General features: G+C 66.1%; 30 protein-coding genes and 1 pseudogene (1 of these 31 cut by a window edge). 10 read left to right on the top strand and 21 right to left on the bottom strand.

Annotation, left to right across the window (positions count from 1 at the left end; translation table 11 throughout):
- Positions 1 to 197: 197 nt before the first annotated feature.
- Genes folK through folP form a run of 3 tightly spaced genes read right to left on the bottom strand, consistent with a single transcriptional unit; the run spans position 198 to position 1,978 of the window.
- Positions 198 to 746, bottom strand: a complete 549-nt coding sequence (folK, locus tag AWJ14_RS11120; RefSeq protein ID WP_066178523.1) for a 2-amino-4-hydroxy-6-hydroxymethyldihydropteridine diphosphokinase — start codon at positions 744 to 746, stop codon at positions 198 to 200.
- Positions 739 to 1,107: a dihydroneopterin aldolase gene (gene folB, locus AWJ14_RS11115; RefSeq protein WP_066178520.1), complete on the bottom strand. Its 369-nt coding sequence runs from the start codon at positions 1,105 to 1,107 to the stop codon at positions 739 to 741. Before folB ends, folK begins: the two co-directional genes overlap by 8 nt.
- The gene (gene folP / locus AWJ14_RS11110) at positions 1,100 to 1,978 is read right to left on the bottom strand and encodes a dihydropteroate synthase (RefSeq protein WP_066178518.1); all 879 of its coding nucleotides are present in this window, start codon (positions 1,976 to 1,978) and stop codon (positions 1,100 to 1,102) included. The genes folB and folP overlap by 8 nt, the downstream gene beginning before the upstream one ends.
- 206 nt (positions 1,979 to 2,184) lie before the next feature.
- Here folP and AWJ14_RS11105 point away from each other — a divergent pair, with 206 nt between their 5' ends.
- Complete coding sequence (locus AWJ14_RS11105; protein WP_066178515.1) at positions 2,185 to 2,859, top strand: DUF922 domain-containing Zn-dependent protease; 675 nt, start codon at positions 2,185 to 2,187, stop codon at positions 2,857 to 2,859.
- Positions 2,860 to 3,259: 400 nt separating this feature from the next.
- Here the strand turns inward: AWJ14_RS11105 and AWJ14_RS11100 are convergent.
- The 3 genes and pseudogenes from AWJ14_RS11100 to AWJ14_RS11090 all read right to left on the bottom strand — a co-directional run bounded on the left by AWJ14_RS11100 (position 3,260) and on the right by AWJ14_RS11090 (position 5,246).
- Positions 3,260 to 4,285: pseudogene (locus AWJ14_RS11100) on the bottom strand (NAD(P)/FAD-dependent oxidoreductase).
- A 27-nt stretch (positions 4,286 to 4,312) separates the two neighbouring features.
- Complete coding sequence (locus AWJ14_RS11095; RefSeq protein WP_066178512.1) at positions 4,313 to 4,633, bottom strand: 2Fe-2S iron-sulfur cluster-binding protein; 321 nt, start codon at positions 4,631 to 4,633, stop codon at positions 4,313 to 4,315.
- Positions 4,634 to 4,865: 232 nt separating this feature from the next.
- A complete protein-coding gene (locus AWJ14_RS11090) occupies positions 4,866 to 5,246 on the bottom strand; it encodes an Hpt domain-containing protein (protein WP_066178509.1) in 381 nt (126 codons plus the stop codon).
- A 374-nt stretch (positions 5,247 to 5,620) separates the two neighbouring features.
- Here AWJ14_RS11090 and AWJ14_RS11085 point away from each other — a divergent pair, with 374 nt between their 5' ends.
- From AWJ14_RS11085 to AWJ14_RS22555, 3 genes are all read left to right on the top strand, one after another.
- On the top strand, positions 5,621 to 10,744 hold the full coding sequence (locus tag AWJ14_RS11085) for an apolipoprotein A-IV repeat region-like domain-containing protein (RefSeq protein ID WP_066178506.1): 5,124 nt from the start codon (positions 5,621 to 5,623) through the stop codon (positions 10,742 to 10,744).
- A 127-nt stretch (positions 10,745 to 10,871) separates the two neighbouring features.
- Complete coding sequence (locus AWJ14_RS11080) at positions 10,872 to 12,689, top strand: S9 family peptidase (RefSeq protein WP_171904862.1); 1,818 nt, start codon at positions 10,872 to 10,874, stop codon at positions 12,687 to 12,689.
- A 446-nt stretch (positions 12,690 to 13,135) separates the two neighbouring features.
- Positions 13,136 to 13,465, top strand: a complete 330-nt coding sequence (locus AWJ14_RS22555) for a hypothetical protein (RefSeq protein ID WP_066178500.1) — start codon at positions 13,136 to 13,138, stop codon at positions 13,463 to 13,465.
- Between the two features lie 127 nt (positions 13,466 to 13,592).
- On the opposite strand, the gene AWJ14_RS11070 is transcribed toward AWJ14_RS22555, so the two are convergent.
- The 4 genes from AWJ14_RS11070 to AWJ14_RS11055 form a co-directional block, all read right to left on the bottom strand.
- Positions 13,593 to 14,171, bottom strand: coding sequence for an ABC-type transport auxiliary lipoprotein family protein (locus tag AWJ14_RS11070; RefSeq protein WP_425349624.1), 579 nt, complete (start codon positions 14,169 to 14,171; stop codon positions 13,593 to 13,595).
- 98 nt (positions 14,172 to 14,269) lie between these two features.
- The gene (locus AWJ14_RS11065) at positions 14,270 to 15,640 is read right to left on the bottom strand and encodes an MlaD family protein (protein WP_066178493.1); all 1,371 of its coding nucleotides are present in this window, start codon (positions 15,638 to 15,640) and stop codon (positions 14,270 to 14,272) included.
- Positions 15,641 to 16,531 carry an ABC transporter ATP-binding protein gene (locus tag AWJ14_RS11060; RefSeq protein ID WP_083220192.1) on the bottom strand — a complete coding sequence of 297 codons (891 nt, stop codon included), beginning with the start codon at positions 16,529 to 16,531 and terminating at the stop codon, positions 15,641 to 15,643.
- Positions 16,532 to 16,541: 10 nt separating this feature from the next.
- Positions 16,542 to 17,732: an ABC transporter permease gene (locus AWJ14_RS11055; protein ID WP_083220191.1), complete on the bottom strand. Its 1,191-nt coding sequence runs from the start codon at positions 17,730 to 17,732 to the stop codon at positions 16,542 to 16,544.
- Positions 17,733 to 17,829: 97 nt separating this feature from the next.
- On the opposite strand from AWJ14_RS11055, the gene dgcA reads away from it, so the two are divergent.
- The 3 genes from dgcA to AWJ14_RS11040 all read left to right on the top strand — a co-directional run bounded on the left by dgcA (position 17,830) and on the right by AWJ14_RS11040 (position 22,751).
- On the top strand, positions 17,830 to 18,813 hold the full coding sequence (gene dgcA / locus AWJ14_RS11050) for an N-acetyl-D-Glu racemase DgcA (RefSeq protein ID WP_066178490.1): 984 nt from the start codon (positions 17,830 to 17,832) through the stop codon (positions 18,811 to 18,813).
- Between the two features lie 255 nt (positions 18,814 to 19,068).
- A complete protein-coding gene (locus AWJ14_RS11045; protein WP_066178486.1) occupies positions 19,069 to 21,402 on the top strand; it encodes an NADP-dependent malic enzyme in 2,334 nt (777 codons plus the stop codon).
- 173 nt (positions 21,403 to 21,575) lie between these two features.
- Positions 21,576 to 22,751 (top strand): DUF2865 domain-containing protein, encoded by a 1,176-nt coding sequence (locus AWJ14_RS11040; RefSeq protein ID WP_066178483.1) that lies wholly within the window; start codon positions 21,576 to 21,578, stop codon positions 22,749 to 22,751.
- On the opposite strand, the gene AWJ14_RS11035 is transcribed toward AWJ14_RS11040, so the two are convergent.
- Together AWJ14_RS11035 and AWJ14_RS11030 are read right to left on the bottom strand one after the other, a co-directional pair.
- Entirely contained in the window at positions 22,741 to 23,979 is a 1,239-nt protein-coding gene (locus tag AWJ14_RS11035; protein ID WP_066178480.1) for an MFS transporter, read from the bottom strand. The two genes, AWJ14_RS11040 and AWJ14_RS11035, sit on opposite strands and share 11 nt — an antisense overlap.
- 123 nt (positions 23,980 to 24,102) lie before the next feature.
- On the bottom strand, positions 24,103 to 25,785 hold the full coding sequence (locus AWJ14_RS11030) for an NAD+ synthase (protein ID WP_066178477.1): 1,683 nt from the start codon (positions 25,783 to 25,785) through the stop codon (positions 24,103 to 24,105).
- A gap of 233 nt (positions 25,786 to 26,018) precedes the next feature.
- Between AWJ14_RS11030 and AWJ14_RS11025 the strand changes: the two genes are divergently transcribed.
- Positions 26,019 to 27,920 (top strand): LTA synthase family protein, encoded by a 1,902-nt coding sequence (locus tag AWJ14_RS11025; protein ID WP_066178475.1) that lies wholly within the window; start codon positions 26,019 to 26,021, stop codon positions 27,918 to 27,920.
- Between the two features lie 70 nt (positions 27,921 to 27,990).
- Here the strand turns inward: AWJ14_RS11025 and AWJ14_RS11020 are convergent, their stop codons facing one another.
- Positions 27,991 to 28,830, bottom strand: a complete 840-nt coding sequence (locus tag AWJ14_RS11020) for a DODA-type extradiol aromatic ring-opening family dioxygenase (protein ID WP_083220190.1) — start codon at positions 28,828 to 28,830, stop codon at positions 27,991 to 27,993.
- Between the two features lie 415 nt (positions 28,831 to 29,245).
- Here AWJ14_RS11020 and AWJ14_RS11015 point away from each other — a divergent pair, with 415 nt between their 5' ends.
- On the top strand, positions 29,246 to 29,662 hold the full coding sequence (locus AWJ14_RS11015) for a TadE/TadG family type IV pilus assembly protein (RefSeq protein ID WP_066178473.1): 417 nt from the start codon (positions 29,246 to 29,248) through the stop codon (positions 29,660 to 29,662).
- Between the two features lie 16 nt (positions 29,663 to 29,678).
- Positions 29,679 to 31,388: a pilus assembly protein TadG-related protein gene (locus AWJ14_RS11010; protein ID WP_171904861.1), complete on the top strand. Its 1,710-nt coding sequence runs from the start codon at positions 29,679 to 29,681 to the stop codon at positions 31,386 to 31,388.
- 134 nt (positions 31,389 to 31,522) lie between these two features.
- Here the strand turns inward: AWJ14_RS11010 and AWJ14_RS11005 are convergent, their stop codons facing one another.
- The 8 genes from AWJ14_RS11005 to gor all read right to left on the bottom strand — a co-directional run.
- Positions 31,523 to 31,912 carry a GFA family protein gene (locus tag AWJ14_RS11005; protein ID WP_066178677.1) on the bottom strand — a complete coding sequence of 130 codons (390 nt, stop codon included), beginning with the start codon at positions 31,910 to 31,912 and terminating at the stop codon, positions 31,523 to 31,525.
- A 101-nt stretch (positions 31,913 to 32,013) separates the two neighbouring features.
- On the bottom strand, positions 32,014 to 34,149 hold the full coding sequence (locus AWJ14_RS11000; RefSeq protein ID WP_083220187.1) for a caspase family protein: 2,136 nt from the start codon (positions 34,147 to 34,149) through the stop codon (positions 32,014 to 32,016).
- A gap of 126 nt (positions 34,150 to 34,275) precedes the next feature.
- The gene (locus AWJ14_RS10995; RefSeq protein WP_066178675.1) at positions 34,276 to 35,649 is read right to left on the bottom strand and encodes a class II 3-deoxy-7-phosphoheptulonate synthase; all 1,374 of its coding nucleotides are present in this window, start codon (positions 35,647 to 35,649) and stop codon (positions 34,276 to 34,278) included.
- 97 nt (positions 35,650 to 35,746) lie between these two features.
- Positions 35,747 to 36,412 carry a gamma-glutamylcyclotransferase family protein gene (locus tag AWJ14_RS10990; protein ID WP_066178467.1) on the bottom strand — a complete coding sequence of 222 codons (666 nt, stop codon included), beginning with the start codon at positions 36,410 to 36,412 and terminating at the stop codon, positions 35,747 to 35,749.
- Positions 36,413 to 36,839: 427 nt separating this feature from the next.
- The gene (locus tag AWJ14_RS10985) at positions 36,840 to 38,657 is read right to left on the bottom strand and encodes a putative Ig domain-containing protein (protein WP_171904860.1); all 1,818 of its coding nucleotides are present in this window, start codon (positions 38,655 to 38,657) and stop codon (positions 36,840 to 36,842) included.
- A 44-nt stretch (positions 38,658 to 38,701) separates the two neighbouring features.
- Positions 38,702 to 39,862, bottom strand: coding sequence for an Ig domain-containing protein (locus AWJ14_RS22195; protein ID WP_066178463.1), 1,161 nt, complete (start codon positions 39,860 to 39,862; stop codon positions 38,702 to 38,704).
- Between the two features lie 613 nt (positions 39,863 to 40,475).
- Entirely contained in the window at positions 40,476 to 41,330 is an 855-nt protein-coding gene (locus AWJ14_RS10975; RefSeq protein ID WP_066178460.1) for a LysR family transcriptional regulator, read from the bottom strand.
- 365 nt (positions 41,331 to 41,695) lie between these two features.
- Positions 41,696 to 42,541 carry the 3' portion of a glutathione-disulfide reductase gene (gor, locus tag AWJ14_RS10970; RefSeq protein ID WP_066178458.1) on the bottom strand. It continues 543 nt past the right edge of the window, so the window shows 846 of its 1,389 coding nt (coding positions 544-1,389); its start codon lies off the right edge, out of view — the gene reads right to left on this strand; its stop codon occupies positions 41,696 to 41,698.

Below are 42,541 nucleotides of genomic sequence, written 5' to 3'. Positions count from 1 at the left end.
GCCGCCCGCCTGACCGTCCGCTTCTGAGCCGCAGCACAGCGCTCCAGAGCGCACAAGACACGAAACAGCCAAACGCCGCGCTTCCACCGAAGCGCGGCGTTTGGCTGTTCAGGTGAATGGAAATCTCTGGGACCGGCGCGCGAAGACGCGGCCATCCCGTCGCGCGGGCGGCTTTTCCGTTGGGGCGGCAAGCCCGCTCAGTCGTGCGATGGCGCTTCCGGCATGCCCGCTTCCGCCAGCCACCAGTTGCCGTCGGCGCTCAGCGTCTCGATACCGTCCGAATCCACCTCGCTGGCCCAGTCGGCCACGCTTTGCAGGTTGACCACCGCGCGCGGCGCGATATCGGCCAGCGGCACCATCACGAAGGCGCGTTCGGTCATGCGCGGATGCGGTACCGTGAGGTCCGCGTGATCGGACAGGAAATCGCCGTGCAGCAGCACGTCGAGATCGATGGTGCGCGGCCCCCAGCGGTCGGTGCGCACCCGGTCGAGCCTGAGTTCGATGTCGAGACAGACCTTGAGCAATTCATGCGGGTCGAGCCGGGTCTCGATCAGCGCGCAGGCATTGAGGAACCAGTTCTGGTCGGTCTTGCCCCAGGGCGGCGTGCGGTAGAGCCGCGAGACCGTGCGCAGGCGGATGTCGGGATGGGCATCGAGCAGCTCAAGCGCGCGCGCCATGGTGCGGCGCGGATCGCCGATATTGCCGCCGAGCCCGATGGCGGCAATGACGGTTTTCGCCTCAGGCACGGTGTTCGACCGTCACTTCGACATGGTCGAGCACGCCCGGCACCGGCGCGCTCGGCTTGCGCACGGTGATGCGCGCCACGCGGATCTGCGGAAATTCCGCGGTCAGCGCCTTGGCCACATCGAGCGCCAGCGCCTCGATCAGGTAGCGGCGCTTGCCGGTGATGATCCGCTCGATCACCTGGAAGGCGACGCCGTAATGCACGGTGCCCTCAAGCGAGTCGGTTTCCAGCGCATCGCCCGGATCAACCATGAGTTCGGCATCGACGAAGAAGCGCTGGCCCAAAAACTCCTCCTCGTCATGCACGCCGTGGTGGGCGAAGAAGGCGCAATTGGCGAGACGGATGGTATAGGTGTCAGCCATGGCCGGGCTCCTGTTCGCGGCTGGTTTGAACCATCGCGTCGGCGACCGCAAGCCCGTCGATGTTGAAAGCGACATTGTGCACCCGGAACATCGCCGCCCCCGCGAGCCGCAGCGCCACGCTGGTGGCAACCGTGCCGACATCGCGGTCGGGCGCATCCCTGCCCGTGAGCCCGCCGATGAAGCGCTTGCGCGAGGTGCCGGCCAGGAGCGGCAGTCCGAGCGCGTGCAGCTCGGCAAACCGCGCCATCAGTTCGAGATTGTCGCGCGCGTCCTTGGCGAAGCCGAAGCCGGGGTCGAGAAGGATGCTGTCATCGCCGATCCCGGCTTTGCGGGCGATGGCGAGCGAGGCGGCGAACCAGGCGAACTGGTCGGCGATCAGGTCCGGCAGGCAGGTGCGTTCCCGGCCGGTATGCATGATCGCCACCGCCGCCCCCGCCTCCGCGGCAAACCGCGCGATCTCCGGCTCGCGCTGCAGCCCCCAGACGTCGTTGATCAGATGCGCACCGGCAGCGAGCGCAAGCCGTGCCGTCTCCGCGCGCCAGGTATCGACCGAGATCAGGATGCCGCCATGGTCCGCGAGCGCCTCGATCACCGGCAGGATGCGGCGCTGCTCTTCGACGGCCTCCACAGGATCGGCGCCGGGGCGGGTGGATTCACCGCCGATGTCGATGATGTCGGCGCCCGCCTGATGCATCGCCAGCGCCGCGGCCACGGCCGCCTCCGTGGTCGCCGCCAGGCCGCCGTCCGAGAAGGAGTCCGGCGTCACGTTGAGGATGCCCATCACCCGCGATTTCGGGCCGAGCTGGATCCGAGCGCCGCGGCCGAGCCGGAACTCCCTGGGATCGAAGTCGTGTGAAGGAGGTGTCTGCATGTTCTTGCTTTCCGGATTCCGCGGCCTCTGTGGCGCCACAATTGATACCGTACATGGCCGCCGCTGGAGCCGTGGCCGCCGCGCGGCCGGTTGTCCCGGCAATTCGTTTCCGGGCCGGGCAACAGGGCCGCAGCGGTCGGCTTCCTGTTGCATGAGCAGGCTCCATGGCGCAAGTTCCCCGAAACCTTTTGCAGCCGGAGTCGCCCATGCATCCCACTCGCCTCGTCGCCGCGGTGCTGGCCTTGTGCCTTGCCGCAGGCCCCGGCGCGGCCGAGCCGCTGATCAAGAAGAGCTACTCGTATTTCAAGGTCTCCGGCCAGACCATCGAGGATCTCGAAAGTGAATTCTCCAAGCTCGGCCCGATGCTGCAGGACACCGGCAACCGTCACGCCGGCGCCACGCGCATCAAGCTTGGCGGTTCGATCGACTATGAGAGCCGCAAGGGCCGCTGCCGCGTGATCGACGCGAAGGTCACGCTCGAGACCCATCTCATCCTGCCACGCTGGAACGACCGCAAGCGCGCCAGCCCCGACATGGCGCTGGTCTGGGACACATTGTCCTCCGACATAAAGCGCCACGAGGAACGCCATGCCGAGATCGCGCGAAACTATGCGCGCGAGCTCGAACGGGCGCTCGAGGCGCTGCGCCCGCAGCGCGACTGCGAACGGATGCAGGCGCGCGCCGACGCGGTGACCCAGAGGATCATCAAGCGGCACGCTGCCGATCAGGACCGGTTCGACCGGGTGGAAGCCGCAAGCTACCAACGGCGGATGGAGAGACTGTTGCGCTACAAGGGCTCGCAGCGGACGGGTGAAAGCTCGTGCTCCGACTTTGGCCCCAACCTAAGATCTTGGCGCCAGGCGCCATGTAGAACGCGATGACGGACTGAACCGAAGAAGTATTTCCGGAATCTAGACTGCAACAGCACCGACCCCGATTTTCCACCGGCTATTCCTCGCAATATTCGCGCCCCCTGTTTCAGGTACTCTTCCTCTCAAGGGACGATTCTAGACAACTGATTCGGGTTTACCGGCGCATGGAAGCCGCTTGATGGTCCTCCCACATCGAGTTTGATACCTGTTGCGCCCATTTGGCCTCGCTTTCCTCTACGGAACCGCGAGGCCTTTTTTTCTGCATGCTCCGCGGCCGTATCGGGTCCGCCGGTGCCGGCGGCGGTGCCGATGCCGGAGAAACACAGAACGCCCCGCATCCGGACCGAAATCGGAACCCGGATGCGGGGCGCGCGCGTGCGTGGAACGGTCGAACCGGCCTCAGACGGCGTTACTGGACGCCGAGCTTCTTCTGCAGGCTGGTCGAGGACGTGGTGTACTGGAACACCATCTTCTGGTCGGGATGGGCGATGCGCGCCACGGCCTGCGTCATCAGCGCCGCTTCGTGGAAGCCCGACAGGATCAGCTTGAGCTTGCCCGGATACCAGTTGATGTCGCCGATCGCAAAGACGCCCGGAATGCTGGTCTCGAACTTCTCGGTATCGACGGTGAGCAGGTTCTCATGCAGGTTGAGGCCCCAGTCGGCGATCGGCCCGAGCTTCATCGTCAGGCCGAAGAACGGCAGCATGCGGGTTCAGGGAATGTCGGTCTCGCCGTCCGGCCCCTTGACGGTCGCAGCGGTCAGTTGGCCGCCCTCGCCTTTCAGGCCGGAGACCTGGCCCACGTGGAAGTTGATCTTGCCCTGTTCGCGCAGCGCGAACATCTTGTTGACGCTGTCGGGGGCTGCGCGGAAATCGGGCCGCCGGTGGACGAGCGTCACCGACTTTGCCACCGGCTGCAGGTTGAGCGTCCAGTCGAGCGCGGAATCGCCGCCGCCGACGATCAGCAGATCCTGGCCGCGGAACTCTTCCATCCGGCGCACCGAATAGAACACGCTCGAGCCTTCATAGGCCTCGATGCCCGGAACCGGGGGACGCTTGGGCTGGAACGAGCCGCCGCCCGCCGCGATCACCACCGCATGGCAGTGCAGCAGCTCGCCCTCGTCGGTTTCCACCTCGAAGCGGCCGTTGTCGAGCTTGCGGAAGCCCGAGACCATGCGGTTGAAGTGGAATTCCGGCTTGAACGGCGCGATCTGTTCCATCAGCTTGTCCGTCAGGGCCTGGCCGGAAATCTCGGGCCAGGCCGGAATGTCGTAGATCGGCTTTTCGGGATAGAGTTCGGCGCACTGGCCGCCGGGACGGTCGAGAATGTCGACCAGGTGGCATTTGAGATCGTAAAGACCAAGTTCGAACACGGCAAACAGGCCGCACGGCCCGGCGCCAACGATCACGACATCGGTTTCAATCGGGGTAGACATCACAGGTATCCGGTCAAGAGAGGAAAATCAGGCTTGCCGCTCGGGCACATGGACAATGAGGCCCTCGAGTTCGTCGCGGACCTTGATCTGGCACGACAGGCGGGAGGTCGGACGCACGTCATAGGCAAAATCGAGCATGTCCTCCTCCATCGGCTGGGGTGTGCCCACAGCGTCGGTCCACGCCTCGTCCACATAGACATGGCAGGTGGCGCAGGCACAGGCGCCGCCGCATTCGGCCTCGATGCCGGGAACGGAATTGCGGATTGCGTTTTCCATCACCGTAGACCCGTTCACGGCATCTACGTCGAAACGGGTTCCGTCAAAAGCAACTAGGGTAATCTTGGTCATTACGGCCTCTGGCGTGTTTGCAGGAGATTGAGGCTTTCATACACGCTCACCCGCATGAGGCAAGAATGAAAACCGCGCTGCGACAGCGTTGCGCGACATGGTTTTCCAAAGTCGCGGGCCGGCGCAGGCTCCGTGAAGGCCCGGAAATGCCGATGCCCGCCGCAACCGGGGCATTCCGGCCGGCAGGCTTCGGTGCGTGAGAGAGGCGAGCGGCGCGAGGCCGCTTGGCGCGTCAGGCCGACGACGAGCGCGTCAGGCCGACGATGAAGTTGTCGACCTCGACGACAGCCTTGGTGAAGGCCGCGACCACGGCCGCATTGCGGGGCTTGGCTTCGAGTTCGCCGGCAAAGCGAGCGACTTCGAACGCCCCCACGCCCTTGGCGGCTCCGGCCAGCCGGTGCGCGAGTGCGCTCCGTTCCGTGGCATCAAGCGCGCCGAGCCGCGTTACGGCTTCACGGGCCTGGCGCGCGAACAGCGCCAGCACTTCCGTTTCCAGCGCCTTGTCGCCGCCGGTCTGACGCGCAAGGTGAACGAGGTCGATTGGCCGGGCGCCGGAAGGGCGCGGCTGGAAGCTGACTTCGGGGGCTTCGAATGCGATGCTGGCTGCCGCCATGGCGGAATTCCTCGTTTCGTGTCTAACCGGCAGTCTGGCCGCCCAATCTCGCGATCGGGTAAACGCCGGACGGCAAGATTTGGGAGAATCTGCGGGCATGGTTAACAGGGTGTAAATGTGGCGTTTAGTTGGCCTTTGCGCATTCTTTTGACACAGAAGGAGCCCAAAAAGTCGTGGACACGCGCCCGATCCAGCGGCTTTCAATTGTTAATTTCTGCCGTGTGTGTCACTAAATTGGAGTTTGAGGGTCCTGAAACGGGACGCGACGCCTGCCGTGCTGTCTGGGCTCACGGGTCGTCGGGTCCGGTTTCGGGCGTCCGGCAGTGGCGGATCGGGCGATCAGACCCTCTTCGAGTAACGAGGTCTTGAGTGGCATGAGTAAGACACCAGCGGACAAGAGCATTGACGAGCAGGCCTACGAGGCGCTCGAAGACGCCCTGAGCATCAACCCGGACGATGACGATCTGGGTGGGCTCGACGATATTTCGATCGAGGAGCTGGAGCAGAAGGTTTCAAGCGCGGCCCGCGAGCTGAAGAATGCCGACGCGGCAAAGCCCGCGAGCTCGGACGCGCGCCCGGCGGGACCGGGGGAAAGCACCGCGCCGCGGATGCAGGCGCCCCCCTTCACCCCCGCAGCCCCGCTTGCCCCCGCCAATGACGACAGCCGCAAGACCACCGCCGGCCTACTGCGCGCGCTCGAAATCCGCTCAAGCCGCGGCGCGCTGCGCAATGCCACGATCATCTCGGTGCTGTGGGCGGTCGGCGGCATCGGCCTCGCCAATCTGCTGCTCGCGCCGGAAATCTGGGAGATCCGGTCGTTCTCGGACCTTCTCGAAATGCCGGCCGTCATCGGCTTCCTGGTCGGCATCGTCGTGCCGATCCTGATCTTCTTCGCCTTCTCGATCATGATGGCGCGGGCCCGCGAAATGCGCTCCGCCGCCCGTTCGATGGCCGAAGTCGCGCTGCGCCTCGCCGAGCCGGAAAACGTGGCCGGCGACCGGATCCTGAGCGTCGGCCAGGCCGTGCGCCGCGAAGTCTCGGCCATGAACGAAGGCATCGAGCGCACCATCGCGCGCGCCTCCGAACTCGAAACCCTGGTGCATTCGGAAGTCAACGCGCTGGAGCGCAGCTATTCGGAAAACGAATTGAGGGTGCGCGGCCTGGTGCAGGAACTCGGCAGCGAACGCGACGCCATCATCGGCCATGCCGAGCGGCTTCGCGCCTCCATCTCCGGCGCCCACGAACAGCTCAAGGAAGAGCTGACCATCGCCAGCGAAGAGATCGCGGTGCGCATCTCCACCTCCGGCCAGGCCTTTGCGCAACTGATGGACACCCGCGCGGCCAATCTCCAGGAACGCACCATGGAGACCAGCCGCCAGCTGGAATCCCTGCTCGAAGGCCGCACCGACGCGCTGGTGACCGCACTCAAGGTTTCCGGCGGCGAACTCACCGACGAGTTCGACACCCGGCTCGAAATGCTCAACCTCCAGCTGGGCCAGCGCGGCAAGGCGCTTCTGGCCGAGTTCGAGACCCGCGCCTCGACGCTCGACGCCAATACCGAGAAGCTCAACGCAGCGCTCAGCGAGCGCGCGCGCCAGCTCAACGAGACGCTGATCGAGCGCACCCGCGAGATTTCCGAAAGCCTCGGCGTCGGCCAGCAGGCGATCGCGTCCGGCCTGGAACAGACCCTCGCCTCGCTCAATTCCGCGCTGGACGAAAAGGGTGCCTCCTTCAGCCAGGCCCTCAAGTCGAGCACCGAAGACGCGATCATGGACCTCGACCTGCGCTCCGGTTTCTTCGAGGAGAAGCTCGAATCCTCGATCAGCCGCCTCACCGCCGTCTTCGACGAGCGCGTGGGCGAGTTCACCTCGGCCTTCGACAGCCGCGCGGGCAGCCTCGACGGCAAGCTCACCGAAAGCCTGTCGCGCATCAACGAGACGCTCAACGGCGGCACCAACGCCATGGACGGCATCCTGTCGTCGAGCCTCGAGCGCATCGGTGCAACCCTGTCCGACCGCAGCCAGGCGCTTGAGGCCACGCTCGGCACCGGCGCCGAGCGCATCGAAGCCTCGACTGCGGGTGCGGCCCAGCGCATCGAAGCCTCGACCGCAGGCGTCGCCCAGCGCATCGACAGCACCCTGGCCTCGCGCACCGAAGAAATCGAGGCGGCGCTCGCCTCCCGCGCCGGCGCCATCGAGACCGCATTGTCGAGCGGCGCCGAGCGCATCGACAACTCGCTCGCCTCGCGCACCCAGGCGATCGAGGCCTCCCTCGCCTCGCGTGCGGAAGCCATCGACACCGCGCTCTCGGCCGGCGCCGAGCGCATCGATGCAAGCCTGAGCGAGCGCTCGACCGCCCTGTTCGGCGCGATCGCCGAAAGCGCCGACGCGCTCGACCGCCGGCTCGGCGAACGCGCGCAGGGCTTTGGGGCAGCCGTCGATCAGGCGGCCGACGCCCTCGACGGTCGGCTTTCCGCCCGGGCGGAAGCGATCCAGGCGGGCCTGTCCGACGTCACCGAACGCCTGGCGGCAACCCTCGACATCGAGGGCCGGCGCTACGAGGAAGTGGCCCAGACCGCATCCGACCGCATCGAAGCCACGCTTTCGAAGGGCACCGAACGTGTCGACGAACGCCTGACGACCATGAATTCCATGCTCGGAATCGGGCTTGAATCGGTCTCCAAGACGATCGAAGGCAAGGCCACCGGCCTCGCGGCCAAGCTGCGCGAGGCGGTCGCCGCCGCAGCCATCGAACTCGACGCCGAAGCGCTCAAGGCCAGCGAGACGCTGGAATCCGTGAGCTCCGGCTTTGCCGGCCGGATGGACCACCAGTCGCGCGAATTCGCCCGCACCCTCGATCTTCAGGTCGAGGAGCGCACCGCCAACCTGGCCGCGCATGCGGAAAACATCGCCAGCAGCATTTCCACGAGCGCCGAAGGCCTCGGCAAGGAAGCCAGCCGGATCAGCGATCTGGTCGAACGCGTGGGCGAAACCGTGGGCAGCCAGGCCAATGCCATTGCCGGTGCGCTCGACGCTAGCGAGGCCCGTTTCGCGGCACAGACCGACGCGCTCTCCGCACGGCTCGCCAGGGAAACAGGCGCCATTTCCGACCGGCTCGGCGAAACCGCCAATACGCTCGTCTCCACGCTTGACGAGAAGACCGAGGCCATGGCGGCCCGCATCGGCGGCACCGCCAACAGCCTGGCCTCCACCCTCGACGAGAAGACCGAGGCCATGGCAGCCCGCATCGGTGGCACCGCCGACAACCTGGTCTCGACCCTCGACGAGAAGACCGAGGCCATGGCGGCCCGCATCGGCGGCACCGCCAGCAACCTCGCCTCCACCCTCGACGAGAAGACCGAGGCGATGGCAGCCCGCATCGGCGGCACCGCCGACAACCTGGTTTCCACGCTCGACGAGAAGACCGCGGCCATCTCGACCCGCATCGACGGAACCGCCAACAGCCTGGTCTCCAAGCTGGACGAGAAGACCGAGGCGATGACCGCCCGCCTTGCCGGCACCGCCAACAGCCTCGTCTCCGCGCTCGACGAACAGGCCGGGTCGATCGACGCCCGGTTGCGCCAGTCGGCCGACGACATCGTCAACCGCACCGGATCGCTCGGCGACGCCCTCAACCAGAAGGCCGTCACCATCATCCAGAAGCTGGTCGAGGCCGAGCAGGCGATGGACATCCGCGCCACCTCCGTGCATTCGACGCTGGACGAGCGCACCCGCGAACTCAACTCGATGCTCGCCAGCCGTTCGGCAGAACTGTCGCGGGTCATCGACGAACAGGCCCGCCCGCTGGTCGAGCGCTATGCAGCCAGCGGCGAGGAATTCGCCAACCGCCTGACCGAGGTCACGCAGAATTCGACCGACCGCCTGCGTGCCGAGAACGCGGCCCTGATCAACGCCATCACCAACCGCACCAGCGAAACCCTGTCGGCCATCGAGACCGCCAGCCAGAGCCTCAGCGGCAATGTCGGCACGCTTCTCGAGCGCCTGGGCTCGAGCAACCAGGAAATCTCCAGGGTCGTGGCCAATGCCGCCTCGACGCTGGGCGCGGCCACCGAGCAGTTGACGCAGACCACGAGCGAGTTCTCGAGCTCCACCGAAAAGGCCGCGGAACTGCTGTCCGGCTCCGCCCGCCTTCTCGACGGCAAGGTCGAGCGCCTGACCGACATTTCGAGCCGCACCCTCAACCAGGTCGGCGCGATCGCCGGGCGCTTCGACGATCACTCCAAGGTGCTCGCCTCGGCCTCCGATCTTCTGGGGGCGGCGCAGTCCAACCTCGCCTCCACGCTCGAGGAGCGCCGCGAGGCCCTGCAGGCCCTGTCGGTCGGACTGGTCAGCCGTTCGGAGCAGATCGAAGCCACCATGCATTCGCTCGAAGAGATCGTCGAAAAGGCGTTCTCCGGCGCCGACGAACTGTCCCGCCGTGCCGCCTCGCGGCTTGAAGGCGGGCTGCGTGCGGCCGCGGAAAACGCGGGCAAGCTGCTCGACCAGACCGAAGACCGCGCCCACACCGCCGCCGGCACCATGCGGGAGAGCGTCCGCGAGGCCGTCGAGGATGCCGAGAAGCTGCTGCGCGCCACCGAAAACCGCGCCCAGTCCGCCGCCGGCACCCTTCGCGACAGCATGCGCGAAGCCATCGAGGACGCGATTTCGCGCTTCTCCGGCGCCACGGACGAAATCCGCCAGTCCGCCGCCGAAATCCGCCGCGAGCTCGACCAGACCCGCAGCGAACTCAAGCGCGGCGCCTTCGACCTTCCCGAGGAAACCCGGGAAAGCGCGGCGGCGATGCGCCGTGCGGTGGCCGACCAGATCAAGGCGCTTCAGGACCTGTCGCAGATCGTCAGCCAGTCGACCCACCAGGCCGAGTTCAGCCAGGCGGCGCAGCGTCCCGCCCGCGCGGCCGTTGCCGCCCAGCCCGCGCCCCGGCGCGAGCCGGCATTGGCAGCCGCCGCTCCGGCGCCCCGCACCGAGGCCCCGGTTCAGCGTGCGCCGCTGCGCGGCAGCGTCGAGCCGGCTGCCGCCGCCCCCGCCAAGAGCGAGGGCTGGGTCAGCGACCTTTTGCGCGGCGCATCGCGCGAGGAACGTGCCCCTGCCCGGCCGGCAGCTGCGCGCACGCCCGAGCGCAACCCGCGCCATGTGGTGGAATCGCTCAACTCGCTGTCGGTCGATATTGCCCGTGCCATCGACCATGACGCTTCGGTCGACCTGTGGCGGCGCTACCAGCGCGGCGAACGCGATGTCTTCACCCGCAGGCTCTACACCCTCAAGGGTCAGCAGACCTTCGAGGAGATCAAGTCGAAATACAGCCGCGAGCCCGAGTTCCGCTCGGCCGTGGACCGCTATATCGCCGATTTCGAGAAGCTGCTGTCGGATGTCGCCCGCAATGACCGCGACAACATGATGACGCAGACCTACCTGACCTCGGACACCGGCAAGGTCTACACCATGCTGGCCCATGCCAGCGGGCGTTTCGGCCGCGAATAGCGAAACGGCCCGGATTGCCGGGCACCCGAAAGGCACAGACATCGAGCCTCCCGCAGCCCGCCCGCTGCGGGAGGTTTTTGCTTGGGATCGCACCCTGCCCCCGCCTTTGCCCAATCGGCGCCACACAATGCTGTTTGATCAGCCATTGCCAATTTCGGGCACCACGCCGTCGCCTCGACCGCAAGCATCCGGCACCGGAGCACGCGGCGGCTCCGCGACGCTGCAGCAAGGGATCGCGATCATGAAACACCCTCTTACGATCGATGATGTTTTGCGCCTGCGGCCATTTCCGTATATCTGCGGGCCGCAATTCGACTTCGATCCGCCGGGTGAGCGGCTGGCCTTCTGCCTGCCCAAAAGCCTGCAGGAGGCTTCGCGATTCTTTCTCGATGCCATTGGCGGCGGCGAGGGCGAACTCGTCATTCTCGATCTTGCCAGCGGTTCGCATCGCACGATCCCGGTTCCGGCGGGGCTCGGCACCCTGTCCCCGCTCTGGTCCCCCGACGGATCGATGATCGCGGTTGCCGTCACCGACGGCAGTTTCATCCATCCCGCCATTGTCCACGCAGAGACGGGCGAAACCACGATCCTTGTCGAACGCAATCTCGACCTGCCCGGAACCCGCCATTTCTTCCAATGGCTTGACGATCGCACCCTGGCCTGTGACCTGACCCTCGGCAACCGGCCGACACTGTGGCTCGATGTCGAGAAGCGGGGCGCGGTCGCCAGCATCGCCGCATGGCGAAAGGCCTGGGGCGGGCGCGAGACGACCGCGAGCCGCCTGACCAGCGCGCAGCCCGCGGTGCAATGGGGCGTGTCGGACATCGCAACCATCGACGTTCACACCGGCGCCTGCCGGATCTTCGCCCGGGATGGCGAACTGCCGGAGGCGCTGCGCCGCTTCGCTGACCGCGAGGGCGCTGCATTCCCGCCCCGCTGCGTTGGAGAGGGTGCCCCCGTGCCCGCTGAAAGCGTCGAACTGGCCATCGACCGGCAGCGCTGGCAAACACTCTACCTGGCCCGCAGCGACGACGCGACGCGCGTGCTGCGGCTCGCGAATGGCGCGGTCACGACGGTGTTCGAGACCGATGCGCATCTCGCTCACGTGCTGCCGTCGCCGATGCAATTGCTCCCGTTCAGCACGCGCGAGGGACGGCCCGAAACGCTCCGGCTGATCCTGCCACCCAGCCATCGCCCGGGCGACCGGCACCCCGCGGTGGTCTGGGTCTATCCCGGCATGTCCGTCACCGACGAGTTGATGCATCGCCAGAACCGCCTGAACCAGCCCGGCATGTTCAACCTGCATCTGCTCGCGGCCAGGGGGGTTGCCGTGATCGTGCCGGGCATGGCGACAGATACCCTGCAAGCACAGGGCCGCGAACTCGCCGATTGTCTCGCGGGCTCCGTCGTCCCCGCGGTGGACGCGGCCGTCCGTGCCGGGTTCGTCGATCGCGACCATGTCCATGTCGCCGGCCACAGCCTCGGCGGCTGGGCCACACTGGTTCTGCTCGCCAAGACCGATCTGTTCCGCTCCGGCATCGCCATGGCGGCGACGAGCAATCTGTTGAGCTTCAGCGACGACGTGCGGATGCGCGACGGTGCCGTCTGCCAGGACGACCATCAGGCGATGATGCAGGACAATTACGGCCTGCAGGGGCCGCCCTGGGAGATGCCGGATCGCTATGTCCGCAACAGCCCGCTGTTCTCGGTGGAAGCGATCTCCGCGCCCGTGCTTCTGCTGCACGGCGATCAGGACTACGTCGAGATCGCCCAATCCGAACAAATGTTCTCCGCCTTGCGCGCGCTTGGCAAAAAGGCCGAGCTGGTGCGCTATTGGGGCGAGCCGCATGTGCTTGAAAGCCCGGCCAATATCATGGATGCGTGGGGCAGGATTACAGCCTGGCTTGAGGCATCGAGCGCCGCAGCCCTCCCCGGACGATCCTGAACAGACCGGGCGGCACTCCATGCCCGGCGCCCCGGACATCTCGTGCCCAGAGGGATCAGCCGCATCGTTGTGAACATCCCGAATGGCAACGGGAACCAGCCCGGCGCTTGCCCGGCCGACCTGAAGTCGTTGCAATAAAGCGTTGTTTTTGCGTGCGTCCGTCAGGGTTTGCGCCAGGACGAATTGCGCGGGGAAGACGACGCCGCGCCGGTCCGATCCGGGCGCCGCACTCTTGCCCATCCCGACGGGTCAAGCAGGTCGCCGACCGCTCAGCCCGCCCCAGGCCCCCACCTCGGGCCAAAACCCGCATCCGGGATGCGTCAATTTGCCTTGCGCCGGGCCATGGCGCATCCGGCCAGAATGGCTACATAGGCGTCATGCGACGGCCGGTTCCGGATCGGACCGGCGGCTATCGACAACGCAAATCCTGAGTGATGGAGACTGGCATGGCATGGGCAGCGACAGCGGCATATCTGGCGATTATCGGAATTCTCGGCTGGAGGGCCTTGCGCGGCGGTGACACCGAGAAGGTCATGTTCGTCGTCAATGTGGTTCTGCTGTGGGGCAGCGCGATCTGGCTGTTCGGCTATCCCGCGCTGATCGGCCCTGCGGTGTTCGGCGCCGGCGGCATGCTGGTCATGCTGGTGGCGCTGACCTCGTCGGACCTCAAGGTGCGCGTGCCGGTGGCGCGCGTCGAAGCCGACAGCTTCGACCCCGAGGACCTCGCCACGGAAATCGCCGCAACCGAGGCCGAAACCCGCCGCAAGGCGGCCTGACAAAGACCTGCGTCCGGTGCCAGGCGCCGGACGCGCACATTGCCCCCCAAGGGTCATGGAAAGACAAGGCGCCGTGCGTCCCGGGCGGAGGCACGGGGCGGGAACCGTCAGCCAATAGGATGGAAGCTCAGATGCGCGACAAGGTCCAACTGACGAGGTCGCGCACCACCTCCTCGAAGGCACGGTCGAGCGACTGCACATAGGCGGCATTGCCCGATCCCGTCACCGGCGCCGTGGCCCGGAACACCTGCGAGGCGACCACCACGCCGTTGCGGTCGTTGAGCACCTTGGCGGAAATCTCGACCACGGCGCGTTCGCTTCCCTCGGCCTTGATTTCGAAGGCGCGGATGGCGGTGAGGATCTTGAAATCGATGGCGAGCCCGTCGCCGGGACGGCCGACGCCACCGACACGCCCCGAATTTTCGAAGGCCTGAACCAGCTTGTCCTGTACAATGTTCGGCAGGCGGTCCGACCACTGCGAATCCGCAAGATACTGGATCGCCGAGGGCGTCGGTCGGATGACGATCTTCTCGCTGTCGAGCGCCTGCAGCGCGCTCGGCTCGGAGATCAGGATCTGCCGGTTGCGCGAGCGCTGGCCGCTGGCGATTTCGGGCGCGGACGACAGACCATAGGTATCGGGCGGCGGCGCCTTGAGCAGGCCGCCTCCGCACCCCGACAGGACCGACAACACGGCCACGCCAACCATCAAACCCAACGCTCTCACGCCTCGGTCACTCCCCCGGGCCCGGATCCGGCTCGCCCGCATTTCGTCATTCCCTGTCTTGCGATGCAGCCGCCAAAGAGTCAACGCCGCGTCCGCCCGTCATACTCTTTGACCGTGTCGCCGCCGAACAGCAGGCGCTGCGGGTCCTTCTCGATGGTCGAGATCGAGCGTTCGATGCGCTGGATCGACCGGCGCGCGTCATTGACCAGCGCTTCGACGTCACGCAGGCCGGAGCCAGAGAAGCGCTGCAGGTTGTCGGCGATCGGGCCGACCCGGGCGTTGAGCGAGTCGGCCACGTCGCGGAACGACTTCAGCGTCGCCTCGGCATCGGCGATCAGCGAGGACGCATCGCCCTCGCCCAGGAAGGAATCGAGCTTGGCAAGCACCCCGTCGACGCGGGTGGAGGCGGCATTGAGCCGGCCCGTCATCTGCTTGACGTCGGTGATGATGATGTCGAAATCCTCCTTGCGCGCGCCGAAGGTCTCGGCCACGCCGCGCGCGTCGGCAAGCGCCTTGCGCGCATCCGCGCTCGCCGCGGCAATATCGTCCACCGCCTGGCCGAACTTCTCGGGATCGACGCTGGCGAGCATCTTGTCGACCCGGTCGAGCGAGGTCCCGGCATTGGTGGCGAGGGTCTCCAGCGACGCGGCAGCGTTGCGGAAGCCTTCGAGCGTCTTTGTGATGTCACCCGAGGCGGCCGCGACGTCGCCGGTCACCTTGTCGACATTGGCGAGAATCCGGTCGATCTTTTCAGGATCGACCGAGACGATCAGCTTTTCCGCCGCCGCCAGCGTGCTGTCGAGCCGGCCCGAGACCGACTTGATGGTCTCCGACAGGCTCGCCACGCTTTGCAGGAAATCGTCGATGCCGTCGGCATTGTCCCGGAGCGCCTTCGTGAAGGTCTCGGTGTTCTTGAAGGTTTCGGTCAGCGGCGCCCGCGAATCCTTGACGAAGCCCTCGATCTCGCCGACCACCCGGTTGACCCGGTTGAGGATCTCGTCGGCGGTCGCCAGCAGGTTGGTCACCCCCGACGGGTCGGCGACGATCTGGGCGATCTGGTCCTCCCGCCTGGCCACCTGGAGGATGTTTTCATTCGACGGCGTGCCGCCCTGAAGCTCGATATAGGCCGACCCGGTCAGCCCCTGGATCTCGAGCGCGGCGCGGGTGTCGGTGTAGATCGGCGCGTCGGCGCTCACATCGGTTTCGGCAATCACGAAATTGGGGCTCTTCCGGTCGATCGAAAGATTACGCACCGTGCCGATCTGGATGCCGTTGAAGCGCACGGCCGATCCGATCGACAATCCGTTGGCCGAGCCCGGAATCCGGACCACCAGCCGCGCCGGCTCGCCGGTGCCGCCGTAGCTCGCCATCCAGTAGACGAATCCGAACGCCGCGAGCATCACCAGCAGGGTGAAAAAACCGACGATGGCGTAGTTGGCGCGGGTTTCCATTCAGTTCGCTTCACTTTTCTCGCTTGCGGCAGGTGCGGTGTCCCGCTCGTGACCTGCATCCCGCTCGCCGCCGCGATCCGGAATCCGTCGTGCCCTTTTGCCCTTGAAGTAGGATTTCACCCAAGGATCGTCAAACGCAAGCATGTCGTCGATGGTTCCCTCCACCAATACATGCTTTTGCCCCAGAACCGCAATCCGGTCGCACACGGAGAACAGGCTGTCGAGGTCATGGGTAACCATGTACACGGTCAGGCCGAGCGTGTCGCGCAGTTGCGCGATCAGTTCGTCGAATTCCGCCGCCCCGATCGGGTCCAGCCCGGAGGTGGGCTCATCGAGGAACACCAGATCCGGATCGAGCGCCAGCGCCCGGGCCAGCGCCGCGCGCTTGATCATGCCGCCCGAGAGCTCGGAGGGGTATTTGTCGGCCGCATCGGCGGCGAGCCCCACCATCTCGATCTTCAGCTCGGCCAGTTCGTCCATCAGCTTCTTGGGCAGGTCGAGATATTCGCGCATCGGCACCTGGATGTTCTCCCGCACCGTGAGCGAGGAAAACAGCGCCCCCTGCTGGAACAGCACGCCGAGACGGCTGTCGAGCTCGACCTTCCGGGCTTCCCCGACCTTGTCGTAGTCCTCGCCCAGGATCCGGATGATCCCCTTCTGGCGCGGGATGAGCCGCAGGATCGCGCGCATCAGCACCGACTTGCCGGTGCCCGACCCGCCGACGAAGCCCAGGATCTCGCCGCGATAGACATCGAGATCGAGGTTTTCGAGAACCGTGTTGGCGCCGAACGCGACCTTGACGTCGCGCACCGACAGGATGACCTCGCGCGATTGCCGCGTACCGGCGTCGCCGGACCTGTCATTCGAGGGGTGAGTGTCTCGCTGGGTCATCGCACCTGGCTCAGAAATCGACTGCGGCATAGAACATGGCGAACAGGCCATCGACCAGGATCACGACGAAGATCGCCTTGACCACCGATGTCGTCACCCGGCGACCGAGCGATTCGGCGCTGCCGCCGACCTTCATGCCCTCGACCGAGGCAACGATGCCGATGATCAGCGCCATGAACGGCGCCTTGATCATGCCCGACGTGATGGTCGAGATGTCGATCGCCTCGCGCAGCCGCGCGACGAACACGTCGGGCGTGATCCCGGAATAGCTCCAGGCCACCGCGGCGGCGCCGAACAGGGCTGCGAAATTGGCGACGATGGTCAAAAGCGGCAGCGCCACGATCAGCGCCACCAGCCGCGGGAACACCAGCACCCCCACCGGATTGAGCCCCATCACCTTGAGCGCGTCGACCTCCTCGCGCATCTTCATCGAACCGATTTCCGCGGTGATCGCGCTGCCCGAGCGGCCGGCGATCATGATCGCAGTGAGAAGCACGCCAATCTCGCGCAGCTGCAGGATGCCGACCAGATCGACCACGAACACTTCCGCACCGAAATAGCGAAGCTGGAACGCGCCCTGCTGGGCGATGATGGCGCCGATCAGAAAGCTCATCAGCATGATGATCGGCACCGCGCGCACGCCCATGCGGTCGATATGGGTGACGATCGAAGCCGGCGAGATTCCCGAAGAGCGGTCGAGCTTGAGCTGCGCGCCGCGCACCGCCGAGCCGAGGATGTAGAGCGAGGCGATGAAATCGTCGTAAAGCTCGTATATGGTCTCGCCCACCGGCGTGAACACCCGCTCGAACAGGCTGCCCCTGGGCGCATCCGCCGGCGCGGCGTGGTCGACCATGTCCGGGATCGCCTCGACGAGCGCGGCCGCCTGCGCGGAGGCGCCGACGAGGTCGGTGGTCATGCCGCGCTGCCTGGCTGCGGCCATGGTCTTGCGCACGAGCCAGGCGCCTGCGGTGTCGAAATGGTCGATACCGCTCAGGTCGATGGCCAGATGCCCGCCTTTGAGCCCTTTCTGGACCTCGATCACCCGGCCATAGACGCCGGAAATCGCCGCATGGCGCCAGTCGCCGGACAGCACCAGGGTCTGTTCGCCGCCGGAAACATGGTGCTCCAGCGCAGCGGGGCGCGGCGCCGGGTTGCCGTTGTCGAGATCGGCTCTTGTATCTTTCGGCGGTTCGGTCAACATGCCACACACATAGCGGGTTGATCGGGGACTGTCACCGCACGGACTCCGTATTCCCGCCCGCTTTGTCCCTGTTCTTGGTTTTTTACGGATATTCGCAATGGCACGCCAGCTTCACGTCAGGATCGACAGTTTTCCCCTTACCCGCGCCTTCAACATTTCCCGCGGAGCCAAGACCGCGGCGGATGTCGTCACCTGCACCATTTCCGAGAACGGCATGGTCGGGCGCGGCGAATGCGTGCCCTACAAGCGCTATGGCGAAACGGTCGAGGGCGTGCTTGAAACCATCGAAGCCTATGGCGGTGCGATCGCGGCGGGCGCGGACCGCGAGGCGCTGCAAAGCGCAATGCCGGCCGGCGCCGCACGCAACGCCATCGACTGCGCCTTGTGGGATCTCGAGGCCAAGCTCAGCGGCGTTCCCGTGTCCACCTCGGCCTGCCACCTGCTGCCGCGACCGGTGCCGACGGCGGTAACCATTTCGCTCGGCGATCCCGGCGACATGGCCGACGAGGCGCGCGCGCATTCCTCGCAGAAGCTGCTCAAGGTCAAGGTCGGCACCTCCGACGACCGGGCCCGCATGCACGCCGTCGTCAGCGCCGCCCCCAATGCCGAGATCATTCTCGATGCCAACGAGGGCTGGGACGAAAGCAATATCCGCGAGCACCTGCTGCTCGCCGCCGAGCTGCATATCGGCCTGATCGAACAGCCGCTGCCGGCGGGCAAGGACGGGATCCTGTCGGAAATTCCGCATCCGGTGCCGATCTGCGCCGACGAAAGCGTGCACACGCTCGACGATCTTCCGAAGCTGGCGGACCGCTACGACGCGATCAACATCAAGCTCGACAAGACCGGCGGCCTGACCGAGGCACTCAAGATGCGTGCCCGCGCACGCGAGCTCGGCTTCAGCGTCATGGTCGGCTGCATGGTGGGCACCTCGCTCGCCATGGCGCCGGCGGTGCTGCTCGCACAGGACGCCGACTGGGTGGACCTCGACGGGCCTTTGCTGCTTGCCCGCGACCGCACGCCGGGGCTGGTCTATACCGGTTCGCTGGTCTCCCCGCCCTCGCCCGATCTTTGGGGATGACGCATCGCCCGGCGAGCCCGCGCGATCAAACAGGTTTCCTTTGACCCGGATCGGCTTTAGAAGTTGATCGAACCCGGATACGCGGTCCGGCAAGGGGGAGACGATCATGGACATTGCCCGCACCCGCGCGGCCTGCGCCGCGCGTGCCGCACCCTTCCCCTGTCGCGCGCCCGGGTATCCCTGCCCGACGGCAACGGCCATACCGGCCCGCCACGCCGGACACAGTTTCGACATTGCCCCAGAGAAGAGCCGCAGATGACCTCAAAAGACAAGAAACGCCCCGGTGAACCCAAGGCCTCCTCCGGAGATCTCGACGAGAACGCCCTGTTCTACCACCGCTATCCGCGACCGGGGAAACTGGAAATCCAGGCTTCCAAGCCGCTCGGCAACCAGCGCGACCTGGCGCTCGCCTATTCGCCCGGCGTCGCAGCCCCCTGTCTCGCCATCCGCGACAATCCCGATGCCGCCGCCGCCTACACCGCGCGCGCCAATCTCGTCGCCGTCGTCTCCAACGGCACCGCCGTGCTGGGGCTCGGCAATATCGGGCCGCTCGCCTCCAAGCCGGTGATGGAAGGCAAGGCGGTGCTGTTCAAGAAGTTCGCGGGCATCGACGTGTTCGACATCGAGATCGACGCCCCAGACGTCGACCGCATGGTCAGCGTGATTTCCGCGCTGGAGCCGACCTTCGGCGGCATCAATCTCGAGGACATCAAGGCGCCGGAATGTTTTGAGGTCGAGCGCCAGTTGCGCGAGGTGATGGACATTCCGGTGTTTCATGACGACCAGCACGGCACCGCCATCATCGTCGCAGCCGGCATCCTCAACGGGCTCGAACTCGCCGGCAAGAAAATCGAGGACGCCAAGATCGTCACCTCCGGCGCCGGCGCGGCCGCGCTCGCCTGCCTCAACCTGCTGGTGGCGCTCGGCGCCCGGCGCGAAAACATCTGGGTGCACGATATCGAGGGCCTGGTCTATGAAGGCCGCGAGGTGCTGATGGACGAATGGAAGGCCGTCTATGCCCAGCCGTCCGACAACCGCGTGCTCGCGGACTCGATCGGCGGCGCCGACGTCTTCCTCGGCCTGTCGGCCGCAGGCGTGCTCAAGCCGGAGATGCTCGCAGCCATGGCGGAGCGGCCGATGATCATGGCGCTTGCCAACCCGTCGCCGGAGATCCTGCCGGATCTGGCGCGCCAGGCCCGGCCCGACGCCATGATCTGCACCGGCCGTTCGGACTTCCCCAACCAGGTCAACAATGTCCTGTGCTTTCCCTATATCTTCCGCGGCGCGCTCGATTGCGGCGCGCGCACCATCAACGAGGAGATGAAGATGGCCGCGGTGCGCGCCATCGCCGCGCTCGCCCGCGAAGAACCCTCCGACATCGCCGCCCGCGCCTATTCCGGCGAGACCCCGGTGTTCGGCCCGGAATACCTGATCCCCTCGCCCTTCGACCAGCGGCTGATCCTGAGGATCGCGCCCGCGGTCGCGGAGGCGGCGGCAAAATCCGGCGTCGCCCGGCGGCCGATCGCCGACATGGAAGCCTATATCGACCAGTTGAACCGCTTCGTCTTCCGCTCCGGCCTGATCATGAAGCCGCTGTTCACCGCCGCCAAGACCGCCGCGCGCAAGCGCGTGGTCTTCGCGGAAGGCGAGGACGAGCGGGTGCTGCGCGCGGCCCAGGTGCTGCTCGAGGAGAATATCGGCGTGCCGATCCTGATCGGCCGTCCCGGCATCATCGAAACCCGCCTGCAGCGGTTCGGGCTAAGGATCCGGCCCGGGGTCGATTTCGAGGTGATCAACCCGGAAGAGGATCCGCGTTTCCGTGACTATGTCGACGAATATTTCTCGCTGGTCGGCCGCAAGGGCGTGATCCCGGAAGCCGCACGCACCATCATCCGCACCAACGCCACCGTGATCGGCGCATTGTCGCTCCGTCGCGGCGAGGCCGACGCGATGATCTGCGGGCTCGAGGGGCGCTATGCCAAGCATCTGCGCGATGTCTCCCAGATCATCGGCAAGCGAAAGGGCGTGATCGACTATTCTGCGCTCAGCCTGCTGATTTCCCAGCGCAGCGCCACCTTCTTCACCGACACCTATGTGTCCTTCGACCCGACGGCGGAGGAGATTGCCGAAACCACGGTGCTGGCGGCCGAGGAAATCCTCAGGTTCGGGATCACGCCCAAGGCGGCGCTGGTCTCGCATTCCAATTTCGGTTCGCGCAATTCTTCGAGCGCCACCAAGATGCGCAAGGCGATGGAGATCATCCGGTCGGTCGCGCCGAACCTGGAGGTCGACGGCGAAATGCACGGGGATTCGGCGATGTCCGAGGCGTTGCGCCAGCGGGTCATGCCGGACTCGACGCTTGCCGGCGAAGCCAACCTGCTGGTCTTCCCCAATCTCGACTCGGCCAATATCGCGCTCGGCCTCGTCAAGACCATGACCGAGGCCCTGCATGTGGGCCCGATCCTGCTCGGCGCCGCCCTGCCCGCCCATATCCTCTCGCCGTCGGTGACGTCGCGCGGCGTGGTCAACATGGCGACGCTGGCGGTGGTGGAAGCCTCCTCGACCGACCAGCCGGCGCTGGGGCGGTAACGCCCCCACGCCCTGCCGGGATCGCTGCCGCGGCGGTGAACACGTCTGGTTAAGGTAAACGAGCGCTTGCGCTTGGCGCAGATGCGTCATTTGCGTACACTGCGGGGGTCAGGGCATCCGAACCCTGACCCTCTACGCTTGGGGAAGCGTGCAGATGTGTGTTGGAGTTGCTCATGCGCCGCGCCGGACTTAGCCGCTGTGTGCTGCTGATCGCTCTCGCCCTTGCAGGCGCGGGACCGGCGAGCGCCGCCGCCACATGCGCGCAGCTCGAGGCACAACTCGCCGATATCACGCAGAATTCCGAAGCCTCCGCCAATTACCGCCGCTTCGCCACGGCCGCCGACAAGCAGGAACGCGAGCTCGGACAGGTCGAGTCCGACATGAAGCGGTTCGGCTGCACCTCGGGAAGCATCATCGTGGTCGGCGGCAGGAATGCCGAGGCCTGCTCGAAGCTCACTACCGCCCACCGCAAGATGCTCGTCAACCTGGCCGCGCTCGAACGCAAGCGCGATAGCTATTCCAGGCGCAGCGACAAGGTGACCGCCCGGCGGCTGCAGGCGGCGATCAAGGCCAATGACTGCGACGGCAAGCGCGCCTCGGTGGTCGCGGCCGCGCTCAAGGGCCGCCAGGATGCGGCCCGGGCGAAGCACAACCGCAGCCCCGGCCTGGTGGCCGTTCTCGGCGACAGCGGCGGACGGGCCGAATTGCGACCGGGCACCAGCCTCACGCGCTCCAACATCCTGGTCGAGCCCCAGGCCGCCAATGGCGGCGGCTACCGTACCTTGTGCGTGCGCAGCTGCGACGGCTTCTTCTTCCCGGTCTCCTCGCGCGCCATGCCCTCCGACTTCGCCCGCGACGAACGCACCTGCCAGATGATGTGCCCGGGCACGCCGACGGAGCTCTACTTTCATTCCGCCGAGGGTCAGGAAAGCGCGGACATGGTCTCCGCGCGCACCCGCCAGCCCTATTCGGACATGCCGAACGCCTTTGTCTACCGCAACGCCGATGCCCCGATGAGCAAGGCCTGCGGCTGCAACATGAGCGCGTTCTACAAGGAGATGGAGCGCCGCGAGGCGATCCTGAAAGGCGAGGCCGAGCCCGAGGACGCGCCGGTGACGACCTGGGTGCACCCCTCGCCGCGCCCCGATCCCGGCGAGGATCCCGAAACCCTGCTCGATTCCGAAACGCAGCTGTCGGACGCGGACGTCAAGGCAGTGCTGTCCGCCTCGCAGGAGGAACGCCCGCTCGATCAGGAGCAGCGCCAGGTGCGTATCGTCGGACCGACCTTCCTGCCCGACGCATCCGAACATCTCGACCTGAAGTCGGGCACCGACCGGCTTATCCGCTGACCGCCGCGTCCGCCGCGCGCGACTGGCGCCCGAGCGCCCGCTGGCTGACCCAGGTCATGAAACCGATCATCAGCACGCAATAGCCGCCCATCGCCGCGATCTGGGCCGGATAGGACACGCCCCAATCGATCAGCGCACCTGTCAGGCCCGGCCCCATCGCGGTCGCGAACACCATGAAGGCCACGATCAGCGAGCGGATGCCGCCGAGATTTTTGGTGCCGTACAGCTCCGGCCAGAGCGCGCCGAACAGGGTCGAGGAAAAGCCGTAGGACACACCCATCAGCGCCATGAAGGCATAGGCGCCCCAGGGCGCATCGGTCGAGGCGAGAACGAAGCAGCTGAGCGACAGCGGGATCAGGAAGGTCGGCAGCACCCGGATCGCCGAGAACCGGTCGACCAGTTGACCGGCGATCAGCGCGAACAGGATCGTCATCGCCGACATGATGGCGAAGGAGGCGGCAAACACGCTCGGCTCCCATCCGCGCAGCTCGGACAGGTAGACCTGGTGGAAGAAGATGGTGGTGCCGATGAAGGGCGGGGCCAGAACGCCCGCGAGCGAAGCCCAGAACAGCGGATCGCGCACCACCTCGCCGCGGGTCCAGTCGCGCGCCGCAGGTTTGCCGGGATCCTGCACCACCGATTGCGGGCTGCGTTCGCGCTTGAGCAGCAGATAGATCGCCGGCAGCGCCACCAGCACCAGCACCGCGGCAGCCAGCAGCCACGAGCCGCGCCAGCCGACCAGCGCCGCGACGCCGACGAAGCTGATCGGAAACAGCGCCTCGCCGCAATTGACGCCGATGCCGCTCAGCGAGATCGCCCGGCCGCGCTGGGCCGCGAACCAGCGGCCCATGGCGGTCATGGCGATGTGGGTGAACATGCCCTGCCCGAACAGCCTGAGCAGATAGATCGCCAGCAGCAGCAGCGCGAGCGAATGCGAAACCGCCATCAGCACGCAGGCAAGCGCCAGCACGGGGGCGGCGAGCAGCACCGTCGCCGAGACGCTGATGCGATCGACGATCTTGCCGATCTGCGGCAGCGTCGCCGCACTGGCGAGCGTCGCGATCATGTAGAGCGTGCCGAAGCCGCCATTGGAGAGACCATATTCGGCACGAATCTCCCCCGCCGACAGCGAGATGAAATAGGTCTGACCGAAGGAGGAGAAAAAGGTGAGCAGGAACCCGCCGGCAATCCAGCGGGCGTTTTCGCGCAGGAAATGGAGAATGGGCATTGACGGTCCTGTCCGAATGGGGGCGATCGATCGCGAACACGAAACCTCCGCGCATCGGCGGACGGGCAAATGGCAATGGGGGCCGGAGCCCCGACCGCCCCGCAAACAGGACCGGCGGTCCGCCTACCGGTCGCGGAACCGGTTGGTGATCGGGTAGCGCCGGTCGCGGCCGAAATTCTTGCGGGTGATCTTCACGCCCGGGGCCGATTGCCGGCGCTTGTACTCGGCAATGTAGAGAAGATGCTCGATGCGGTGGACGGTGGCGATGTCATGGCCGCGCGCGACGATGTCGCCGACCGCCATTTCGTTTTCGACCAGGCATTCGAGAATGTCGTCGAGCACCGGATAGGGCGGCAGCGAATCCTGGTCGGTCTGATCGGGCCTGAGTTCCGCCGAGGGCGCCTTGTCGATGATGTTGTGCGGGATCACCTCGCCCGACGGGCCGAGCGCGCCGGGCGGCACATGGGTGTTGCGCCAGCGCGACAGCGCATAGACCTGCATCTTGTAGAGGTCCTTGATCGGGTTGAAGCCGCCGTTCATGTCGCCGTAGAGCGTGGCGTAGCCGACGCTCATCTCGCTCTTGTTGCCGGTGGTCACCACCATCGAGCCAAACTTGTTGGAGATCGCCATCAGCATCACCCCGCGCGCCCGGCTTTGCAGGTTCTCCTCGGTGATGCCTTCCTCGGTGCCCTCGAACATCTCGCCGAGCGCGGACATGAAGCCTTCCACCGGCTCCCCGATCGCCACCGTGTCGTAGCGGCAACCGAGTGCCCTGGCGCAGGCCTTGGCGTCGATGATCGAGCTTTCCGAGGTGTAGCGATAGGGCAGCATCACCGTGCGCACGCGCTCCTCGCCAAGCGCATCGACGGCAAGCGCCGCGCAGATCGCCGAATCGATACCGCCCGAAAGCCCGAGCACCACGTTGCGGAATCCGTTCTTGTTGACGTAGTCGCGGAGCCCCAGCATGCAGGCGCGATAATCGGCCTCCTCCCGCTCCGGAATCACCGAGACCGGCCCGGCGGCGCAGCTCCAGACCCCGTCGGCCCCACGCTTCCAGGTGGAGACGGAAACGGTCTCCTCGAACTGGCTCATCTGGAAGGCGAGGCTCTTGTCAGCATTGAGCGCGAAGCTCGCGCCGTCGAACACCAGTTCGTCCTGTCCGCCGACCTGGTTGGCATAGATCATCGGCAGGCCGCTTTCGATCACCTGCCGGATCACCACCTGCTGGCGCACATCGACCTTGCCGCGATAGTAGGGCGAGCCGTTGGGAACCACCAGAAGCTCCGCGCCGCTTTCGGCCAGCGTTTCGCACACCCCGAGTTCGCCCCAGATATCCTCGCAGACCGGAATGCCGAGCCGCACGCCCCGCACCTCGACCGGACCGGGCATCTCGCCCACATGGAAGACGCGCTTTTCGTCGAATTCGCCGTAATTCGGCAGATCCACCTTGTCACGGCTGGCAACCAGCCTGCCCCCATCGAGAACCGCCACGGAGTTGAAGCGCTTTGCCCCGTCGGTTCGCGGATAGCCGATGATCACCGCCGGCCCGCCATCCCCGGTCTCGCCCGCGAGCGTCTCGATCGCCTCGCGGCAGCGGTTCAGGAAGGCGGGTTTGAGAACCAGATCCTCCGGCGGATAGCCGGCGATGAAGAGTTCGGTGAACAGCACCACATCCGCGCCGGCACGCGCCGCGTCCGCGCGCGCCTCCCGCGCCTTGGCGAGATTGCCGGCAATGTCGCCGACGGTGGGGTTCAGCTGCGCCACCGCAATACGCAGGATGTCGGGTCGTTTCGAAATGTCGCTCATGAGCCTGACTTAGCGCGTGCCGCGCGCCTTCGCAATGTTGGCCGTGACGCGTCGTCGGTGAATTGCAGGAGGAGATCACCGCTCTGCGACAATAGCAGTGGGCAACGCCCGTTCATCTGGGATTCATGACGAATATGTGACAAACAAATGACACTTGGATGACACTTCATTAAAGCTCTTTTTTCATTGCGGAGAGTGGATTGGTCGAGCTCGTTTCCAGACAAGGTAAATTCATGGCGGAAATAGCCGCCCAGCAGTTCGCCAAACAGCGCGTTGTGAGCCCGGCGGCCCTGCGGGCGAGCGGCTCACTGGTCATCTCGCTGCTGCTGGCGCTGCTGACCGTGGTGGCCACGGAGTGGCTGGCGCGCGGCTCGCTCTCAGGCGTTCCAGATTTTCTGCTGTCGACATCACGGCCGGGAGTGGTGACCGTCGCCCTGCTGTTCCTGCTGTTTATCGGCTCCGACGCGCTGATGGGGCGGGCGCACCAGTCGTGCCTCCTTGTGATGGCCGTGGCGCTGATGCTCGCGTTCCTGTCGATGCAGAAGCATCAATATCTGTCCGATCCGCTCTATCCGAGCGACATCCTCTTCGGCCGCCAGATCGGCAAGCTGATGCCGGTGATCTTCGCCACCCGACCCTTTGCGGTGATCGGTGCGGCCGCGGCCCTCGTCGCCTTGCTCACCGCGCTCGGCTACCTGCTGCTCCCCGGCCGGCATCTTTTCCGGCCGCTTTCGCGAAGGGCCAGGCTGCTCCGGCTGGCGGTAGCCGTGCCTCTCATCGGCATCGGCCTGCTGCCGCTGATGCAGGCGGATTCCTTCACCTATATCCGCGACCGCCTCAAGATCATGCCCAAGATGTGGGACCAGGCCGCGAACTACCGCCACAACGGCTTCCTGCTGGCCTTCGCCTTCAATGCGCCGATGGCCAATGTCAAAGCGCCCGCGGGCTATGGCGAAACCGCGATCGCCAACATTCCGCTCGATAAAGTGCCCGCAGGCGCGATGGCCGCAGGCGATGTCGACGTCATCATGGTGATGAGCGAATCGCTGTGGGATCCGACCCGGCTTACCAATGTGACGCTGTCGCCCGACCCGATGCCGACAATCCGCGAGAACCAGTCCGGCACGGTTTTCTCGCCGGAATTCGGCGGAATGACACCCAATGTCGAATTCGAGGCACTGACCGGATTTTCCAATGCCTTCCTGCCCTATGGCAGCATCCCCTATCAGCAGTATGTGCGCGATCCACTGCCGTCGCTTGCCACGTTCTTTGGCTCCAAAGACTATGTGACCCGGGCCTTTCATCCGTTCCAGGCCTGGTTCTGGAACCGCGGCAATGTCTATCAACAACTGGGCTTCGACAGGTTCGATTCCCAGGAGACCCTGCCGCCGATGGAAAAACGCGGCAAGTTCGCCTCCGACGAATCCCTGACCCGGGAAATCATCCGCAACGCCGAGGCGGAAGAGCGGCCATTCTTCTACTTTGCCGTCACCCTGCAGGGCCATGGCCCCTATGAAAAGAACCGCTACGCGAACAATTCGATCAACGTCAGCTCGAAAGCGCTCACCGCGAAGAACCGCGACAGCCTGGCTACTTATGCCCAGGGCGTGCGCGAGGCCGACGACAGCCTGAAGGCGCTGATGGACTGGGCGAGGAAACGGCCGCGGGAAACCATCCTAATTCTGTTCGGCGACCACCTGCCGCCATTGGGCAGCGTCTACACGCAGACCGGCCACATGCCGTCGGTCGTGGCAACCCGCAAGGCTTCGGCCGAGGTCATGAAGAAGGAACACGAGACGCCCTTGGTCGTGTGGTCCTCCCGTCGCGGCGTTCAGAAGGATCTGGGCTCGATCAGCCCCGCGCTGCTGCCCTATTACGTCGTCGAGCTCGCAGGCTACAGCCATCCCTTCTACACATCCGTCCTGGGCGCGCTGAAGCAGCGTTATGCCGTCATCGACCGGTATCAGCTGATCGACCGCGAAGACCGCCCGCAGGCCGACTGGGCCAATTCGGGCGCGCCGCTCGACCCGCTGATCCGCGACTATCGCTACCTGCAGCACGACCAGATGTTCGGTGACGGTTTTGGCACCGAGCGCTTCTTCCCCGAACAGCTTGGCCGCGCCGGAAGCAGCTGAACCCGCCGGCGCCGCCGAGCCGCGCCGGGCCGGCAAGCGGGCAAAGCGTGCGGCGCCGACGGGATTCCGCTCAGGCGGCCTGGGTCGCGCTCGCAGGCTTGTCGAACCGCCACATGCTCATGGCCAGCACGCCGAATTCGGTGCTGTCATGGGCCAGCGTCGCGCGACCGCCCTCGCCGCCCGCCCCCATCGCCACGTAAAGCGGCAACAGGTGCTCGTCGGTCGGATGGTTCTTCTGCGCATGGGGCGCCGAGCGACGGTAGTCAATCAGCGACGCCACGTCGTTGGCGGCGAGCCGCTCGCCCATCCAGCCGGTGAACTCGTTCACCCAGGCCGGCACGTCGATATCGCGCTGGCCGACCCGGAGCGCCTTGAAGGCCTCGCCGAGATTGTGCGTGAACGAGCCGGAGCCGATCACGAGAATGCCCTCGTCGGCGAGGCCCGCAAGCGCACGCCCGACCCGGTAGTGATATTCAGGCCCCTCGGACGGATCGACGGAAACCGAAACCACCGGGATGTCGGCCTCGGGATAGATCAGCGCGAGCGGCACCCAGGCACCGTGATCGAAGCCGCGCCGCGGGGTGGCGCGGGAGTTGAAACCGGCCGCCTGCAGGTCGCGCACGATCCGGCGCGCGAGTTCCGGATCGCCCGGGGCGGGATACTGAATGGCATAAAGTTCCGGCGCGAAGCCCCCGAAATCATGGATGGTTTCGGGATTGGGGTCGGCCGAGACCATGACCCCGCCGGTCACTTCGAAATGGGCACTGACGACGACGATGGCGCGCGGCCGCGGCAGCTCGGCGGCGAGCCGCCTGAGCCAGGCCGCCGCACGGGTGTCGGCGATCGCGGTGTCGGGCGAGCCGTGCGAAACGAACAAGGCAGGCATGGGACGGGTGGCGGACTGTGTCATGGACTGTCTCCTTTGACACCCAATATAGAAACCCTCCCCTGTTCAAGAAAGGCACCGAAATGCTCACAAAGCGTTCAGGGAAAATGCACGGTCATGGCCACGCGCTGCTGCCGCCGGCACATCCCGGCGCCGGTCTGGTGGCCGCAGGAGATCCGGAACGCGGCCTGCCGCCGCGCCGCGCCTGTCGCGGTGGCCGGCTCGCGAGGCCCGGGGCCGAACGCCAGCACCATCGTGAACCGATCGCGTGAGCCGGGTCCCATTTCGAAACGGAAAGGCGGCCTGCCAAGCGGCGGGTGACGCTTTCCGGCACAGCATGGCGTCGCCTTAAAATTGCAGCCTATACTTTAAACTCTCCTTAAACGAATTAGCGCAACCTAAGAAATAGTATTCTAATGCGCGCATAGGGAGAACCCTAGTGGAAAAGCTGTTCTTTCGCGACAGGGAAGGGTCTTCGGCGATCGAGTTCGCCCTTCTGGCTCCGGTGTTCCTGCTGGTCGTCTTTTCGATGATCGGCTACGGGATTTATCTGAGCGCGGCCCATGCCGTCCAGCAACTGGCCGCCGATGCCGCCCGCACCGCGATCGCAGGCATAAGCGCCAACGAGCGTCAACGCCTCGCCACCGAGTTCGTCGGCAAGGCCGCACCCAGCCACGCCTTCCTCACCGCGGAAAATCTGCAGGTGATCGTCAAGGACGACCCGGCCAATGCCGAGCAATTCACCGTGACGCTGTCCTATGACGCGCGCAATCTGCCGATCTGGAACCTCTACGCGGTGGCGATGCCCTCCTCGCGGATCGACCGGTTTGCCACCATCCGCATCGGGGGGATCTGACATGAGAGCGCCCCCGATGTCCAAGCTCCTCTTTGACAGGCGCGGCAACATCGGCCTGAGTGCCGCACTCCTGGCCCCGCTGGTCATCAGCACGCTGGCATTGGGCGTCGATTACGGCAGCCTCACACTGCAGCAGCGGGAACTGCAGCATGCGGCCGATCTCGCCGCCATCTCCGCGGCTGCCAGCCTGCCCACGGCTGAACAGACGGTCGCCGATCACTTTCGCAACAACGGCATCGCCATCCCGGTCGTCTCCGGCACCAGCCTTCTGACCGCAAGCGGCCCGGTTGCGCTCGACCAGGTGGGCATGCCCGTGTCTGTGGCGAAGGTGGTCAGGGGACGCTACACGCCCGATCCGGGCGTGAGCGTGGAGAAGCGCTTCACCCCCACCCAGACCCTGCCCGACGCGGTGGTCGTCGACGTGCGGAGCAAGGCCGATCTCTTCTTCGCACGCGCCTTCATGGAGCCGCCGGTGCTGCGCGCACGGGCAACCGCCTCCGCCCGGAAGGAAGCGGCCTTCGCCATCGGCAGCCGCCTGGCAAGCGTCAACGGCGGACTGCTCAACCAGGTGCTTTCCGGCCTGCTCGGCAGCACGATCACGCTCGACGCAATGGATTATGACGCCCTGGCGGCGACCGATATCGATATCGTCAAGACCATCGACCTGATCGGCACGGATCTCAATCTGACGGCCGGCACCTACCAGGACGTGCTGGATGCGGAAATCGGGGTTCCCGAACTGCTTGACGCGATGGCCCGCTCGGCAACCGGCGCCGGGTCGGCGCGGCTCGTCTCCGCCCTCGACAAGTTGTCAAAGCAACTCACCAGAAGCGAACTGGTGATCGATATCGGAAGGGTCATCGATCTCGGCACGTTTGCCGACAGCAAGATCGGAACCGCCAGCAATCTGGGCGTGGCCGTCGATGCGTTTTCGATGATCTCCACGGCCACGGCCGTCGCCAACCACGAAAACCAGATCGCCTCCCGGTTCGACCTGTCCCTCCCCGGGATTGCGTCCGCCAGGGTCAGCCTCGCGGTAGGAGAGCCGCCGGTCTTCACGCCAAGTGCCGCGGTCGGCGAAACAGGAACCATCGTCCGCACGGCCCAGACGCGTCTGCTGGTGGAACTGGAGACCGACAGGCTCGTGGCCCTCGGCGGCGCGCGGCTGCGCGTTCCGCTTTACCTCGAACTCGCCCATGCCGAAGCCAGGCTTGCCGATGCCACCTGCAAATCCGGCATGACCCCGACCGTCAAGCTGGAGGCCGTTCCCGGCATAGCGGAAGTCAGTCTCGGCGAGGTCGACCCCAAGGCCTTGGTCAATTTCGGAGCGAAGCCGCGCGTCACCACGGCCAAGCTGCTGGATACGGCGCTGATCGACATTTCGGCGCTGGGCTATACCAACGCGACGAACCTCACACCCACCGTCCTGAGCTTCGACGCCAGCGACATTGCCAGCGCCCGCGTCAAATCCGTCTCGACCCGGGACACGCTGACCTCGCTCCAGACGTCGCTGCTGAAGAACCTCGATCTCAGGATCGACGTTGCAGGCATTTCGCTGGGCACGCACCAGACGCTGCTCGCTGCCGTCGCCGACGCGCTCGCGGGCCTGACGAAACCGCTCGACGCCATCGTCTACAACACCCTGCTGGCGCTCGGCGTCAAAGTGGGCGAAGCCGACATGCATGTCAGCTACGCCAAGTGCAGGCGTCCCGTGCTGGTGCAGTAGGCGGACCCGCTCCGCGCGAAAGGCCGGGGAGCCCTCCGACATCGCGCCCGCGATTGACAGGCGGGTTGCCCTGCCCTCCTGCCTGCTTGGTCTGCAGGTTGGCTCTGCCGGGCCCCGCAGCTGCCGCTGCCGTGTCAGACTTGCGGCAGCCCGTCCACAATGTCGTAGAAATCGCCCTTGTCGGCGCAGAAGATGTGCCGGGCGATCCGAAGCCCCGATGGCTGGTCGAAGGCGCCAGCGAGGATCGACACATGCGTGGCGTCGCGCTGCTTCCAGAACAGCGCCGAGCCGCAGGTCGCGCAAAAGCCGCGCCGGGCGGTCTCGGAGGCCTGATACCAGCTGATCGCCTCCGCCCCCTCGACCTCGACATGATCGTCGGCCACATTGGTCGCGGCGTAATAGAGCCCGGTCTGGCGCCGGCACTGCGAGCAGTGGCAGGCCACCACCTCGCGCAAGGGTCCGCGCGTGCGGAACCGGACCGCGCCGCAATTGCACCGGCCGGTGCGGATCTGATCGTCTGGCATGAAAACTCCGTGGGCTGCGATATTGAACCGCGGCGATTGAAGCATGAGCCGCGCTGCCATTCCACCGACAGCTGCGACATGGCCGGTCGCCCGGGCGTCCGTTAGGCCTTGCCGTAGATCTTGTCGATCGCGGCTTGCGTGCCGCGGCCGAAATTTCCGTCGATGGGTCCGTCATACACCCCTTCCTGCCTGAGAAGCTGTTGCAGCGCCTTGCGCGCTTCCAGGCTGAAGGTCTCCGGCGAGGTCTTGAGCATGTCGCGGGTGAACTCGCTCGACGCCCTGAGAGCCTTGACGAGCCACGGCGCGGCCGCGCCCCGGTCCCGAGCGACGCCGATACCGCCATCGAGCCCGAATGCCGCCATGTACATCGCATCCGGACTGCCCGCAGCGGCCGCGCGGTAATACCAGCCCATGGCTTCCGTGTTGTCCTGCTTGACGCCCTTGCCGGTGTAGTAGAAGTAACCGAGCGTGTACATCGCGTGGGAATCGCCCGCGGTGGCAGCCTTGAGCATCCAGTCCGCGGCAAGCCGTGGATTGACGGAAACACCGATGCCTTCGTCATAGGAACTGGCGACGTAATATATCGCGTCGGGCACACCATTGCCTTCGTCGGCCGCCTTTTCCAGCCATTCAAAGGCGGCCTCAGGGTCCTTGTCGACGCCGTCCCCCTCGCGGTAGGCCATGCCTAGCGCATACATGCTCTCCCGGCGCCCCATGTCGGCGGCCTTGCGATGCCAGCGCACATATTCCGCCGCGTCGGCGGCAACGCCTTCGCCGTTATGGTACATTGAGGCAATCGCAGCACCGGACTCGGCAAAACCCTTTTCGAACGCTTCCTCGTAGAGGCGCAATGCCTCGCGCGTGTCCTGCGCCACTCCGTCACCGTACCGGTAGAGGAAGGCGATGTTGTTGAGCGCCGCGACATGCCCGGCCCCGGCCGCCTTGCGGTACCAGCCGAGCGCCTCGCTGAACTTCTTTGCGGCGTCGAGCGATCGTCCCAGCTGAAACGCGAAACGCGGCACATCGGGAAAGTCGCGCACCGCGGCCTCGCAGGCGGCAATCGCCGCAGCGGTGCCGATCTTGTCGAAGGCCACGCCCTTGACGCCGGCCAGGCGCTGCTGGTCCTGCGGCATCGCCGCAAGCCTGTCACATTGGTTTTCGCCCGCGCGCCCAGCCGTCTCGGGCGCAGGCACCCCGCCGCTGTTGCGGATTTCCTGAAGCTCCAGCCGGGCGATCGAGGCAAAGGAACAGGTCGGGAAGCGCTTGAGATGATCTTCGTACAACACCGCGGTCTTGCGTCCGGATATCGCAGCCCAATGGGCGGCGGCATCACGGCACGGATCGGAACCGGGGCCGGACGCTGCGGACGGGTCGGGTTGCGGGGGCTCGGGTGCCGGCACGACAGGTGTTTGCTTCGCCGGCAATGGTGCCAGGAAGACATCGGTGCCCAGATCCGAACTGTGCCACGGCCGCTGGCGGCCCTGGGTTCGCGCCTGGACGTCGATCTTGACCCGGGTCATCACCTGCTGGATTTCGAGACCGGGCGTCTCGAGCTTGGACAGAAGCGCCGCCGTGAACGGGCTGTTGCGCCCCTCGCCATCGGCGGCGACATCGCCGGGCGCAGTGGCGAAGGCGATGAACAGGCCGCTGCCGGAGGTCGAGATCGGCGCCAGGCCGACGCCAACCGAATTCGACCTGGAGGTGCCGAGGCTGCGCCGGAACCCGCGCGCCAGCGGATTGTCGCGGCAGGCGTCGAGGAAGGCGATGGCCACCTTCCCCTCGCCCGCCATGTAGGTGTAGACGCGCTCCGCATCGATCGCCTCGAAATCAAGCGCGGTGCGGTCTTCAAGCCGGGCATCGACCGGAATGAGGTAGTTCCGTCCGTCGACCTGCATGCCGTGGCCGGCATAGAAGAACAGCACCGTGCGCGCATCGGTGGCCGCCGCCGCAAAAGCGCGAATGGTGGCCTCCATCTCCGCGCGCTCAAGATCCACGCCCTCGATCACCTCGAAGTCGAGCCGGCGCAGAAGCACGGCCATGTCGGTGGCATCGTTGCGGGGATTGGGCAATTCGACGGCGTGGCGGTAGGCACCGTTGCCGATGACGAGCGCCACCCGGTCGGCGGCAGCGGCCCGGACCGCCAATCCTGGCAAGCACCCGAGCAGGAGCGGCACGAGCAAGACCGGCAGGAGCAGGCCTGCACGAAACAGCCGCACAAGAGATAGCGGTTTTCCCATCTGTTGGTTCCCCACGCCAAAGAGCGTTCGAGACTATACAGACAGGCACCGGCGATCCAAGCCCCCGGCCGCGGCAGGACGCGGGAGAAGTCCGGGGACAGTCTGCGTCGACTGTCCCCGGGATTGTCAGCCGTTGACCACGGCCTTCTGCTCGTCGCGGCCGCCCTTCATGCGCTCGGCCACCAGGAAGGCGAGTTCGAGCGCCTGGTCGGCGTTGAGCCGCGGGTCGCAATGGGTGTGGTAACGGTCGCGCAGATCGTCGCCGGTCAATGCCCGGGCGCCGCCGGTGCACTCGGTCACGTTCTTGCCGGTCATCTCGATATGGATGCCACCCGGATGGGTGCCCTCGGCGCGGTGGATCTGGAAGAAGCTATCCACCTCCGACAGGATCCGCTCGAACGGACGGGTCTTGTAGGAGTTGAGCGTGATCGTGTTGCCGTGCATCGGATCGCACGACCACACCACCTTGCGGCCCTCGCGCTCGACGGCGCGGATCAGCCGCGGCAGGTGATCGGCGACCTTGTCGTGGCCGAAGCGGGCGATCAGCGTGAGCCGGCCCGGCTCGTTGGACGGGTTCAGGATGTCGATCAGCGTCAGCAGTTCGTCGGCTTCGAGCGAGGGGCCGCATTTGAGCCCGATCGGGTTCTTGATGCCGCGGGCATATTCCACATGGGCGTGGTCGGGCTGGCGCGTGCGGTCGCCGATCCAGATCATGTGGCCCGAGGTGGCATAGGCATCGCCCGAGGTCGAGTCGGTACGCGTCATCGCTTCCTCGTAGCCCAGAAGCAGCGCCTCGTGGCTGGTGAAGAAATCGGTCTCGCGCAGATTGGCGTGATTGTCGGCCGTGATCCCGATTGCCTTCATGAAATCCATGGTCTCGGAAATCCGGTCGGCAAGCGCACGGTAGCGCTCGGCCTGCGGGCTGTCTTTCACGAAGCCGAGCATCCATTTGTGCACGTTGTCGAGATTGGCGTAGCCGCCCTGCGCGAAGGCGCGCAGCAGGTTGAGCGTCGCCGCCGACTGCCGGTAGGCCATGATCTGGCGTTCCGGATTGGGGATGCGCTCGGCTTCGGAGAATTCGATGCCGTTGATGATGTCGCCGCGGTAGCTCGGAAGTTCGACATCGCCCTGGCGCTCGATGCCGGAGGAGCGCGGCTTGGCGAACTGGCCGGCAATGCGGCCGATCTTGACCACAGGCTGCTGCGCGCCGAAGGTCAGCACCACCGCCATCTGCAGGAACACGCGGAAGAAGTCGCGGATATTGTCGGCTTCGTGCTCGACGAAGCTTTCGGCGCAATCCCCACCCTGAAGCAGAAAGCCCCTGCCTTCGGCGACCCCGGCAAGCGCCGATTTCAGCCGTCGGGCCTCACCCGCAAAAACAAGCGGTGGAAACTTGGCCAGGCGTGCTTCGGTCTGGGCCAGTGCAGCCGCGTCCGGATAGTCCGGGACCTGCTGGATCGGTTTGTTGCGCCAGCTCGAGGGGGACCAGTTTTGTGCCATGTCGTTCACCGTGTTGGACGGGCGGATGCCCGCGGACCTTTCAATGCGCTGGGCTTATAGCGATCATTTCGCCCCCTGCAAACCCGGCATGCGAGAATCAGCTTTTGCGGGCAGCTTGGCGTGACGAAAGTGCCGCATCGAACAGCACCACCTCGGCGGGCGTGAGCGTGACCGCGCGGGCATAGACCGGCGCGTGCCGGTCCTCGTGAATCGGCATGTCAAAGGCCTCGGTCTCGTCCACGAAGCGGTGCAAACCCGCCTCGCCGAATTCGTGCAGGAAACCCTGCATCACCGCATCAAGATAGGAGCGCAGGATGGCGCACGGTCCTTCGACCGGCGGATGCTCCGTGCGCGCCTCGTAGACGTAAAGCGGGATATCCGCTTGGCGCGCAAGCGCCGGCACCTCCCCGGCAAAGCCCAGGTTGGACAAGGCGATCTCGCGGCGGTGATAGCGGAATTCGCGGGCGTCGACCGCTTCGAGGTTGCGCGCGTGGTCGATCACCAGAAGACCGTCGATCGCCGCCCCCGGCGCCGGATGCGCGCTCAGCAGGCTGGGCGTCGGTCCGCTCTGCAGCGCGGCAAGCGGCGTCGGCCCCATGTCCGGGCGCGCGCGCCAGGTGCGACGCCAGCCGCGGAGCCGCACCGGCCATGCCGCCACCACATCGGTCCGGAGCGTGGTCCGGTTGACGAGCGAGCCGTAGCCGAAATAGCCGACAAGCCCGCCCTTTTGCGCGAGTTTCTCGAAATCGTCGATGGGCGCCATGATCTCTCCTTCGCGTGTCGGCTTGCCGCCATTGGTCCGGGGTGCCCCGCCCCATGGCACATGGGAGATCCGGTCGCGAAGTCAAAAATTCATGCGATGTCAGCGTGTGCCTGAAACCCGTGAGCGATGCCCTCCCCGGCGCCAGAGCTGGTTATCCCTCCGGTCGCAACCCACCGCAAGCTGGCCTCCCCGGTGTCGATTGCAGGCGGATGCCACGAGCGGGATTTTCGGCACTGTCGCCAGCCTCCGTGCCGGCTTCCATTGCGGCGGTCTTGCCCGAAGCCGACAGGGCTTAGCGTGGAGATGTGCAGCCCTTTGCGAGAGTTCGTTTCCGGGCCAAGGGCTTCCGCATATCCGACATGATCGAACGCGGGCGGCGGCCGGCTGCGTTGAGCCGCCGCTTGTCGCGGCCTCCCACGACCCCGGTTCAGAACTGCGCGCCAACCCTGATCTTCGCGCCAACCGACATCTGCCCGTCACCCTCGACATTGAACAGCAGGCCACCATTGAAGGTCCAGGCATCCGGCGTCTGGTAGGAAACGCCCGCAGACAGCTGGCCGAACGCGCCCGAGCCGTCGAGACCCGAGACCCCTCCTGTTGCGCCGAGCTTTGGCGTCAGGACCGCGCCATCCTCCAGCATGAACTGCCGGGCAATTTCCGCGCCGAGGCTCAGCCGGAACTGATCGGTGGTGAAGCCTCCGAGACCGATCACGTCGCCGGCGCCGTTGCTGACGGCATAGTCTTCGACTGTTTCCGACAGATAGACAGCCCGCAATCGCGGCGTCAGCGTCGTCACCTCGTCGAGCTTCCATTGCCCTGTGATCGAGGTGTCGAACAGCCAGCGGCGCGTGTCGAAATTCCCGTCCCAGAACGCGGTGTCGATGGAGTTGGACGAACCGCCGTAGAAGGCGCTTGCGTCCCAGAACACCCCGTTGCCGATCTCGAACGAGGCATAGGGGCCAATCAACCAGCCATTGCCCTTCAACGTCGCATCCGCGTCGGTGGGGTCGGTCATGCGGTCAAAGTGGAAGCTCAGGCCGAGCAGCGCCCTTTGCGACAGAAGGTAGTCGGCGCCGGCGGACACCATCGCGAAGTTGCCCCAGCGATGATCGTTCTGCGCGCGATTATGCAGCATGAAGGTCCCGTCGATCCAGACGTTGAAGGGCGACGGATCGACCGAAACGGCGCCGCCTGCCGCATGGCGGGCGGCCTCGATCTGCGCCAGGCCGGTGGAAAAGCCCAGCACAACCCCGTCCCCGGCCGGCGACATGCGGGCCGTAACCGGGTCGGTCGCGGCGGCCATCCGCCGGCGCTCGAGCAAGCCGGGAGCCTTGATCGTCGAGGCAATCAGGTTCTGCCTGGTCTGAACGAAGCCATGAACGAGCGTGTCCATGTCGACTGCAACCGCGGCCGGGTCATAGCCCAGATTATAGGTCACGGTTCCGGTATTGGAGACGCCGAGGCCACTGATCAGGCGGAACTGGACGCTGACCTGCCCGGAATAGGCCGGGTTCGGAATGAACTTGAGATACCAGCCGAGGGGCCCGGGGGGACCCGCCAGTGCGAACTCGCCATTGACGATCTCCGCGGTCCCGGCATTGGCGGGAAAGACGGCAACGACTTCGGCGGCCGTGAAGGGGCCACCGGTCGCGCCCTGTTCGAGATTGACATTGGTGGGCGCCGATCCGGGCGCAACGTCCACGGCCTTGTCCGTCACCTTCACCTCCCGCGCGCCGACGACGAGCGAATAGGTGGCGGTTCCGGTGCTGCCATTGCCATCCATGACCTGGATCGTGAACGTGTAGCTGCCTTCGGCGCCTTCAGCGATTGGCCCGGTCAATTCGCCGGTGGAAACGTTCAGCACCAGACCGGCGGGCATCGCGCCCGATGCGAGGCTGTAGATCAACATGCCGGTGCCTCCGGTCGCTGTGATCTGCGCTGAATAATCTTCCCCGTCCATTGCTTCAGGAAGCGCACCGCCGGCGGGATCGAACACAAAGGTCGCCGGCCCGGCATTCACCTGCAGCGTATAGGCCGCGTCGCCGGTGTCGTTGTTCGCATCCGTGGCCGTCACGGTGAAGCTGGCGCTGGCCGCGGTCGTCGGCGTGCCGGACAGGACGCCGCCAGTTGACAGCGTGAGCCCTGCCGGCAGCGAGCCGGCCGTCACCGCATAGCTGTAAGGCGCGGTGCCCCCCGAAGCGGTGATGGTCTGCGTATAGGCCGTCCCGACCTCACCCGCACTCAAGGCACCGGCCGCTGGCGAGAGGGTGACCACGACGGGCGCGGCATTCACCTGCAGCGTATAGGCCGCGTCGCCGGTGTCGTTGTTCGCATCCGTCCGACTTGCCCGGCATTCAGGGCGCCGGCCGCTGGCGAGAGGGTGACCACGACGGGCGCGGCATTCACCTGCAGCGTATAGGCCGCGTCGCCGGTGTCGTTGTTCGCATCCGTGGCAGTCACGGTGAAGCTGGCGCTGGCCGCCGTCGTCGGCGTGCCCGACAGGACACCGCCAGTTGACAGCGTGAGCCCCGCCGGCAGCGAGCCGGACGTCACGGCGTAGCTGTAAGGCGCGGTGCCGCCCGAGGCGGTGATGGTCTGCGTATAGGCCGTTCCGACTTGCCCGGCATTCAGGGCGCCGGCCGCTGGCGAGAGGGTGACCACGACGGGCGCGGCATTCACCTGCAGCGTATAGGCCGCGTCGCCGGTGTCGTTGTTCGCATCCGTGGCAGTCACGGTGAAGCTGGCGCTGGCCGCCGTCGTCGGCGTGCCCGACAGGACACCGCCAGTTGACAGCGTGAGCCCCGCCGGCAGCGAGCCGGACGTCACGGCGTAGCTGTAAGGCGCGGTGCCGCCCGAGGCGGTGATGGTCTGCGTATAGGCCGTTCCGACTTGCCCGGCATTCAGGGCGCCGGCCGCAGGCGAGAGCGTGATGGTGACCGACCCGCCCGGGGGCGTGCAGGTCACCGACATCGTCACCTCCGCCGTGTCTCCAGGCGTGCCATAGAGCAGCGCAATCTCCACCCATACAGTATCGCTCTCGCCCGCCGCGAAGGTATGTGATCCGGTGTCGGAGAGGCTGCCTGTTGTCTGGGATTCAGCGGAATCCTCCCAGGCGTAATCGATATCGTCGGTAATCCAGTAATTCACATAGGTGCCACTTCCCTGGACTGAGGTTCCGTTGGCGGTCCAGGTCAGGGTTTCGCCGACGGCGAAGCCGGAATAGCTGTTGCCTTCAACAGTCTGCGAGGCGAGCGGCGGTGCACTGAGGCTCTTGCCGCCCCCCCATTCGCTGTTGATGGTGGTGCAGGCGGTTGATTGCGCGGCCATCGCGGGGGCCGACAGGAAGACAAAGGCCAGGAGCAGGGCCCAGAGCGGAAGCAGCAGCCAGCGAAAAAGCCCGCAAGAGGGAAACAGGGACCAATTGACCCCGGAAAAGCAGTTCGTTTGCATCCATTCCCTCGGAACCGCGCGGATCCGTCATCCGCGGTAAAAAATGTGGCGCAGTCGCCCCCGCCCCAACCTGCGGGCCAATCCAGAAAATCCAGACTCAAATGGTTGTATCTCTGCCCGACCACTACCCGATTTGGGCAATGCAGACAACGTGGCACTCGTGTCGCCCGCGCAACACTCGCCTCATTTCAGGATCATCTGGCGGCCTGTCCGGGCATGGCCCGTTCGACCGCGCTGACCGTTGCGCCGGGAGGCAACAGGACCATCGAAGGCTGTTTGGCCAAGGCCCTACGTACCGGCCAATTGCAGCTTGAGGCCGCCAATCTCCACCTCCGCAGCGGCGGATGGCGAGGCCACATCCAGACCCGCCTGGCCTGCACCCGTGTCTCCAGCGTCACCCGCACATCCGGCAAGCCGCTCCCACCAGAACCTGGCGTGGCCTCACCTTCGAGCCTGACCGACAATCCGGCGCGCTGGGCACGCGTGACCCCACCGGAGAGCAGCCGCGGATCGGCAACGGTCAGATGGGGGAAGAGGGCGTCGCTGGTCTTCTTTCTTTTCAGACACCGCTTCGCGCTGGCGTGGACCTGCAGGAGCGTCCGCCCTCAACCGGTCAGCCGAGGAAGCGGCCAGCCTCCCGTGCGAACAGCTCCGCCACCCGGTCGATGACCAGCCGCACTTCCGGCCGGTGGCGGTCGTCGTCATGGGCGACGATCCACAGCGGATGGTCGAGGGCTGCGAGTGTCTCGCCTTCTCGCTCGATCGCCGGATTGGCGTCGCCGACAAACACCGGCAGCACGCCGCGCCCTGCCCCCGCCTCAACCAGCGTTTCCACCAGCCGCGCGTCGTCGGTCCAGGTCAGGATCCCGGCTTCGTGGGTCTCGAAGACGTAACGGTCCGCATGGGCGCGCGCGAACTCGGTGCTGATCGAGATCCAAGGCAGGTTGTCGACCTCGGCGCGATCACGGGACCGGTAGACGGCGTAGCGCTGGATCACGCTGCCCCGCCTGGCGAGATTACCCGACACCGGCTCGACGCCCACGACCGCCACGTCGGCTCCGCGGAAGCTCAGGTCGAGATCGGCGTCGGCGGTCTTGATGCAGAGCCGAAAGGAATCGGTCGCCGTGCGGATCGCGGCAATGTTTGCGGCGAGATAGGGCACCAGCCAGGGCTCGGCGGCAAGGGAGACGATCGGCAGCGCGAAGGCGTCCCTGTGCCAGTCGGCGATGCCTTCGGCCGCCTGGCGCATCACCCGCACCCGCTCGAGCAGGATCCGGCCGTCATGGGCGAGCCGGTATCCCTGCTGGCTGCGCACGAACAGGCTGCGGCCCAGCGTCCGCTCCAGCGCCAGCATGCGACGGCCGATCGTGGCGGCGCTCAGCCCGCTGCCGGCCGCGGCCGCGCTCAGGCCGCCGCGCTCCGCGACCTGGAGAAACAGCTGCAAATCGTCCCAGTTGGCGTCCGCCATGGCCGGCTCCGTGAAAATGAACTGTCGCGTCCCGAAGATAGGCGCGGCATGGGGCGATTGCCATTTTTCACCGCTGAAAAGCCCCTTTCAATCCCGCCGCTACAGATCGCGCGTCATGACGACTAAGTCCGGTCCATCGCAACACCAAGGAGGCGAGACGATGCGTCTGGCATGGATGATGATCTGGACACATGGCGCCCATGCCCAGCGGTGGCATGCCTTCGACGATCCGCTCGAGCGTGCGGAATGGCAATATCTCGACTGGGCGATCCGCCTGGCGGTGTGGTTGACCCGCGGCAGGCGCGCGCGGCGGCGACTGTCACCGCCAGACCCGGCCGCGCATACCGGGTCCGCCTGCCCTGTTCTCACACCCGCTGACCGCCCTTCACGCGGTAGCTCGGCTGGTACATCGTCACCAGCTCCTCGCTCGCGGTCGGGTGTACCGCCATGGTGCGGTCGAAATCGTCCTTGGTGCAGCCCGCCTTGAGGGCGATGCCGAGGAGCTGCGCCATCTCGCCGGCGTCGTGGCCCAAGATGTGGACGCCGAGCACCTTTCTGTCGGCGGCGTTGACGACGATCTTCATGACGGTCTTTTCCTCGCGCCCCGACAGCGTCGCCTTCATCGGCCGGAAGGCGGCACGATAGATCTCGAGTTCGTCGTAGCGGTGCGCCGCCTCCTCTTCCGAGAGCCCCACGGTGCCGATCTCGGGTTGCGAGAACACGGCGGTCGCGATCATGTCATGGTCGGGCGAGGTCGGATTGTCGTGGTAGAGCGTCTGGATCAGGCACATCGCCTCGTGGATCGCCACCGGGGTCAGTTGCACCCGGTCGGTCACGTCGCCCACCGCATAGATGCTTTCGACATTGGTGCGCGAATACGCGTCGACCAGGATCTCGCCCTTCACCCCGGTCTTCACGCCCGCGGCCTCGAGCCCGAGACCCTCGGTGTTGGGATCGCGGCCGAGCGCCAGCATCACCTGGTCGGCCTCAAGTACCTTGTCGCCCGAGGTCTGCGCGACAAGCCGGCCGTCCGCCCCGCGCTCGATCTTGGTGAAGACCTCGTGGCAGAGGATGCGAATGCCCTTCTGCTCCATGGCTTCGTGCAAGCCGCGGCGCATGTCCTGGTCGAAGCGCGACAGGATCTCCTTGCCGCGATAAATCAGCGTGGTCTCGACGCCGAGCCCATGGAAGATATTGGCGAATTCGACGGC

The sequence above is a fragment of the Parahoeflea olei genome (genome assembly GCF_001703635.1).
Lineage (GTDB): Bacteria > Pseudomonadota > Alphaproteobacteria > Rhizobiales > Rhizobiaceae > Hoeflea > Hoeflea olei.
Note: the sequence above shows the minus strand (reverse complement) of the source record. Positions and strands in the feature narration are given on the sequence as shown.

What these genes read in the sequence shown, in the direction of transcription:
- AWJ14_RS10975 (WP_066178460.1), bottom strand. Translation starts at nt 41,330, where the DNA reads ATGGCGGACGCCAACTGGGACGATTTGCAGCTGTTTCTCCAGGTCGCG.
- folP (WP_066178518.1), bottom strand. Translation starts at nt 1,978, where the DNA reads ATGCAGACACCTCCTTCACACGACTTCGATCCCAGGGAGTTCCGGCTC.
- AWJ14_RS11085 (WP_066178506.1), top strand. Translation starts at nt 5,621, where the DNA reads ATGAGTAAGACACCAGCGGACAAGAGCATTGACGAGCAGGCCTACGAG.
- AWJ14_RS11070 (WP_425349624.1), bottom strand. Translation starts at nt 14,171, where the DNA reads ATGGTTGGCGTGGCCGTGTTGTCGGTCCTGTCGGGGTGCGGAGGCGGC.
- AWJ14_RS11020 (WP_083220190.1), bottom strand. Translation starts at nt 28,830, where the DNA reads ATGACACAGTCCGCCACCCGTCCCATGCCTGCCTTGTTCGTTTCGCAC.
- AWJ14_RS11005 (WP_066178677.1), bottom strand. Translation starts at nt 31,912, where the DNA reads ATGCCAGACGATCAGATCCGCACCGGCCGGTGCAATTGCGGCGCGGTC.
- AWJ14_RS11010 (WP_171904861.1), top strand. Translation starts at nt 29,679, where the DNA reads ATGTCCAAGCTCCTCTTTGACAGGCGCGGCAACATCGGCCTGAGTGCC.
- AWJ14_RS11045 (WP_066178486.1), top strand. Translation starts at nt 19,069, where the DNA reads ATGACCTCAAAAGACAAGAAACGCCCCGGTGAACCCAAGGCCTCCTCC.
- AWJ14_RS11030 (WP_066178477.1), bottom strand. Translation starts at nt 25,785, where the DNA reads ATGAGCGACATTTCGAAACGACCCGACATCCTGCGTATTGCGGTGGCG.
- AWJ14_RS22195 (WP_066178463.1), bottom strand. Translation starts at nt 39,862, where the DNA reads ATGCAAACGAACTGCTTTTCCGGGGTCAATTGGTCCCTGTTTCCCTCT.
- AWJ14_RS11000 (WP_083220187.1), bottom strand. Translation starts at nt 34,149, where the DNA reads ATGGGAAAACCGCTATCTCTTGTGCGGCTGTTTCGTGCAGGCCTGCTC.
- folB (WP_066178520.1), bottom strand. Translation starts at nt 1,107, where the DNA reads ATGGCTGACACCTATACCATCCGTCTCGCCAATTGCGCCTTCTTCGCC.
- dgcA (WP_066178490.1), top strand. Translation starts at nt 17,830, where the DNA reads ATGGCACGCCAGCTTCACGTCAGGATCGACAGTTTTCCCCTTACCCGC.
- AWJ14_RS11080 (WP_171904862.1), top strand. Translation starts at nt 10,872, where the DNA reads ATGCTGTTTGATCAGCCATTGCCAATTTCGGGCACCACGCCGTCGCCT.
- AWJ14_RS11105 (WP_066178515.1), top strand. Translation starts at nt 2,185, where the DNA reads ATGCATCCCACTCGCCTCGTCGCCGCGGTGCTGGCCTTGTGCCTTGCC.
- AWJ14_RS11025 (WP_066178475.1), top strand. Translation starts at nt 26,019, where the DNA reads ATGGCGGAAATAGCCGCCCAGCAGTTCGCCAAACAGCGCGTTGTGAGC.
- AWJ14_RS11065 (WP_066178493.1), bottom strand. Translation starts at nt 15,640, where the DNA reads ATGGAAACCCGCGCCAACTACGCCATCGTCGGTTTTTTCACCCTGCTG.
- AWJ14_RS11090 (WP_066178509.1), bottom strand. Translation starts at nt 5,246, where the DNA reads ATGGCGGCAGCCAGCATCGCATTCGAAGCCCCCGAAGTCAGCTTCCAG.
- AWJ14_RS11060 (WP_083220192.1), bottom strand. Translation starts at nt 16,531, where the DNA reads ATGACCCAGCGAGACACTCACCCCTCGAATGACAGGTCCGGCGACGCC.
- AWJ14_RS10990 (WP_066178467.1), bottom strand. Translation starts at nt 36,412, where the DNA reads ATGGCGCCCATCGACGATTTCGAGAAACTCGCGCAAAAGGGCGGGCTT.
- AWJ14_RS11040 (WP_066178483.1), top strand. Translation starts at nt 21,576, where the DNA reads ATGCGCCGCGCCGGACTTAGCCGCTGTGTGCTGCTGATCGCTCTCGCC.
- AWJ14_RS11035 (WP_066178480.1), bottom strand. Translation starts at nt 23,979, where the DNA reads ATGCCCATTCTCCATTTCCTGCGCGAAAACGCCCGCTGGATTGCCGGC.
- AWJ14_RS11095 (WP_066178512.1), bottom strand. Translation starts at nt 4,633, where the DNA reads ATGACCAAGATTACCCTAGTTGCTTTTGACGGAACCCGTTTCGACGTA.
- AWJ14_RS11055 (WP_083220191.1), bottom strand. Translation starts at nt 17,732, where the DNA reads ATGTTGACCGAACCGCCGAAAGATACAAGAGCCGATCTCGACAACGGC.
- AWJ14_RS22555 (WP_066178500.1), top strand. Translation starts at nt 13,136, where the DNA reads ATGGCATGGGCAGCGACAGCGGCATATCTGGCGATTATCGGAATTCTC.
- AWJ14_RS10995 (WP_066178675.1), bottom strand. Translation starts at nt 35,649, where the DNA reads ATGGCACAAAACTGGTCCCCCTCGAGCTGGCGCAACAAACCGATCCAG.